Annotated in this window: 44 protein-coding genes and 2 riboswitches (1 of these 46 running past the window's edge); of the genes, 26 read left to right on the top strand and 18 right to left on the bottom strand. The window is 70.7% G+C overall.

All coding sequences use genetic code 11. The annotated features are described in order from the left end of the window. Positions 1 to 322: 322 nt before the first annotated feature. Positions 323 to 1,402, bottom strand: coding sequence for an NAD(P)-dependent alcohol dehydrogenase (locus tag Q673_RS29730; protein WP_023006380.1), 1,080 nt, complete (start codon positions 1,400 to 1,402; stop codon positions 323 to 325). 188 nt (positions 1,403 to 1,590) lie between these two features. Between Q673_RS29730 and Q673_RS29725 the strand changes: the two genes are divergently transcribed. Genes Q673_RS29725 through Q673_RS29710 form a run of 4 tightly spaced genes read left to right on the top strand, consistent with a single transcriptional unit; the run spans position 1,591 to position 4,471 of the window. Next, the gene (locus Q673_RS29725) at positions 1,591 to 2,067 is read left to right on the top strand and encodes a peroxiredoxin (RefSeq protein ID WP_023006379.1); all 477 of its coding nucleotides are present in this window, start codon (positions 1,591 to 1,593) and stop codon (positions 2,065 to 2,067) included. Positions 2,068 to 2,114: 47 nt separating this feature from the next. After that, a complete protein-coding gene (locus Q673_RS29720) occupies positions 2,115 to 2,540 on the top strand; it encodes a VOC family protein (RefSeq protein WP_023006378.1) in 426 nt (141 codons plus the stop codon). Positions 2,541 to 2,595: 55 nt separating this feature from the next. After that, on the top strand, positions 2,596 to 3,660 hold the full coding sequence (locus Q673_RS29715) for an NAD(P)-dependent alcohol dehydrogenase (protein WP_023006377.1): 1,065 nt from the start codon (positions 2,596 to 2,598) through the stop codon (positions 3,658 to 3,660). A gap of 31 nt (positions 3,661 to 3,691) precedes the next feature. After that, positions 3,692 to 4,471 carry a Mut7-C RNAse domain-containing protein gene (locus Q673_RS29710; protein ID WP_023006376.1) on the top strand — a complete coding sequence of 260 codons (780 nt, stop codon included), beginning with the start codon at positions 3,692 to 3,694 and terminating at the stop codon, positions 4,469 to 4,471. Positions 4,472 to 4,498: 27 nt separating this feature from the next. Here the strand turns inward: Q673_RS29710 and Q673_RS29705 are convergent, their stop codons facing one another. The 6 genes from Q673_RS29705 to Q673_RS29680 form a co-directional block, all read right to left on the bottom strand. Beyond that, positions 4,499 to 5,272: an enoyl-CoA hydratase-related protein gene (locus Q673_RS29705; protein ID WP_023006375.1), complete on the bottom strand. Its 774-nt coding sequence runs from the start codon at positions 5,270 to 5,272 to the stop codon at positions 4,499 to 4,501. A 192-nt stretch (positions 5,273 to 5,464) separates the two neighbouring features. Then, positions 5,465 to 6,313 (bottom strand): 3-hydroxybutyryl-CoA dehydrogenase, encoded by an 849-nt coding sequence (locus Q673_RS29700; protein ID WP_023006374.1) that lies wholly within the window; start codon positions 6,311 to 6,313, stop codon positions 5,465 to 5,467. Between the two features lie 208 nt (positions 6,314 to 6,521). After that, on the bottom strand, positions 6,522 to 8,153 hold the full coding sequence (locus Q673_RS29695; protein ID WP_023006373.1) for an acyl-CoA synthetase: 1,632 nt from the start codon (positions 8,151 to 8,153) through the stop codon (positions 6,522 to 6,524). A gap of 63 nt (positions 8,154 to 8,216) precedes the next feature. Continuing rightward, positions 8,217 to 10,010: an acyl-CoA dehydrogenase gene (locus Q673_RS29690; RefSeq protein ID WP_023006372.1), complete on the bottom strand. Its 1,794-nt coding sequence runs from the start codon at positions 10,008 to 10,010 to the stop codon at positions 8,217 to 8,219. 106 nt (positions 10,011 to 10,116) lie between these two features. Further along, positions 10,117 to 11,526: an MFS transporter gene (locus Q673_RS29685; RefSeq protein ID WP_023006371.1), complete on the bottom strand. Its 1,410-nt coding sequence runs from the start codon at positions 11,524 to 11,526 to the stop codon at positions 10,117 to 10,119. A gap of 212 nt (positions 11,527 to 11,738) precedes the next feature. Further along, positions 11,739 to 12,383 carry a class I SAM-dependent methyltransferase gene (locus Q673_RS29680; protein WP_031218305.1) on the bottom strand — a complete coding sequence of 215 codons (645 nt, stop codon included), beginning with the start codon at positions 12,381 to 12,383 and terminating at the stop codon, positions 11,739 to 11,741. A 75-nt stretch (positions 12,384 to 12,458) separates the two neighbouring features. On the opposite strand from Q673_RS29680, the gene Q673_RS29675 reads away from it, so the two are divergent. The 6 genes from Q673_RS29675 to Q673_RS29650 all read left to right on the top strand — a co-directional run bounded on the left by Q673_RS29675 (position 12,459) and on the right by Q673_RS29650 (position 19,342). After that, positions 12,459 to 12,875, top strand: coding sequence for a VOC family protein (locus Q673_RS29675; RefSeq protein ID WP_023006369.1), 417 nt, complete (start codon positions 12,459 to 12,461; stop codon positions 12,873 to 12,875). Between the two features lie 155 nt (positions 12,876 to 13,030). Next, positions 13,031 to 13,408: a DUF4870 family protein gene (locus Q673_RS29670; RefSeq protein WP_023006368.1), complete on the top strand. Its 378-nt coding sequence runs from the start codon at positions 13,031 to 13,033 to the stop codon at positions 13,406 to 13,408. Between the two features lie 5 nt (positions 13,409 to 13,413). After that, complete coding sequence (locus Q673_RS29665; RefSeq protein WP_023006367.1) at positions 13,414 to 14,343, top strand: lysophospholipid acyltransferase family protein; 930 nt, start codon at positions 13,414 to 13,416, stop codon at positions 14,341 to 14,343. Positions 14,344 to 14,409: 66 nt separating this feature from the next. Continuing rightward, positions 14,410 to 14,535, top strand: a riboswitch (TPP riboswitch). A 76-nt stretch (positions 14,536 to 14,611) separates the two neighbouring features. Then, positions 14,612 to 15,280 (top strand): thiaminase II, encoded by a 669-nt coding sequence (gene tenA / locus Q673_RS29660; protein ID WP_023006366.1) that lies wholly within the window; start codon positions 14,612 to 14,614, stop codon positions 15,278 to 15,280. Between the two features lie 85 nt (positions 15,281 to 15,365). After that, a riboswitch (TPP riboswitch) is annotated at positions 15,366 to 15,475 on the top strand. Positions 15,476 to 15,554: 79 nt separating this feature from the next. Continuing rightward, a complete protein-coding gene (gene thiC, locus Q673_RS29655) occupies positions 15,555 to 17,444 on the top strand; it encodes a phosphomethylpyrimidine synthase ThiC (protein WP_023006365.1) in 1,890 nt (629 codons plus the stop codon). A gap of 122 nt (positions 17,445 to 17,566) precedes the next feature. Next, positions 17,567 to 19,342, top strand: a complete 1,776-nt coding sequence (locus Q673_RS29650; protein WP_023006364.1) for a sugar phosphorylase — start codon at positions 17,567 to 17,569, stop codon at positions 19,340 to 19,342. A gap of 62 nt (positions 19,343 to 19,404) precedes the next feature. Here Q673_RS29650 and Q673_RS29645 read toward each other — a convergent pair whose 3' ends face one another. The 3 genes from Q673_RS29645 to Q673_RS29635 form a co-directional block, all read right to left on the bottom strand. After that, the gene (locus Q673_RS29645) at positions 19,405 to 20,625 is read right to left on the bottom strand and encodes a glycosyl transferase (protein ID WP_023006363.1); all 1,221 of its coding nucleotides are present in this window, start codon (positions 20,623 to 20,625) and stop codon (positions 19,405 to 19,407) included. Next, entirely contained in the window at positions 20,622 to 21,542 is a 921-nt protein-coding gene (locus tag Q673_RS29640) for an HAD-IIB family hydrolase (RefSeq protein ID WP_023006362.1), read from the bottom strand. Before Q673_RS29640 ends, Q673_RS29645 begins: the two co-directional genes overlap by 4 nt. 235 nt (positions 21,543 to 21,777) lie before the next feature. Then, positions 21,778 to 22,278 (bottom strand): porin family protein, encoded by a 501-nt coding sequence (locus Q673_RS29635; protein WP_023006361.1) that lies wholly within the window; start codon positions 22,276 to 22,278, stop codon positions 21,778 to 21,780. 177 nt (positions 22,279 to 22,455) lie between these two features. On the opposite strand from Q673_RS29635, the gene Q673_RS29630 reads away from it, so the two are divergent. Next, positions 22,456 to 23,325 carry a diacylglycerol/lipid kinase family protein gene (locus Q673_RS29630; protein ID WP_023006360.1) on the top strand — a complete coding sequence of 290 codons (870 nt, stop codon included), beginning with the start codon at positions 22,456 to 22,458 and terminating at the stop codon, positions 23,323 to 23,325. 15 nt (positions 23,326 to 23,340) lie between these two features. Here Q673_RS29630 and Q673_RS29625 read toward each other — a convergent pair whose 3' ends face one another. Further along, a complete protein-coding gene (locus Q673_RS29625; protein ID WP_023006359.1) occupies positions 23,341 to 24,252 on the bottom strand; it encodes a DMT family transporter in 912 nt (303 codons plus the stop codon). A 128-nt stretch (positions 24,253 to 24,380) separates the two neighbouring features. Between Q673_RS29625 and Q673_RS29620 the strand changes: the two genes are divergently transcribed. The 3 genes from Q673_RS29620 to Q673_RS29610 all read left to right on the top strand — a co-directional run bounded on the left by Q673_RS29620 (position 24,381) and on the right by Q673_RS29610 (position 28,990). Then, positions 24,381 to 25,565 carry an acetate/propionate family kinase gene (locus tag Q673_RS29620; RefSeq protein WP_023006358.1) on the top strand — a complete coding sequence of 395 codons (1,185 nt, stop codon included), beginning with the start codon at positions 24,381 to 24,383 and terminating at the stop codon, positions 25,563 to 25,565. Then, positions 25,562 to 27,727 (top strand): phosphate acetyltransferase, encoded by a 2,166-nt coding sequence (pta, locus tag Q673_RS29615; RefSeq protein ID WP_023006357.1) that lies wholly within the window; start codon positions 25,562 to 25,564, stop codon positions 27,725 to 27,727. The genes Q673_RS29620 and pta overlap by 4 nt, the downstream gene beginning before the upstream one ends. 108 nt (positions 27,728 to 27,835) lie before the next feature. Further along, positions 27,836 to 28,990 carry an aminotransferase class V-fold PLP-dependent enzyme gene (locus Q673_RS29610; protein WP_023006356.1) on the top strand — a complete coding sequence of 385 codons (1,155 nt, stop codon included), beginning with the start codon at positions 27,836 to 27,838 and terminating at the stop codon, positions 28,988 to 28,990. A 134-nt stretch (positions 28,991 to 29,124) separates the two neighbouring features. Here Q673_RS29610 and Q673_RS29605 read toward each other — a convergent pair whose 3' ends face one another. Together Q673_RS29605 and Q673_RS29600 are read right to left on the bottom strand one after the other, a co-directional pair. Next, positions 29,125 to 29,802, bottom strand: a complete 678-nt coding sequence (locus tag Q673_RS29605) for a CBS domain-containing protein (RefSeq protein ID WP_023006355.1) — start codon at positions 29,800 to 29,802, stop codon at positions 29,125 to 29,127. 98 nt (positions 29,803 to 29,900) lie between these two features. Further along, the gene (locus tag Q673_RS29600; protein ID WP_023006354.1) at positions 29,901 to 30,653 is read right to left on the bottom strand and encodes a DeoR/GlpR family DNA-binding transcription regulator; all 753 of its coding nucleotides are present in this window, start codon (positions 30,651 to 30,653) and stop codon (positions 29,901 to 29,903) included. Between the two features lie 184 nt (positions 30,654 to 30,837). Between Q673_RS29600 and Q673_RS29595 the strand changes: the two genes are divergently transcribed. From Q673_RS29595 to cdd, 7 genes are all read left to right on the top strand, one after another. Next, positions 30,838 to 31,572, top strand: coding sequence for an outer membrane protein OmpK (locus Q673_RS29595; protein WP_052004239.1), 735 nt, complete (start codon positions 30,838 to 30,840; stop codon positions 31,570 to 31,572). A 16-nt stretch (positions 31,573 to 31,588) separates the two neighbouring features. Next, positions 31,589 to 32,863: a NupC/NupG family nucleoside CNT transporter gene (locus Q673_RS29590; RefSeq protein WP_023006352.1), complete on the top strand. Its 1,275-nt coding sequence runs from the start codon at positions 31,589 to 31,591 to the stop codon at positions 32,861 to 32,863. Positions 32,864 to 32,949: 86 nt separating this feature from the next. Further along, positions 32,950 to 33,729 (top strand): deoxyribose-phosphate aldolase, encoded by a 780-nt coding sequence (gene deoC / locus Q673_RS29585; RefSeq protein WP_023006351.1) that lies wholly within the window; start codon positions 32,950 to 32,952, stop codon positions 33,727 to 33,729. Next, entirely contained in the window at positions 33,729 to 35,075 is a 1,347-nt protein-coding gene (gene deoA / locus Q673_RS29580) for a thymidine phosphorylase (protein WP_023006350.1), read from the top strand. Before deoC ends, deoA begins: the two co-directional genes overlap by 1 nt. Beyond that, the gene (locus Q673_RS29575) at positions 35,072 to 36,343 is read left to right on the top strand and encodes a phosphopentomutase (RefSeq protein ID WP_023006349.1); all 1,272 of its coding nucleotides are present in this window, start codon (positions 35,072 to 35,074) and stop codon (positions 36,341 to 36,343) included. Before deoA ends, Q673_RS29575 begins: the two co-directional genes overlap by 4 nt. Further along, positions 36,343 to 37,071: a purine-nucleoside phosphorylase gene (deoD, locus tag Q673_RS29570; RefSeq protein ID WP_023006348.1), complete on the top strand. Its 729-nt coding sequence runs from the start codon at positions 36,343 to 36,345 to the stop codon at positions 37,069 to 37,071. The genes Q673_RS29575 and deoD overlap by 1 nt, the downstream gene beginning before the upstream one ends. Then, positions 37,068 to 37,469 carry a cytidine deaminase gene (gene cdd, locus Q673_RS29565; protein ID WP_023006347.1) on the top strand — a complete coding sequence of 134 codons (402 nt, stop codon included), beginning with the start codon at positions 37,068 to 37,070 and terminating at the stop codon, positions 37,467 to 37,469. The genes deoD and cdd overlap by 4 nt, the downstream gene beginning before the upstream one ends. 61 nt (positions 37,470 to 37,530) lie before the next feature. On the opposite strand, the gene Q673_RS29560 is transcribed toward cdd, so the two are convergent. Both Q673_RS29560 and Q673_RS29555 read right to left on the bottom strand, forming a co-directional pair. Next, positions 37,531 to 39,018 carry a hypothetical protein gene (locus Q673_RS29560; RefSeq protein WP_023006346.1) on the bottom strand — a complete coding sequence of 496 codons (1,488 nt, stop codon included), beginning with the start codon at positions 39,016 to 39,018 and terminating at the stop codon, positions 37,531 to 37,533. Positions 39,019 to 39,055: 37 nt separating this feature from the next. Then, positions 39,056 to 41,401, bottom strand: coding sequence for a mechanosensitive ion channel domain-containing protein (locus tag Q673_RS29555; RefSeq protein ID WP_031218296.1), 2,346 nt, complete (start codon positions 41,399 to 41,401; stop codon positions 39,056 to 39,058). 116 nt (positions 41,402 to 41,517) lie between these two features. Here Q673_RS29555 and Q673_RS29550 point away from each other — a divergent pair, with 116 nt between their 5' ends. Further along, positions 41,518 to 42,525 (top strand): amidoligase family protein, encoded by a 1,008-nt coding sequence (locus tag Q673_RS29550; protein WP_023006344.1) that lies wholly within the window; start codon positions 41,518 to 41,520, stop codon positions 42,523 to 42,525. Next, positions 42,522 to 43,208 (top strand): gamma-glutamyl-gamma-aminobutyrate hydrolase family protein, encoded by a 687-nt coding sequence (locus tag Q673_RS29545; protein ID WP_023006343.1) that lies wholly within the window; start codon positions 42,522 to 42,524, stop codon positions 43,206 to 43,208. The genes Q673_RS29550 and Q673_RS29545 overlap by 4 nt, the downstream gene beginning before the upstream one ends. Positions 43,209 to 43,268: 60 nt before the next feature. On the opposite strand, the gene Q673_RS29540 is transcribed toward Q673_RS29545, so the two are convergent. Then, positions 43,269 to 43,700: an OsmC family protein gene (locus Q673_RS29540; RefSeq protein WP_023006342.1), complete on the bottom strand. Its 432-nt coding sequence runs from the start codon at positions 43,698 to 43,700 to the stop codon at positions 43,269 to 43,271. Positions 43,701 to 43,831: 131 nt separating this feature from the next. On the opposite strand from Q673_RS29540, the gene Q673_RS29535 reads away from it, so the two are divergent. Beyond that, on the top strand, positions 43,832 to 44,716 hold the full coding sequence (locus Q673_RS29535; RefSeq protein ID WP_081712038.1) for an aldo/keto reductase: 885 nt from the start codon (positions 43,832 to 43,834) through the stop codon (positions 44,714 to 44,716). 24 nt (positions 44,717 to 44,740) lie between these two features. Here Q673_RS29535 and Q673_RS29530 read toward each other — a convergent pair whose 3' ends face one another. Both Q673_RS29530 and nfi read right to left on the bottom strand, forming a co-directional pair. Further along, a complete protein-coding gene (locus tag Q673_RS29530) occupies positions 44,741 to 45,289 on the bottom strand; it encodes a DUF1415 domain-containing protein (RefSeq protein ID WP_023006340.1) in 549 nt (182 codons plus the stop codon). A gap of 55 nt (positions 45,290 to 45,344) precedes the next feature. Continuing rightward, positions 45,345 to 46,052, bottom strand: a complete 708-nt coding sequence (gene nfi, locus Q673_RS29525) for a deoxyribonuclease V (RefSeq protein ID WP_023006339.1) — start codon at positions 46,050 to 46,052, stop codon at positions 45,345 to 45,347. A 143-nt stretch (positions 46,053 to 46,195) separates the two neighbouring features. Between nfi and Q673_RS29520 the strand changes: the two genes are divergently transcribed. Then, positions 46,196 to 47,473, top strand: a complete 1,278-nt coding sequence (locus Q673_RS29520; protein WP_023006338.1) for an exonuclease SbcCD subunit D C-terminal domain-containing protein — start codon at positions 46,196 to 46,198, stop codon at positions 47,471 to 47,473. Then, positions 47,470 to 50,382: the 5' portion of an AAA family ATPase gene (locus Q673_RS29515; protein WP_023006337.1), read on the top strand. 414 nt of this gene lie beyond the right edge of the window; 2,913 of the gene's 3,327 nt are visible here — the first part of the coding sequence; the start codon lies at positions 47,470 to 47,472; the stop codon falls past the right edge of the window. The genes Q673_RS29520 and Q673_RS29515 overlap by 4 nt, the downstream gene beginning before the upstream one ends.

The following is a 50,382-nucleotide window of genomic DNA, read 5'->3' as shown; positions in this document are numbered from 1 at the left end:
CCAGCTTATCCTGGCGCACTCGGCTTTGGGTCGATTGCTGCCCTTCGCGCGGCCCTCGGGCTCAAAAAACGCAATGGCGCTGAAAAGCTCGGCTCTCGCTGGCATCGGTATGATATCACCACACCCACCATCTTAAAAAACATTAGCCAGCAGCCTAACCGATAATGCCCATATTTGCGGCATCTTCCGTCAACGTTGGTCCAGATTACGTAATCGGCCAATAACCCTGTCAGCGATTCACCATTTGGCTTGTGAGATATTGCCGACGGGGAATAAAGGATGGCCGGGTGGAAGATTCCGCCCGGCCGGGGAATAGCGAACCTCAAGAGACTTCCAGGGCGATCTTGAGCACGCCGTCGCGCTGGTGGGAGAAGAGGTCGTAGGCGTCGACGATCTTCTCCAGCGGGTAGCGGTGGGTGACCATGGGGCCTAGGTCCAGGCGGCCGCTGTCGATGATCTGCATCAGCCGGCGCATGCGCTCCTTGCCGCCGGGGCACAGCGAGGTGACGATGCGGTGGTCACCGAGGCCGGCGCAGAAGGCATCCAGCGGGATGGAGAGGTTCTCGGAGTAGACCCCGAGGCTCGACAGGGTGCCGCCGGGCTTGATGACGCGCAGCGCCTGCTCGAAGGTCTGCTGCAGCCCCAGCGCCTCGATGGTGGCGTCCACGCCGCGTCCGCCGGTCAGCTTGCGGATCTCGTCCACCACGTCCACCTGGCGGAAGTTGAGGGTGACGTCGGCGCCCATCTTCCTGGCCATCTCGAGGCGCTCGTCGACCCCATCCACGGCGATGATCAGCCCCGCGCCGCGCAGCCGGGCGCCGGCGGTGGCACACAGGCCGATGGGGCCTTGGGCGAACACCGCCACGCTGTCGCCGATCCTGATGTTGGCGGACTCCGCCCCGGCGAAGCCGGTGGACATGATGTCCGGGCACATCAGCACCTGGTCATCGGTGAGGCCGTCGGGCACCGGCGAGAGGTTGGCCTGGGCATCCGGCACCCGCAGGTACTCGGCCTGGGCGCCGTCGATGGTGTTGCCGAAGCGCCAGCCACCCATGGGCTTGTAGCCGTGGGCGTGGTGGCCGCCGTCCTGGGCGCTGCAGCCGTCCTGGCAGGCATAGGAGGTGAAGCTCGGGCAGATGGCGCCGGCGATCACCCGCTGGCCCTCGCGGTAGCCCTGGACGTTGGCGCCGAGCTTCTCGATCACCCCCACCGGCTCGTGGCCCACGATCAGCCCCTTCTCCACCGGGTACTCGCCCTTGAGGATATGCACGTCGGTGCCGCAGATGGTGGTGGTGGTAACCCGGATCAGGACGTCGTTGGGGCCGATGTCGGGGATCGGGCGGTCGTCGATCTCGATGCGGCCGGGCTCGACGAAGACGGCGGCTTTCATCATGGCGGGCATGGCGGACTCCTGGATGGCGAGGATGGGTGACCCCTTCAGCTATAGCAGGCGAACGTGATTCCACCATGACAGGCATCAAGAATCGGCCGGACAAGCGTGAAAGGCGGGGTTTGGTGTTCTTCGCCTGGTCGAGGCAGACTGGCGGATCGCGGTATCCCACCCCTTTCATCAGAAGAAGGAAATGCCCCATGACGATTGCCACCGGCGACCGGTTCCCCGACGTCACCCTCAAGACCAACGGCCCCGAGGGTCCCCAGGACATCAGCACCGGCGACTTCCTCGCCGGCCGGAAGGTGGCGCTGTTCGCGGTGCCCGGCGCCTTCACCCCGGGCTGCTCCAACACCCATATGCCGGGCTTCGTGGTCAACGCCGACAAGCTCCTCGCCAAGGGGGTCGATGCCATCGCCTGCCTGTCGGTCAACGACGCCTTCGTGATGGGCGCCTGGCAGCGCGACCAGAACGCCGAGGCCATCACCATGCTGGCCGACGGCAACGCCGAGCTGACCCGCGCCCTGGGGCTCGAGAAGGACGCCAGCGCCGCCGGCATGGGCACCCGCTGCCAGCGCTTCGCCATGCTCCTCGACGACGGCGTGGTGAAGTACCTGGGCATCGACGAGAAGGGGGTCGACAAGAGCAGCGCCGAGACCCTGCTGGCCCAGCTGTAGGACCGATCCGCCCTGCCCTCACCCCATCCATGCAAGAGGAGACTGCCATGAGCCTTGCCCCCTTCCACCTGGCGATTCCCGTCCATGACCTGCCCGCGGCCCGCGCCTTCTACGGCAAGGTGTTCGGCCTCGAGGAGGGTCGCTCCAGCGACCACTGGGTGGACTTCAACTTCTTCGGCCACCAGCTGGTGATCCATGAGCACCCGAAGATGCCCTACCAGGACAATGCCCACACCAACGCGGTGGACGGCCACGACGTGCCGGTGCCCCACTTCGGCGTGGTGCTCGGCTGGGACGACTGGGAGGCGCTCGCCGAGCGGCTGCGCGAGCGCGGCACCGCGTTCGTGATTGAACCCTATGTGCGCTTCCAGGGTCAGGTGGGCGAGCAGGCCACCATGTTCCTGCTCGACCCCTGCGGTAACGCTCTGGAGTTCAAGGCGTTCAAGGACATGAGCCAGCTGTTCGCAAAGTGAGGCCGCGCGACCTGCCGTGCCTCACCAATCCGACGACCCGAGGAGAATCCCCGACATGAGCCAGACCCGCGCCTATGCGGCCTTCGCCGACGACCAGCCCCTGGCACCCTTCTCCTTCGAGCGCCGCCAGCCGCGCCCGGACGATGTCGCCATCGAGATCCTCTACTGCGGCGTGTGTCACAGCGACCTGCACTTCGCCTACAACGACTGGGGCATGACCCGCTACCCCATCGTGCCCGGCCACGAGATCGTCGGCCGGGTCACCGCCGTGGGCGACGCGGTGAGCCGCTTCAAGGAGGGCGACCTGGTGGGGGTCGGCTGCATGGTCGACTCCTGCCGCGACTGCCAGCCCTGCCGCGAAGGCGTCGAACAGTACTGCGAGAACGGCTTCACCATGACCTACGGCAGCGATGATCGCCACGACGGCAGCCTGACCCAGGGCGGCTACTCCGACCGCATCGTGGTCAGCGAGCACTTCGTGCTGCGCATGCCGGAGGGCATCGATCTGCCCTCCGCCGCGCCCATCCTGTGCGCCGGCATCACCACCTACTCGCCGCTCAGGCACTACGGCGTGAAGGCCGGCCACAAGGTCGGGGTGATCGGCATGGGCGGCCTCGGCCACATGGGGGTCAAGCTGGCCAAGGCGCTGGGCGCCGAGGTCACGGTGTTCACCCGCTCCGAGGCCAAGGTGGAGGAGGCCAAGCGCCACGGCGCCGACCAGGTGGTCGTCTCCAGCGACGAGGCGCAGATGGAGGCCGTGGCCGAGACCTTCGACTTCATGCTCGACACCGTGCCGGTGCAGCACGACCTCAACCCCTACCTGGCCACGCTGCGCTACGACGGCACCCACATCCTGGTGGGCCTGATGGACCCCATCGAGCCGCCGGTGGCGGGCTTCAACCTGATCTTCAAGCGTCGCGTGCTGGCCGGTTCGCTGATCGGCGGCATCCCCGAGACCCAGGAGCTGCTCGACCTGTGCGCCGAGCAGGGCATCACCTGCGACGTGGAGATGATCAATATCGACGAGATCAACACCGCCTTCACGCGCATGCAGAAAGGTGACGTCCGCTACCGCTTCGTCATCGACATGCAGTCGCTGAAGCGGGGCGACGCGGCCTGAGCCGGCGGCCTCGCTGCCGCGCGCAGATGCCATGGCCGTCGCCGAGATCCATCTCCATGACCGCTTGAACGACCTTCTCCCGCCGCGACGGCGCGGCCAGGTCATCACCCTCGAGGTGTCGCGACGCGCCGCGATCAAGGACGTGATCGAGTCGCTGGGGGTGCCGCATACCGAGGTCGACGTCATCCTGGTGGACGGCCACGCGGTAGGCTTCTCGCATATCCTCGCCGGCGGCGAGCGGGTCGACGTCTACCCCTGGCCCACCGCCCCGCCGGCGGCCAGGCACCTGCGCCCGACTCCCCCGACACGCCCGCGCTTCGTGCTGGATGCCCACCTCGGCCGCCTGGCCCGCTACCTGCGCCTGCTCGGCTTCGACTGCCGCTACCGCAACGACATCGACGACGCCGAGGTGGCCGCCCTCGCCGAACAGGAGTCACGGGTGGTGCTGACCCGTGACCGCGCCCTGCTCAGGCGCAAGCGCATCCGGCTCGCCCACTACGTGCGAGAGGTGGACCCCTGGCGGCAGGTGGAGGAGGTCTGCGACGAGTTCGACCTTTACCCCGTGCTGGCGCCCTTCACCCGCTGCTCGCGCTGCAACGGTCGGCTGGCAAGGGTCGAGAAGGCGGCGGTGGAACACCGGCTGGAGCCGCTCACGCGGCGCTACGTGACGACCTTCCTCGAGTGCGAGGCGTGCGGCCAGCTGTTCTGGCACGGCAGCCATGTCTCGCGGATGGAGGCGCTGGTGGAGGGCCTGCAGAGGCGGGGGCTGAGTCGGGACAGACGTCGCAACAGCGAACCCCCGCGGCCATGACCGGCCGCAGGGGCTCGTGAGGAGGGCTCAGAAGTTCGGCTTGCGCTTCTCGACGAAGGCGCTCATGCCCTCGGTCTGCTCGTCGCCGGCGAAGCAGAAGGCGAACAGGGCGTTCTCCAGCGCCAGGGCGCTGTCGAGGTCCTGGTCCATGCCGTCGTGGATCGCCTGCTTGGCGGCGCGCACCGACTGTGGGCCGTTGCCGCCCAGCTGCTTGGTGAGCTCCTCCACATAACCTTCGAGCTCGGCCTGGGGCATCACCCGGTTGACCAGGCCGATGCGCAGCGCCTCGGCGGCGTCGATCTTGCGTCCGGTGGTGCACAGGTCCAGGGCCATGGCCGGCCCCACGCGGCGCGGCAGCCGCTGGGTGCCACCGAAACCGGGGATCACGCCGAGCAGCACCTCGGGCTGGCCGAAGATGGCGTTGTCGCTGGCCACCGCCCAGTCGCAGGCCAGCGCCAGCTCGCAGCCGCCGCCGAGGCAGAAGCCGTTGACCAGCGCCACGGTGGGCACCGGCAGGGTCTCCAGGCGCTTGAAGGTGTCCAGCGCCTGGCGGGCGAAGTCGCGAGCCTCCGCGGCACTCTTCTCGCGCATCTCGGCGATGTCGGCGCCGGCCACGAAGGACTTCTCGCCGGCGCCGGTGATCACCACCGCGCGCAGGTCGGCGCGACCCTCGAGCCCGGCCAGCACGCGCTCCAGCTCCGCCAGCACGGCGCTGTTCAGGGCGTTCAGGGCCTTGGGACGGTTGATGGTCAGGCGCACGATGCCGGCGTTGTCGACCACCTCGATCAGGGACTCGCTCATGGGGCACTCCTCGGGTTGTTCTTGAATCGGTGTTGGGACGATACCGCCCAACCCTAGCGAACGCTAGGTTGGGCGGCAATGCTTCCTTGGTGGATCCAGCTCGGGGGGCAGGCTCCCTGAAGGGCACCTGATGGTGCATTCGCCCGGCGGAGCCGGCCTCCCACAGGCGATACCGCCCCGCCAGGAGATTGATCAGGAGTAGACGTGGAAGCCGCGCCCGCTCTTCCGCCCCAGGTAGCCGGCGTCGACCATGCGCTTGAGCAGCGGGCAGGGGCGGTACTTGGGATCGCCGAAGCCCTCCTGCAGCACCTCCATGATGGAGAGGCAGACGTCCAGGCCGATCAGGTCGGCGAGTGCCAGCGGGCCCAGCGGATGGGCGGCGCCGAGCTTCATGGCGGCATCGATGTCCTCGGCGCTGGCCACGCCCTCCTGGAGCAGGAAGGCCGCCTCGTTGATCATCGGCACCAGCAGGCGGTTGACCGCGAACCCCGGAGAGTCGCCGATGGCCACGGCGGTCTTGCCCAGCGCCTCGGTGAGCGCCTCGATGCGCGCCACGGTGGCGTCACTGGTCTGCTCGGCGCGGATCACCTCGACCAGCTTCAGCACCGGCACCGGGTTGAAGAAGTGCATGCCCACCACCCGCTCGGGGCGCTCGCACACGGCGGCGAGCCGGGTCAGCGACAGCGAGGAGGTGTTGGAGGCCAGTATCGCCTCATGGGTCAGGCGGCTGAGGTCGCGGAACAGCTTCTCCTTGAGCGCCGGCTGCTCCGGGGCGGCCTCGATGATCACCTCGCAGTCGCGCAGGGCGTCGAGGTCGGTAGTGGTATCCAGCCGCGCCATGGCCGCCTGCTGGTCATCGGCGGAAAGCTTCTCCTTGGCCACCAGCTTGCCCAGGCCCTTGTCGATGGCGCCACTGGCCCGCTTCAGCTGCTCGTCGGCGACGTCGTAGAGCTTGACGGCGAAGCCGCTCTGGACCAGCACCTGGGCGATGCCCTGCCCCATGGTGCCGGCGCCCACCACGCCGATCGCTTGCTCACTCATCTACACTCTCCTGCTGATTTGTCTTGGTCTGCGCACCGCCACTCGAAGCTTTTCCGGCGACAAGCCTGCGGGGAGGCGCTGTGAATACTTCCATGTACGCTACCGACGCCATCCCTGGCGTAGGACCTCCCCTTCGGCTTGTCCCCGGCGCTTCTCCCTTCAACTAACAGCGACAGTCCTTGCTCTCATTGGAAAACGGTCGGGTAATTTACTGCTTGCGCGCTTCGTCGCGCAGCACGAACTTCTGGATCTTGCCGGTGGAGGTCTTGGGAAGCTCGGTGAAGACCACCGCCTTCGGCGCCTTGAAGTGCGCCAGATGCGCCCGGCAGTGGTCGATGATCTCCTGCTCGGTGACCTCGCCGTAGCCCACCTTGAGCTTGACGAAGGCGCAGGGGGTCTCGCCCCACTTCTCGTCGGGCTTGGCCACCACCGCGGCCTCCTCCACCGCCGGGTGCGAGTAGATGCAGTCCTCCACCTCGATGGTGGAGATGTTCTCGCCGCCGGAGATGATGATGTCCTTGGAGCGGTCCTTGATCTCGATGTAGCCGTCGGCATGCCACACGGCGAGGTCGCCGGTATGGTACCAGCCCCCCTCAAGCGCCTGCTCGGTGGCCGCCTCATTCTTGAGGTAGCCCTTCATCACGTTGTTGCCGCGCATCAGGATCTCGCCGATGGTTTCGCCGTCCTTGGGTACCGGCTCCAGGGTGTTGGGGTCGGCCACGCAGAGCGCCTCGAGCATGTGATAGCGCACCCCCTGGCGGGACTTCAGCCTGGCCCGCTCCTCCATGGGCAGCTCGTCCCACGCCTCGCGCCAGGCGCAGGAGGTCACCGGGCCGTAGACCTCGGTGAGGCCGTAGACGTGGGTGACGTCGATGCCGAGGCGCTCGACGCCGGCGATGACCGAGGCGGGCGGCGCCGCGCCGGCGGTGGTGACCTTCACCGGGTGGTCGAAGTCGCGCTTGTCGGCGTCCGGCAGGTTGACCAGGCCGTTGAGCACGATGGGCGCGCCGCTGAAGTGGGTCACCCCCTCGTCGGCGATCAGGTCCATCACCCGCTTCGGCTCCACCTTGCGCAGGCAGACGTTGGTGCCGGCGGCGGCGGCGATGGTCCAGGGGAAGCACCAGCCGTTGCAGTGGAACATCGGCAGGGTCCAGAGGTAGACCGGATGGTGGGGCATCGCCCACACCAGGATGTTGCTGGTGGCGTTCAGGTAGGCGCCACGGTGGTGGTAGACCACCCCCTTGGGCTTGCCGGTGGTGCCGGAGGTGTAGTTGAGCGAGATCGCCTGCCACTCGTCCTCGGGCAGCCGGTAGGGATGGGCAGGGTCGCCCTCGGCGAGCAGCGCCTCGTACTCCACCTCGCCGATGGCGCGCCCCTCGGGGACGAACTCGGGATCGGCTACGTCGATGATCAGCGGCTTCTCCTCGAGTTTCGCCACCGCCGCCTCGATGACGTCGGCGAACTCCGGGTCGACCAGGATCGCCTTCGCCTCGCCGTGTTCGAGCATGTAGGCGATCGCCTCGGCATCCAGGCGGATGTTCAGTGTGTTGAGCACGCAACCGGCGAGCGGCACGCCGAAGTGGGCCTCGAACATCGCCGGCACGTTGGGCAGCATGGCCGCCACCGTCTCGCCGGGCTTCACGCCCCGCCGTTCCAGCGCCGAGGCGAGCCGCCGGCAGCGCTCCCAGGTGGTGCCCCAGTCGCGGCGGGTGGCGCCGTGGACCACCGCCGGGTAGTCCGGGTAGACCGAGGCGGTACGCTCGATGAAGGTCAGCGGCGAGAGCGCCACGAAGTTGGCGGCGGTCCTGGGCAGGCCCTGCTCGAAGATGCTCTGGCTCATGGGAAGGCTCCGTGAGGGTGGTCCGGAAAGCGTGCCGCCGGCGCGAGGCCGGCGGCGGGTCGGTCACTGGGTGGCGGCGTCGAAGGCGGCGAGGCTCGCCATGCCCGCCTCGATCACCGCGCGCTGGGCGCGGCCCTGGGGCAGCCACTGACGGATAGCGTAGTCGGCGGCCTGGCGCTTGGCCTGATAGAAGGGTTCGTCGCGGCCGTTGGCGATGGCCGCGGTGGCGGCCAGTGCTGCCCGGCCCATCTGCCAGGCGCACAGCACGTGGCCGGCCAGGCTCAGGAAGGGGGTGGCGTAGGCCTGGACGGCATCGGCGCCACGCTCGGGGTCGGCGCCCGCCTCGAGCACCGCGGCCATGGCGGCACGCAGGTCGGCGGCCCCGCCGACCAGGCTCTCGCCCAGCGGAGCGAGCTCGGCGTCGGCGGCCAGGGCGGCGGCGGTGGCCTCCACCTGATCGATCAGCCCCGCGAGGGCCGCACCGCCGTCGCGCTGCAGCTTGCGCCCGGCCAGGTCCAGCGCCTGGATGCCGTTGGTGCCCTCGTAGATGGGGGCGATGCGGGCGTCGCGCAGCAGCTGGGCGGCGCCGGTCTCCTCGATGTAGCCCATGCCGCCGTGGACCTGCACGCCCAGCGAGGCGATCTCCACCGCCTGGTCGGTGGAGAAGGCCTTGACCACCGGGATCAGCACGTCGACCCGTGCCTGGGCGGCGGCGCGCTCGGCGTCTTCCTCGGCGTGGCGGGCCACGTCGAGCTGGGCGGCACAATAGAGCGCCAGCGCGCGCAGGGCGTCGGTACGTGCGCGCATGGAGAGCAGCATGCGGCGCACGTCGAGGTGGTCGGCGATGGCGCAGTCATCGCGGCCGGAGCGCGGACTGCGTCCCTGGGTGCGGTCGTGGGCATAGGCGAAGGCGTGCTGGCAGGCGCGCTCGGCCACGCCGATGCCCTGCACGCCGACCTTGTGGCGCGCCTCGTTCATCATGGTGAACATGTGGTTGAGGCCGCGCCCCTCCTCGCCCACCCGATAGCCGATGGCGCCGTCGTTCTCGCCGAAGGCGAGGGTGCAGGTGGGCGAGCCGTGGATACCCAGCTTGTGCTCGATGGCCGCACAGGTGACGTCGTTGCGCTCGCCCAGGCTACCGTCGGCGTTGACCAGGAACTTGGGCACCAGGAACAGCGAGATGCCCTTGTTGCCCTCGGGGGCGTCCGGCTTGCGCGCCAGCACCAGGTGGATGATGTTCTCGGCGGCGTCGTGCTCGCCCCAGGTGATGTAGATCTTCTGGCCGAAGAGGCGATAGCTGCCGTCCTGCTGGGGCACGGCACGGGTGCGCACCTTGGAGAGGTCCGAGCCCGCCTGGGGCTCGGTGAGGTTCATGGTGCCGGTCCAGCTGCCCTCCACCAGCCGCGGCAGGTAGGTGGCCTGCTGTTCGTCGCTGCCGTGGTGGGCGAGCGCCTCGATGGCGCCGGCGGTAAGCATGGGGCAGAGCCCCAGCGCCATGTTGGCGCCGTGGAGCATCTCCTGGACGGCGCTGGCCACCACCTCGGGCAGGCCCTGGCCGCCCAGCGCCTCGGCGACGCCGATGCCGTTCCAGCCGCCCTCGGCGTAGGCACGGTAAGCCTCGGCGAAGCCGTCGGGGACGCGGACGCCGCCATCCTCGCGGCGGGTACAGCCCTGGCGGTCACCGCTGGCGTTGAGCGGCGCCCACACCTCGCCGGCGAGCCGCGCCGCCTCCTCCAGAACGGCCTCCACCAGGTCGGGGCTGGCCTCCTCGAAGCCGGGTAGCGAGAGCGAGCCGTGCTCGAGCAGTTCCTCGAGCACGAAGCGGAGGTCGCGGACGGGGGCGGCGAAGGGAGTCATCGAAACACCTCAGGGAAAATGATAACGCCAATAGTAGATTCCCTACTTTTCGCCGGCCATTAGCCCTAGGTCGCAGACGATCTCGAGCCCCAGGTCGCAGACGCTCTCAGCGCCCCTCGACGGGCTCCAGCGCCAGTTCCGCCTGGGTGGGCGCCTCCTCGGGCTCGAGCTCCTCGAAGTAGGCGACATGCGCCTCGTCGGCCGGCGGCGGTCCCACCAGCGGCTCCGCCACCGCCACCTCGGGCACGGCGTCGGAGAGGTCCTCCATGTGCTCGTGCTCGATGGCCCCCTGCACCAGCTCCTCGGTGACCACCAGCTCGGCACCGGCGGCGGACATCGGCGCGGTGGGGTGGAAGGGTGCCACCGGCACCGGCGCCGGGCGCACGCTGCGCCGCCAGCCGAAGAAGGCCACCAGGAAGAGCCCCAGGGCGCCGAAGCTCCAGAACAGCCCGGCGTCCCCCAGCACGCCCATCACCGGCGAGACCAGCGGCGGGCTCACCGCCGAGCCGATGGCGTTGATCAGCAGCAGGCCCTGGCTCATGCGCACCAGGGCGCCGGCGGGGGCGCGGTCGGCGGCGTGGCCCACCGCCACCGGGTAGAGCGAGAAGACCCCGCCACCCAGCAGGAACAGCAGCCCCGCCAGCAGCCAGGGGGACATCGGCAGCCACAGGATCGCCGCGGATATCAGCGTGCAGAAGCCGCCGATGCCGATCAGCACGATCTGGCGGTCGTGGCGGTCGGACCAGCGCCCCACCGGGTACTGCAGCAGCAGCGCCCCCAGCACCACGATGGCCATCATCTGGCCGACCCGGTCCACCGTGAAGCCGATGCGCTGCAGGTAGAGCGGCAGCAGCGCATAGACCGCCGCCACCGCCAGGCCCGAGCCGAAGCTGCCCATCACCCCGGTGGGGGTCAGGGTGATCAGGCGCAGCGGCGGCAGCGGCTCGGCCTTCTCGATCAGCGGCGAGACCCGCGGGATCATCGCCATGGGCAATACCGAGAGCGAGGCCAGCAGGCCGATCACCATGAACGAGGAGGGCCCGCCCATCGCCTCGGTGACCCCCAGCAGCAGCTGGCCGAGCACCCCGGCGGCGTAGAGCGAGATCATGTAGAGCGCCAGCAGCCGCCCGCGCACCCTGGCGTCACCGGCGGTGAGCAGCCAGCTTTCGATCACCAGGTAGACCCCCACTGTGGCCCAGCCGCCGATCAGGCGCAGGGCGAACCAGGCCCAGGGGTGCTCGAAGAGCCCCTGCAGCAGCACGGTGACCGCCACCAGGGAGGCGAAGCTGCCGTAGGCGCGGATATGGCCGATGCGCAGCAGCAGCCGGTCGTTGAGCATGGCGCCCAGCGCCAGGCCGATGAAGTAGGCCGAGGAGACCCAGCCGATCACCACCGCCGACTCGCCTGCGGCGTCCAGGCGCAGGGTGATCACGGTGGAGAGGAAACCGTTGCCGATGCCGAGGATGAAGAGCCCGAGCAAGGGGGCCAGGGCCATGGCCAGCAGTTGCCGCGACATGCGTTGCCTCACAGCGCAGAGGGGAGAAAGGGAAAGCGTGGCAGAAAGCGCGCGGATGCGCCCGCCCGCGGCGGCCCGGCGCCTGGCCGGTCATCGTGAGCGCGCGAATCATACGCCCGCACCGCCCCCAGTCAATCGCTTTCCCGAGCCGTTCCATCTCGCCCAGGATTTTCCTCCGCCGCGCAGGGGGAAATCGACAGGATCCTCCGCGCTCAGCGCGCGGGCTTGTGCAGCAGGGCGACGTCGGCGGCGGGAAACTCGACGCTCATGTCGAGCGACTCGGCCAGCCAGCGGAAGGTCGCCTCGCTGAAGAAGGCCACATGGGTGGGGTCGAGGATGTAGTGCCAGCGGGCGAAGGCCTCGCGGTCGCCGGCGCGCTTGGTCATCAGCCCCAGCCAGCCGCCGGGGGGCAGCATGGCGGCCAGGCGGGCGAGCGTCTCGCCGGGGGCGAAGAGGTGCTCGACCACCTCGCTTGCGGTGATAAAGTCGTAGGTCGCGTCGAGGACCGAGGCGTCAGGGGCATAGAAGGGGTCGTAGATCGCCATGGGATGGCCCGCCTCCTCGAACATCACCGACAGGGTCGGCCCCGGCCCGGCGCCGAAGTCCAGCCCCCGCGCCCTGGGGGCGAGGCGCTCGCACAGCGGCGCGTGGAGGCGCGACAGGAAGCGGCGATAGCCCGGGTCGTGCGGCGAGTTCTGGTGCTGGTCGTAGACCGCGCGCTCCTCGGCCGCGGAGAGCCGGAAGGCGGGCGGCACGAACACCAGGTCGCAGCGCCGGCAGCGGTGGTAGTCGCGCCGGGCATCACGGTGGAAGTGCGGCGCATCCTCGGCGGCGCATAGCGGGCAGGTCGGCATCATCGTATCCTCTGGGGCAGAACCCTTTTCGCCTGAATCATCCCTCAAGGCCAGAAACATCCCTCTAAGGAGAGACGAATGCTGTCAGGTCTGGACCATCTGGTCATCACCGTGACCGACATTTCCCGCGCGGTCGACTTCTACTCCCGGGTGCTGGGGCTGGAGGTGCGCTACCGCGACCGCGAGCGCGTCGACCTGATCCTCGGCGACCTGGCCCTGCGCCTGCACTGGACCGCCACCGACATCGAGCCCCGCGCCGCCACCCCCACCCCCGGCAGCCTGGACCTCTGCCTGCGCAGCCTGCTGCCGCTGGACGAGGTCGCCGATCACCTGGCGGCGCTGGAGGTGGAGGTCGAGCTCGGCCCCGTGGAGCGCCAGGGCGCCACCGGCCCCATCGAGTCGCTCTACCTGCGCGACCCCGACGGCAACCTACTGGAGATCAGCCGTCCCCTGCGCGGCAGGGAGTCCGCCACCACGGACCCCGCCACCGCCTGACAGGACGAGCCCAGACGCCAACACCGCCCCTGGCTTGCCCGGCGCCCTGCGCTGACGGGACCATCGACGATGGGCCTGGCCCGGCGGTGGCATTGCCGCCCGTGCCGGGTATCATGGGCGGCGCCGAAACCCTTTGCCTTCAGGACGCTGTCCCCATGAGCGACAACCTGCAGAACGACCACGTGATCATCGAGTCTCCCAAGCCCGTCGACACAACCCTCCCCATGGTGATCTACGCCCTCTATCTGGCGAGCATCATCACCGGCGGGCTCACCGCCCTGGTCGGGGTGGTGATCGCCTACGTCTACCAGGGCAAGGGACCGGAGTGGCTGGACCGCCACTACCGCTACCAGATCCGCACCTTCTGGATCGGCCTGCTCTACTTCTGCGTCTCCGGCGTGCTGATGTTCGTGCTGATCGGCTTCGTGCTGTGGCTGGTGGCCGTGGTGTGGCTGGTGATCCGCTGCGTGAAGGGCTTCAAGGGGCTGCAGGAGAAGCGCTCCCCCGACAACCTCGAGACCTGGCTGGTATAGGCCCGATGGGCAAGGCCGCTTCCCGCTCGAGCGCCCTCCAGGCCCGCGCCATCGCCACCCTGTGGCGGGCGCTGGCCGGCCGCCGCCTCGCCACCCTGTGGCGCCTGGCCCGCCTCGTGGGGCCGCTGGTGCACCGTTTCAGCCGCCGCGAGCGCGAGGTCACCGCGACCAACCTGGCCGAGGTCTACCCGGACCAGGGCGCCGACGAGCGCCGCCGCCTGGCCCGGCAGAGCCTGACTCACTCCGCCGCCACCATGCTGGAGATCGGCTTCGCCTGGCAGGGCGCGCCCGAGCGGGTCGAGGCCTCGATACTCGCCGTGCACGGCCGCGAACTGCTCGACGAGGCCCGCGCCGAGGGGCGTGGGGTGATCGTGCTGGCCCCCCACTTCGGCAACTGGGAGGTGCTCAACTTCTGGCTCTCCAGCCACTTCCCCTTCACCGCCATGTACGAGCCGCCCAAGATCGCCGAGCTCGACGCCGTGACCCGCGCCGGACGCGAGCGCATGGGGGCGAGCCTGGTGCCCACCAACCCCCGTGGCGTGGCCGCCCTGCTCAAGGCGCTCAAGCGCGGCGAGGCGATCGGCATCCTCCCCGACCAGGAGCCCGACTGGGGCAGCGGCGTGTTTGCGCCCTTCTTCGGCCGCCTCGCCTATACCGCCACCCTGCTGCCCAAGCTGGTGGCCCGCACCCAGGCCCGGGTGGTCACCGGGGTGGCCAGGCGCCTCCCCGGCCGGGGCTTCGAGATCCACTTCCTGCCCGCGGACGAACGGGTCTACGCGACCGACGAGGCCGAGTCCGCCACCGGGGTCAACGCCTGCGTGGAGGCCGCCATCGCCCTGGACCCGGCCCAGTACCAGTGGGAGTACAAGCGCTACCGCAAGGTGATTCAGGAGCAGGAAGGAGATCCCCACCATCGCGAGTTTCGCATCTACTAAGCTGGCAACCTACTAAGCTGGCAACCTACTAAGCTGGCAACCTGCCCCCGTCCTGCTAGACTGGGCATTCGCTTGACGGGGTGCCGGTGAGATCCGGCTGAGATGGCACAGGGGTCTCCCGAAGACCCAAGCGCCGATCCCGTTGAACCTGATCCGGTTAGTACCGGCGTAGGAATCAAGCGGTGGTCTCCCCGGCAGTGCCGTTCCCCCGACCCCCACTCCCTCCCTCGCCCGAACCCCGGATCGTCACTCGATGCCGGAGACGACCATGGGCTATCGCTTCCAGGACCTTACCGCCGCCTGCCACGACGACTGGCGTGCCTATATCGAGCATGACTTCGTGCGCCAGCTCGCCGACGCCACCCTCGAGCAGGAGGCCTTCCGCCACTACCTCAAGCAGGACTACCTCTTCCTGGTCCACTTCGCGCGCGCCTACGCCCTGGCCGCCTACAAGAGCCGCACCCTCGACGACCTGCGTCAGGCCCATGAGGGGCTCAAGGCGATCGTCGACCTGGAGCTGGGGCTGCACGTGGGCTACTGCCGCGAGTGGAGCATCTCCGAGGAGTCGCTGGCCGAGCTGCCCGAGGCCCGCGCCACCATGGCCTATACCCGCTACGTGCTGGATACCGGCAACCGCGGCGACCTGCTCGACCTGCACGTGGCCCTGGCCCCCTGCCTGGTGGGCTACGGCGAAATCGCCGACTGGATCAACGCCCGCGCCGGCACGGTCCGCGGCAATGCCAACCCCTATGACGCCTGGATCGCCATGTACGAGAGCGAGGCGTTCCAGGCCGCCCGCCGCGCCGAGGAGGCCTGGCTCGACGCCCGCCTCGCCGATGTCACCCCGGCGCGCTTCGCCGAGCTCACTCAGGTGTTCCGCGACGCCACCCGGCTCGAGATCGACTTCTGGCAGATGGGACTGGACCGCGCCGACTGAAGCACTGGCCCCATCATCATGCGCCCGCTGGCTCTGGTCAGGCCGACGGGCAGCGTCACACTGGTGGCCGAAAGGTCGCCCGACCACTCGCTTGACGGGGTGCCGTTACCGACGGCTGAGATCATGCGCCCAAGCATGGATCCCGTTGAACCTGAACTGGCTAGGACCAGCGTAGGGATCAAGCGACACGCCGCCCGGTACAGCACACGGCGGCCCCTGTCCCTCCCACCTGTCCTCCCTGACAACACCACAATCCCCTGGGGAGACCGACATCATGAGCAAGACCGCCCACTTCCTCGCCGACACCGCCAGGGTCGACGAGGCCGCCATCCAGCCGCTGCCCGGCTCGCGCAAGGTCTATGTCGAGGGCTCGCGCCCCGATATCCGCGTGCCCTTCCGCGAGATCGCGCTGTCGCCGACCAAGACCTCCGGCAGCGACGAAGAAAACCCGCCGCTGCTGGTCTACGACACCTCCGGCCCCTACACCGACCCCGAGGCCGAGATCGACCTGCGCCGCGGCCTGCCCGAGCTGCGCCGGGCATGGATCGATGAACGCGGCGACACCGAGTGGCTCGACGGTCCGACCTCCGAATACGGACGGCGCCGGGCCAACGACCCGATGCTCGCCAACCTGCGCTTCGATCTGACCCGCACCCCGCGCCGCGCCAAGGCAGGGAAGAACGTCACCCAGCTCCACTACGCCCGCCAGGGGATCATCACCCCGGAGATGGAGTTCATCGCCATTCGCGAGAACCAGCGCCGCCAGGCGCTGGGTACCGCCGATGTCGAGCGCATCCTCGGCCACCAGCATCCGGGCCAGGGGTTCGGCGCCCGCCTGCCCGAGGAGATCACCCCGGAGTTCGTGCGCGACGAGGTGGCCGCCGGCCGGGCCATCATCCCCTGCAACATCAACCACCCGGAGTCGGAGCCGATGATCATCGGCCGCAACTTTCTGGTGAAGATCAACGGCAACCTGGGCAACTCGGCGGTCACCTCCTCCATCGAGGAGGAAGTCGACAAGATGACCTGGGGCATCCGCTGGGGCGCGGACACCATCATGGACCTCTCCACCGGGCAGAACATCCACGAGACCCGCGAGTGGATCATCCGCAATGCCCCGGTGCCCATCGGCACCGTGCCGATCTACCAGGCCCTGGAGAAGGTCAACGGCGTGGCCGAGAACCTCACCTGGGAGGTGTTCCGCGACACCCTCATCGAGCAGGCCGAGCAGGGCGTCGACTACTTCACCATCCACGCCGGCGTCTTGCTACGCTACGTGCCGCTGACCGCCAAGCGGGTCACCGGCATCGTCTCCCGGGGCGGATCGATCATGGCCAAGTGGTGCCTCTTCCACCACCAGGAGAGCTTCCTCTATACCCACTTCGAGGAGATCTGCGAGATCTGCAAGCGCTACGACGTCGCCTTCTCGCTGGGCGACGGCCTGCGCCCGGGCTCGGTGGCCGACGCCAATGACGAGGCGCAGTTCGCCGAGCTCGAGACCCTGGGCGAGCTGACCCGCATCGCCTGGAAGCACGACGTCCAGGTGATGATCGAGGGCCCGGGCCACGTGCCCATGCACCTGATCAAGGAGAACATGGACAAGCAGCTCGAGGCGTGCCACGAGGCGCCCTTCTATACGCTCGGCCCGCTGACCACCGACATCGCCCCCGGCTACGACCACATCACCTCCGGCATCGGGGCGGCGATGATCGGCTGGTACGGCTGCGCCATGCTCTGCTACGTGACCCCCAAGGAGCACCTGGGCCTGCCCAACAAGGACGACGTCAAGACCGGCATCATCACCTACAAGATCGCCGCCCACGCCGCCGACCTCGCCAAGGGCCACCCGGCCGCCCAGCGCCGCGACAACGCGTTGTCCAAGGCGCGCTTCGAGTTCCGCTGGGAGGACCAGTTCAACCTGGGCCTCGATCCGGACACCGCCCGCGAGTACCACGACGAGACCCTGCCCAAGGACTCCGCCAAGGTGGCCCACTTCTGCTCCATGTGCGGGCCGAAGTTCTGCTCCATGAAGATCAGTCAGGAGGTGCGAGACTATGCTCGGGATAACGGCCTCGATGGCGATCAGGAGGCGGTGATGAAGGGCATGGAGGAACAGGCGGAGAAGTTCCGGGAGACCGGCAGCCGGCTCTACCAGGAGGTGTGATGCCTCCACCGCCCACCTGAACGGATCTCGCCGGCCCCCGGGCCGGCGAGCTGCGTCAGCGGATGCCGCCAGGCTGGCACGGGCCCTGCATGGCTTAGGGGTCGCCACGAGGAGACCCGGCCATGTCAGACCGCCCCCCCTTCACCCCCTCCGTCGCCGTCTCGCTGGACGCCGAGGCCTTCCGCCGCCGCGCCCACGGCCACCTGGCCTTCCTCTACGGCCCGCGCGCCGACGAGGTGCTGCGCCGGCTGCTCACCCTGCTGGCCCATCAGGCCCCGCCCCTCCCCGACACCCCCGATGCGCCACTCTGGAGCGAGCGCGACCAGTGGCTGATCAGCTATGGCGACAGCCTGCTGGAGGAGAGCCGCGCGCCCCTGGCGGTGCTGGACGACTTCCTGGAGACGCGCCTGGCGGAGACCTTCAGCGGCGTGCACCTGCTGCCCTTCTTCCCCTGGAGCAGCGACGACGGTTTCTCGGTGATCCACTACCGCGAGGTCGCCGACGACCTCGGCGACTGGTCCCATGTGCGCGCTCTGGCCGGGCGACACGACCTGGCGGTGGACCTGGTGCTCAACCACGTCTCCCGGGAGTCGCTGTGGTTCGTCGACTACCTGACCGGCAGCCATCCGGGGCGCGACTACTTCATCGAGATGGACCCGGAGACCGACCTCTCGGCGGTGGTGCGACCGCGCAGTTCGCCGCTGCTGGTAGCGGTGCCCACGCGGCGGGGCACCCGCCACCTCTGGGCGACCTTCTCCGAGGACCAGATCGACCTCGACTTCGCCAACCCCGACGTGCTGCTGGAGTTCATCGGCATCCTGCTCTTCTACCTCGGCCAGGGCGCCCGGGTGATCCGGCTCGACGCCATCGCCTACCTGTGGAAGGTGGTCGGCACCCCCTGCATCCACCTGCCCCAAACCCACGAGGTGGTGCGGCTGCTGCGCGCGGTGGTCGACCACGTGGCACCGGGCACCCTGCTGCTCACCGAGACCAACGTGCCCCATCGCGAGAACCTCAGCTACCTGGGTCTCGATCGCGTTGCCGACGAACATCTCCCCGACGAGGCGCACCTGGTCTACCAGTTCCCGCTGCCACCGCTGCTGCTGCACACCCTGACCAGCGGCGAGGCGGGCACCCTGGCGGCCTGGCTTAAGAGCCTGCCGAGCCTGCCGCCCGGCTGCAGCTTCCTCAACTTCACCGCCAGCCACGACGGCATCGGCGTGCGTCCGCTGGAGGGCTGGCTTCCCCCGCACGAGATCGAGGCGCTGCTGGAGCTGATGCACCGTTTCGGCGGTTTCGTCAGCATGCGCAGCCGCAACGACGGCAGCGACAGCCCCTACGAGATCAACATCACCTGGTTCGACGCCATGAAGGGGACGCGGCGCGGGCCGGATCCCTGGCAGGTGCAGCGCTTCCTGTGCGGCCAGCAGCTGATGCTTGGCCTGCAGGGCATCCCCGCGCTCTACCTCCACGTGCTGACGGGAACCCTCAACGATCTGGAGGGGGTGGAGCGCAGCGGACGCCTGCGCTCCATCAACCGGCGCCGCTGGCACCGCGACGAGCTGGAGCTGCTGCTGGACAGCCCCGATACGCCGACCCGGATGGTCTTCGAGGCGCTGACCCGCCGGCTGGCGGTGCGCCGCCGCGAGCCCTGCTTCCACCCCGACGCCTCCCAGCGGGTGCTGGAGACCCCGCGCGAGCTGCTGGCGCTGGAGCGCGGCCCGCTGCCCGACGGGCGTCGCCTGCTGGCGATCCACAACGTCACCGACGCCCCCCAGCCGCTGGCGCTGCCAGCCCTGGCCGAGGGTGACTGGTTCGACCTGCTGGAGGAAGCCCCTTGGGCGCCAGTGGCGAGCCTGGCGCCCTATCGCTGCCTGTGGCTGGTGCAGGCGCCCTGAGCGATGGCCGCCTCATACGCGGTTCATTGGGCGACAGGCCTTATCGCCATGCGCCAACCCGGCTACACCTCCCCGCGGTTATCGGCCTCCACGGCGTCGTGGAGCCGCTCCGGCAGGTCCGGGATCGCCGAGCGCACCCGGTTCCAGCTGGGGATGAAAGGGCGCTCGCCGGGGTTGTCGAGGAAGGCGCTACCGGCCTCCAGCAGGTTGGCGGCGAACAGCTCCACCGCCCGCTCCTCGCCATGGCGATCCAGCGAGAGGCCGTTCATTCGTGCGTCGTGGTCGTAGGCCTCGATCAGGTCCAGGGCCAGGCGGTAGTAGGTGGCCTTGAGGGTGCGGAAGCCCTCGGCGCTGAAGGTCACCCCCTGGGTGGCCAGCTTGCGATAGAGCGCCTTGGCGATGTCCAGGCTCATGCGGTTGAGCCCGCCCGAGGGGTCGTCGGCGGAGACCGGCTGGTGCTTGTGGTCGTAGGCGTCGGCCAGGTCCACCTGACAGAGCCGCTTGGTGGAGTGGTTGCGGTGCACCTCGGAGAGCACGCCAATCTCCAGGCCCCAGTCGGCGGGGATGCGGATGCCGTCGAGCACCTCGGCGCGCATGGAGAACTCCCCCGAGAGCGGGTAGCGGTAGCTGTCCAGGTACTCCAGGTAGGGCAGCGGGCCATGCATCGCCTTGAGCGCCCGCAGCAGCGGGGTGACCATCAGCCGTGCCACCCGCCCGTTGAGCCGCCCCTCGGCGATGCGTGGGTAGTAGCCCTTGCAGAACTCGTAGTTGAAGTGGGGATGGGCCACCGGGTAGAAGAGCCGCGCCAGCAGGCCGCGATCGTAGGTGAGGATATCGCAGTCGTGCAGCGCCACCACGGCGCCGCGCCCGGAGGCCTGGACGAAGCCGGCGCAGTACCAGACGTTGCGCCCCTTGCCGGGCTCCCGGGGCGAGAGGCCGTGCTCCTCCAGCTCGGCATCCAGGGCGCGCAGGCGCGGGCCATCGTTCCAGAGGATGCGATGGCGCTGGGGCAAGCGGGCGAAGAACTCCCGCGCGTGTCGGAACTGCGCGCGGTCGGCCCGGTCCAGGCCGATCACCACCTCGGCGAGGTAGGGCACCTCGGCAAGCGCCGTGACGATGCGCTCCAGAGCCGGCCCCTCCAGCTCGGAGTAGAGCGAGGGCAGGATCAGGCTCATCGGGCGGCGGCGCGAGAAGCCCACCAGGTCCGCCTCCAGGGCCTCCAGCGGGCGCCGGGTCAGGTTGTGGAAGTCGGTGATGATGCCGTTCTGGTGGAAGTCGCTCATGCCGTCGCCCTCCTGGCCCCGTCATCGCCGGCGTGGCTCACCGCCGGCCCCGGCCGGCGGTCGGCTCGCCCCCACCAGTGGGCCACCCCCTCGGCCCAGCCGGCGGGACCGGTCGCCGCGCTGCGGTAGAGCGCCGGCTGGTCGGGCTCGACCACCAGGCCATGGCAGCCGCGTATCACCACCGCCTGGTCCACCGCCTCGAGCATGGGGATGTCGTTGGGACCGTCGCCCAGCGCCAGGGTCAGCGGACGGCGGCCGCGCAGCGCCTGGAAGCGCTCCACCAGCCAGGCCACGGCGCTGCCCTTGTGGGCCTCGCCGGTGGCATGCCAGAAGCGCCCGCCGCGCACCAGCCGCAGGCCGTCGCCGGCCAGCCCCGCGCGCAGCGCCTCGAGCCCGGCCTCGTCGTCCTGCCACACCAGCGGCTCGCTGCCCTCGCGCATGCGCGCCAGCCGTGCCTCGGCCTCGGGGAGCCCGGTGAAGTCGACCAGCTCCTCAAGCGACATCGCGCTGATGGGGGTGAAGACCACGCCCAGTCGCGCCTGCCACACCGCCAGGCGCTTGCGAATGAAGCCGATGTCCATGCCCAGGGTACGGATCGCCAGGCCATCGGGGCCGGGACGATCGATGCGCGCATGGCACCAGGCCGGCGGCAGGCCGACCACGGCGCCGTTCTCGGCGACGAACGGGGTATCGGTCAGGTCCATCGCCTGGCGCAGCGGCATGATCTCGCTGCGGGTCTTGCTGGTCACCGGGATCACCGGCACCCCCAGCCGCCGCAGGCTCACCAGCCAGGGCCGGGCGGGCGACCAGTCATAGCGGTGGTGATCGAGCAGCGAGCCGTCCAGGTCGCTGAACAGCAGTCGCGGCGTCAGGGCCGCATCGAGGCCGGCGTCCGGCGTGAGGCGTGGATCGGTCATGACAGCTCCCGGGCGGTCGACTGGGGCACATGCCCCTCACTGCTGATGCACAGGACATGCCAGCTCGCACAGGGCGTGCCAGCCTGCCGTTCCGGGCGGATCGGCAGCGCAGGCCGCGGAGAACCAGGCGGCGACGCCCCGCGGCCGCACCATGACGGTGCACGACTGCACCAACGCAAGGCGCCCCGAGGCGAAGAGCCTCGGGGCGCCGGATCACAAGCCTCGGGAGGCGGGGTCAGAAGCGATAGCGCACGCCGACGCTGGCGGCGTCGAAGTCGTACTGGTCCTCGTCGAGGTAGCGCATGTAGTCCGCGCCCAGCGAGAGGTTGGGGGCAACGTCGAACTCGGCGCCGGCGCCGTAGGAGAAGCCGGATTCGCTGTCCACGTCGAAGTCGACATCGGTCATGCCGGCCAGGCCATAGAGGCGGAACTCCCGGGAGACCGGCAGGATGCCCTTGGCATAGAGGCCGGCCAGGGAGTCCAGCTCCACGCCGCCGTCGGAGCCGCCACCTCCGAGGTGGCCCTCCACGGCGAAGTAGTCGTTAAACTTCAGTCCGCCATTGAGGCGCAGGCCGGTGCCGTCGCGGCTGTCGGCACGACCGTCGGGGTCGAGCTCCCAGAATATGGCGTCGCCGCCCACATAGCCCTGGGGATAGGGGGGCTGCTGGGCCTGGGCAGCGGTGATGCCGGCGGCGAACAGGGCGGTCGTGATGGCGGCAAGCGTCAGGGTCTTCATGGCATCCTCCTTGTTAGTGAACACCGTTCTGCAACACCCCGAAGTGTGGTCCCGATTCGACCAAGGATCAAGGGACAAATGTGCAACCTTGCGCTACGCGCCGTCGCCGCCCGGCGACATGCCACCACCCTCTCCCGCCCGGCTATACTGGTGCCTCCACGCCACCGAGGACCCCGCATGCGTCACTGGCTGATCGCCAACACCCGAGCCGGCAGCGGCGCCCGCGGCGCCGACTTCTGGCGGCCCCGCCTGGCACGCGCCGGCATCGCGGCGCCGGAAGTGCGCGATATCGCCGACCAGGGGTGGGAGGCGGAGCTCGCGCCCGGCGACACCGTGCTGGTGGCCGGCGGCGACGGCTCGGTGAACCGGGTGGCCGGTGTCTGCCTGGCACGGGACGCCATCCTCGGCGTGCTCCCCTCCGGCACTGCCAACGACTTCGCCCGCAACCTGGCGCTGCCCGAGGACCCCGACGCCCTCTGTGCGCTGGTGGCCCGCGGGCCGACGGCGCGGCTGGATGTCGGCTGGCTCGACGACCGGCTGTTCCTCAACGTGGTGCATGTGGGCCTCGGTACCCTGCCGGCCACCCAGGCATCGCCGCGCCTGAAGCGCTGGCTGGGGCGCTTCAGCTACGCCGCCGTGCTGCCCCAGCTGCGTCACCTCGGCCTGCTGCGAGGCTTCCACGCGCGCCTGGAGGCCGACGACGCGCTCCTCGAGGAGCGCTGGCTGTCGCTGGCCATCGCCTCGGGGGCCTTTTTCGGCGGCGGCTTCAGGGTGCCCGGCGCCTCGCCCCGGGATGGCCGCCTGACCCTGGTGGCGGTGCGCCCGCGCCCCTGGTGGCAACTGCTGATGAGCTTCGTGATCACCCGCCTGCGCGGCCATACACCGGAGGACGACGAAAGCGTGCTGGTGCGCCAACCAACGACGTGCCGCATCGCCATGCCCCATGGGCACCGGGTGACCGCCGACGGCGAGTCCCTGGGCCACTTCCGCGAGATGACGCTGCGCGTCGAGCCCGCGGCGCTGCGGGTGATCGCCGGCCTCGGCTGAGCCTCTTCGCCTCCTTCAGGCCCGCCGGGAGAGCCCCAGCGCCACGACGCCAGCCACCACGATGCCGCCGCCGAGGAGCTGCACCGGAGTCAGCGCCTGACCCAGCACCAGGCAGCCGAGCACCAGCGCGGCCACCGGTTCGATGTTCATGGCCGGGGCGTTGCGCGCCATGTCGAGCCGCGGCACCGTGATGAACAGCGTCGAGAAGGCCAGGCCATAGAAGAGCCCCAGGGCGGCGAGTCCCCAGAGCCCCGCGGCACTTGCGGGCAGGGCCATGCCGCCGGGCACCAGGCCGGCGCTGCCCGCGGCCAGCATGGCCACCAGCACGGTGAGCATGGTCAAGAGGCTGCGCAGGGTGCTGCCCACCTCGGCCAGGCGGTGCTCGGTGATCCACAGCGCCCAGGCGAACACGAAGGCGGCGGCGAGCCCCAGCGCCACGCCGAGGAACCACCCCGGTCCCAGCGCCTCCGGCTCGGTGAGCCAGGCGGGCAGGTCGAGCACCACCACCAGCCCCACCAGGATCACCCCCATGATAAGCGCCGCCCGTGGCGTGGGACGCGGCCCGCCCATCGCCCAGCTAATCAGCGCCAGCTGGATCGGCAGGGTGTTCATCAGCAGCAGCGCCACCACCACCGGGATGCGCGCCACCGCCGAATAGAGGAAGAGGCTTTGCAGGGTCACCAGCAGCCCCACGGCGAGCTGCCAGCGGCCGCTGCCGGACGGCAGGCGCAGCGACTTGCGCTGCACGAGCACCAGTAGGCCGAGCGCCAGGGTGGCCAGGCCAGAGCGCACCAGGATCGCCAGCAACAGGCCGGCGCCATCGTCGAAGGCGACGCGGGCGGCCACGTGGTTGGCGGCGAACAGGGTCGCCAGGCAGGCCATCAGGCCGAGGGCGAGCGGGCGGGGAAAGGGAGTCGGGCGGGTCATGCGCGTCCTTGCGGTCAGGTGAGTGCGGGAACTTGGGTCGGAGGCATGACGCGCATCAAGTCACCGCCATCCTCCGTGCCGAGTCACCATGTTAGCCTAAGGTCCCATTTCGTCCACGAGGCCTCGCGATGCGCGACCCCGTTCTGGTGATCAACTGCGGCTCCTCCTCCATCAAGTACGCCCTGGTGTCCGGCGACCCGGCAAGCCCGCGGCAGTCCGGCCTGGCCGAGCGCCTGGGCGGCGTCGATGCGCGCCTGAAGGGCATCGATTCCGATGGCCGGCACTTCGCCCGCCCGCTGCATGGCGCCGACCACGCCGCGGCGATGGCGGCGATCCTCGAGGGGCTCGAAGGCGCGCATCCCGTGGCGGTGGGCCACCGTATCGTCCATGGCGGCGAGCGCTTCACCCGCGCCACCCGCATCGACGCCGCCGTGCTGCGCGCCATCGAGGCCACCGGCGCCCTGGCGCCGCTGCACAACCCGGCCAACCTGGTGGGGGTCCACGCCACCCTGGCGCTGTTTCCCGACCTGCCCCAGGTGGCGGTGTTCGACACCGCCTTCCACCAGACCCTGCCGCCCCGGGCCTACCGCTACGCCCTGCCCCAGCACCTCTACGCCCGCCACGGCATCCGTCGCTACGGCTTCCACGGCAGCAGCCACGCCCACGTCAGCGCCCGGGTCGATAGCCTCTCCGCGCGGGCCCATGGCGGCTGGCTGATCGCCCACCTCGGCAACGGCTGCTCCACCTGCGCGGTATGGCAGGGCCAGAGCGTCGACACCAGCATGGGCCTGACCCCGCTGGAAGGGCTGGTGATGGGTACCCGCAGCGGCGACGTCGACCCCGGCCTGCACGCCCACCTGGGGCGCCAGCTGGGCTGGTCGCTGGAGCGCATCGACACCCTGCTCAACAAGGAGAGCGGCCTGCTGGGGCTCTCCGGGCTCTCCAACGACATGCGTCGCCTGGAGCAGGCCGCCGCCGAGCATCACGCCGGCGCCGAGCTGGCCATCGAGGTGTTCTGCTACCGGATCGCCAAGTCCCTGGCCGCCCTCTCCTGCTCCCTGCCGCGCCTCGACGGTATCGTCTTCACCGGCGGCATCGGCGAGAATGCGGCGGCGGTGCGCGCCCGGGTGGTGGAGGCGCTGCCCCACTTCGGCCTGCGCCTGGCCGCCGCGGCCAACGCCGAAGCGGTCGGCGGCCAGGAAGGGCGCATCGACGCCGACCAGGGCGGCCCCGAGCTGTGGGTGATCCCCACCGACGAAGAGGGCCGCATCGCCTTCGAGACCCGCCAACTCCTCGACGAGAGCCAGCCATGAGCCGTCCCGACCCGCGTACGCTGCTGCTGGTGCCCACCGGCACCGGCGTCGGCCTTACCTCCGCCTGCCTGGGCCTGATCCGCGCCCTGGACACCCTGGGCCTTAAGGCGGGCTTCCTGCGCCCCTTCCGCCAGGACGAGCTCAACGGCCCGGGGCCGGACCGCTCCACCGCCCTGGCACGCACCACCCTGGGACTCACGCCCCCCGAGCCGCTGCCCCAGGCGCGCCTGGAGCGACTGCTGCGCGACGACCGTGTCGACGAGCTGATGGAGGAGGCGGTCGCCAGGCACACGCGAGCCGCCGCCGACGAGGAGGAGGCACGCCCCGACCTGGTGGTGGTCGAGGGCCTGGTGGCCAGCCCCCAGAGCAGCTATGCCGGCCAGCTCAACGCCGAGCTGGCCCGCGCACTGGACGCCCGGGTGATCCTGGTCGCCGACGGTGACCTCGACGACCCGCGCCAGCTGGCCGAGCAGCTCGACCTGCATGCCCAGCCCTTCGACGGCGTGCGCTCCGCGCGCACCCTGGGCTGCATCCTGATGCGCGTGCGCCCGCTGCCGGAAACGGCCAGCACGCCCCCGCTCGCCGCTCCCGAACTGGCCGCGCACACCAACGGCGCGCTGGCCGACACCCTGCGCCGCTACCTGCCGGCCCTGGACGGCCAGCAGTTCCGCCTGATCGGCGCGGTGCCCTGGCACGACGCCCTCTCCGCCCCGCGGGTGCTCGACGTGGCCCGCGCCCTGGGCGCCGAGTTCCTGCACGAGGGCGAGGCCGCGACCCGCCGGGTGATGGGCACCAGCCTGTGCGCGCGCAGCGCCTCCCGGGCGCTGCACGTGTTCAAGCCGGGACGGCTGATCGTCTCCCCGGGTGACCGCGACGACATCCTGCTGGCCACGGCGCTCGCCACCATGAACGGCGTGCCCCTGGCCGGGGTGCTGCTCACCCACGGCGAGCAGCCCGGCGAGGCGATGGTGGAGATCTGCCGTCCGGCGCTGCGCAGCGGCCTGCCGGTGCTGGCGGTGGACTCCGACAGCTTCGTCACCGCCAAGCGCCTCGACCGCATGGCCAACGACATCCCCATCGACGACGCCGAGCGCGCCGAGCAGGTGACCCGCTTCGTCGCCGGCCATCTCGACCTGCCGTGGCTCAAGGAGACCCTGAGCCGCGGCTACCCGCGTCGCCTCTCTCCCGCCGCCTTCCGCCACCAGCTGGTGCACCTGGCCCAGCAGGCCGACCGGCGCATCGTGCTGCCGGAGGGCGACGAGCCGCGCACCGTGGAGGCCGCGGCGATCTGCCAGCGCCGCGGCATCGCCCGCTGCGTGCTGCTGGGTCGCCGCGATGCGATCGAGGAGGTCGCCCGCAGCCGCGGCATCGAGCTGCCGGAGGGACTCGAGATCCTCGACCCGGAGGGGATCCGCCCCCGCTACGTGGCGCCCATGGTAGAACGCCGGCGCGGCAAGCTGAACGCGATCACCGCCGAGGACCAGCTGCAGGACAACGTGGTGCTGGGCACCATGATGCTCGCCGAAGGCGAGGTCGACGGCCTGGTCTCGGGGGCCGTGCACACCACCGCCAACACCGTGCGGCCCGCCTTCCAGCTGATCAAGACTTCGCCGGACTACCGCCAGGTGTCGTCAATCTTCTTCATGCTGCTGCCCGAGCAGGTGGTGGTCTACGGCGACTGCGCGATCAACCCTGACCCCGATGCCGAGACCCTGGCCGAGATCGCCATCCAGAGCGCCCGCTCGGCGGCCGCCTTCGGCATCAAGCCGCGGGTGGCGATGATCAGCTACTCCACCGGCGAGTCCGGCTCCGGCGCCGACGTCGAGAAGGTGCGCCAGGCCACGCGCCTGGCCCGCGAGCGCGCGCCCGAGCTGTGCATCGACGGGCCGCTGCAGTACGACGCCGCCGCCATCGAGAGCGTGGGCCGCCAGAAGGCGCCGGACTCCCCGGTGGCCGGCCGCGCCACGGTGTTCGTGTTCCCCGACCTCAACACCGGTAACACCACCTACAAGGCGGTGCAGCGCAGCGCCCACGTGGTCAGCGTCGGCCCCATGCTGCAGGGCCTCAACAAGCCGGTGAACGACCTCTCCCGCGGCGCCCTGGTGGACGACATCGTCTACACCATCGCGCTGACTGCCATCCAGGCCGCCCAGGGCGGCTGAGCCGGGCCCGGGGCGCGTCGCCACGGCTGGCCCCGGCCCGGCATTGGGAATATGCTTGAGGTACCCGCGGCCTTGCCGCGCAAGGCTGGAACCAACACGGAGAACGAGATGCCCGGTCTGCTTCCCGACGTCGACCCCGAGGGTCTGCTGGAGTACTCGGTGGTCTACACCGACCGCTCGCTGAACCATATGTCCGCCCGCTTCCAGGAGGTGATGCGCGACCTCTCCTCGCACCTCAAGGGGGTCTACAACGCCCACAGCGCGGTGATCGTCCCCGGCAGCGGCACCTTCGGCATGGAGGCGGTGGCCCGCCAGTTCACCAAGGGGCGGCGTGCGCTGGTGCTGCGCAACGGCTGGTTCAGCTACCGCTGGAGCCAGATCCTCGAGATGGGCCATATCCCCGCCGACATCAACGTGCGCAAGGCGCGCCGCCTGGACGAGGACGACCCCACCTCCCCCTTCGCCCCCGCGCCGCTGCAGGACGTGATCGACGCCATCCGTGACATGCAGCCCGACATCGTCTTCGCCCCTCACGTCGAGACGGCCTCGGGCATGATGCTGCCGGACGACTACATCCGCCAGGTGGCCGATGCCATCCACGAGGAGGGCGGCCTGCTGGTGCTCGACTGCATCGCCTCCGGTGCCATGTGGGTCGACATGCAGGATCTCGGCGTCGACGTGCTGATCAGCGCGCCCCAGAAGGGCTGGAGCGCCTCGCCCTGCTGCGCCATGGTGATGCTCTCGCGGCTGGCCCGGGAGACCATCGAGGAGACCACCAGCACCAGCTTCGCCTGCGACCTCAAGAAGTGGCTCTCGATCATGGAGGCCTACGAGGCGGGCGGCCACGCCTACCACGCCACCCTGCCCACCGACGGCCTGGTGAGGCTGCGCGACGTGATGCTCGAGACCGAGGCCTATGGCCTCGACCGGGTGCGCGATGAGCAGCGCCAGCTGGGCAGCGAGGTCCGCGAGGTGCTGGCGGAGTTCGGTTTCAAGAGCGTCGCCGCCCCCGGCTACGAGGCACCCGGCGTGGTGGTCTGCTACACGGATGATCCCGGCATCGTGGGACGCTTCGCCGAGCAGGGCCTGCAGATCGCCGGCGGCGTGCCGCTCAAGTGCGACGAGGGCGAGGACTACCAGAGCTTCCGCATCGGCCTGTTCGGCCTGGAGAAGCTGCACCATCACCAACGCACCACCGACACCCTGCGTCGCGCGCTGGAGCAGATCACCGAGCCCACCCAGGCGGCGCCCGACGAGGCCTGAGGCGGCGCGGCAGCCGCGCCCGGCATAACGCCGGGCCGGCAGCGGCACCAGATCGGCGAGCACCAGAACAGAGAGCACCAGAACAGAAAGGGGCGGCCGATCGGCCGCCCCTTCGCGTCTTGCCGAGCCTGCCCTTAGGCGGCGCCGAAGCCCCGCGGCACATAGCCGAGGTTGTTCTTCACCTCCTTGACCCCGGCGGCGTTCTCCGCCGCCACCTGCACCGCCATGCGCTCCTGGTCGCTCTCCACCAGGCCCCACAGCTCCACCTTGCCCTGGCTGACGATGACGTTGATGCGGTCGACCAGCACCCCGGTGTTCTCGTCGATCTCCTTGAGGATCGCCTCGCGGATCTCGCGGTCGTCGGCGCTGGCGGTCGCCTCGGGACCGGCCACGGCGAAGCCCTGCAGCAGGTTGGCGCGGCTGACGATGCCGACCAGCTTGCCGGCCTTCACCACCGGCACCCGCTTGATGTGATGCTTCTCCAGCAGCCGCGAGATCTGCGCCAGCGGGGTGTCCTCGGCGATGGTGAGGGGGTCGGGGGTCATGATCTCGTGGGCACGGCGACCGTGGGACTTGACGTACTCGCCGGGGTCGTTGACGACGAACAGCCGCAGCCACCAAGACTTGCGCTTGTCATCCTCGACCCGACGGATCAGGTCGCCCTCGCTGACGATGCCCAGCACCTTGTCGGCCGCGTCCACCACCGGCACGGCGCTGATGCCGTGCTCCAGCAGCAGGCTGGCGATCTCGCGCACCTCGCTGTCGGGGCTCACGGTGATGACGTTGCGGGTCATGATGTCGGCAGCTTGCATCGATGTTCTCCGGAAGGTTTCAGGGGGTCACGATCACAACATAGCAACCGCCTCGCCGCTTCGCCTTGATCCAGGCCAGGTTCCGCCAACGCTTCGACTCACGCCGGAGCGAGGCTCGCCACCCCGCGGGGCAGCCGCGACGGCTCGGCGTCACTGACCAGCAGGTCGATCTCCTCGAGCTCGGCGAAACGCGCCGGGCGGATCACCCCCAGCTTGGTGGCATCGGCCACCAGGATACGTTCGCCGGCGGCGCCGATGGCGGCACGCTTGGGGGCCACCTCATGGAAGTGGAAACAGCTCAGCCCATGGCGGGGGTGAACCCCGGCCGCGGAGAGGAAAGCACGGTTGATGCCCAGCCGGGCCACCGCCTCGGTCATGTCGTCGCCGCCGAAGGACTGCGAGGCGGGATGGTAGAGCCCGCCCAGCAGCACCAGGCGCAGCCCGGGATGGCGCACCACGGCGTTGGCCACGTTGAGCGCATAGGTCACCACGGTGAGTTCGCGAAACCCGGCCAGCTCCGCCACCAGCGGCATCAGGGTGGTGCCACAGTCGATGAACAGGGTGTCGCCCTCCTCCACCCGCGCCGCCGCGCGTCGGCACAGCGCCCGCTTGGCCGCCGCCTGGCGATCGCGCTGGTCGTCCAGGTCGTAGGCCGGGGCGTAGCGCGGGTCGGCGGCCCGCACCAGGTGCCCGCCCATCAGCACCAGCTCGCCATCGCCTGCGGCCAGGTCGCGGCGGATCGTCATCTCCGAGACGCCACACAGCGTCGCCGCCTCCGCCAGATGCAGGCTGCCCCGTTCGGCCAGCGCCTCGGCCAGGCAGGCCAGTCGGCGTGCGATGCGTTCGTTCATGAATCCGAAGCCCCATTAAGATAGAAAATGTTAGAAAAATAACACTGGCTGTTATAATTTTCACGGAAGCCAGGCAACGCCTTACCCCACAACCACAACAACGGAACATGACATGATGGATTCCCCGCGTCATCTCCCGACCCTGGCCGGCGGCCTGCTGCTCGCCGCCGTGCCCTTCACCGCCATGGCCGAGGGCCCGCTGTGGTCCTTCGCCAACGTCTCGGTCAACTACCTCGACTGGTCCGACGGCACCGAGGCGCGTACCACCGACAACGCCGCCAAAGGCGACTTCCTCTACCTCGAGCTCGAGGGTGGGCGGGGCTACGAGTGGGGCGAATTCTACGGCTTCTTCGACTTCGAGAACCCGGGCAACGACCAGTTCGACGAGGAGAGCGGCGGCAAGGACAACTTCCGCACCGCCGGCAAGGTCACCTCGCACCTCTACCTGGGCGAGTCGCCCTTCTCCCTCTACGCCCACGTCTACGACTTCCGCGACTACGGCTACGACGCCCGCGAGCAGGACCAGATCCTCGGCCTGGGCTATCGCCACACCTTCGCCAATGGCCTGTGGATCAAGCCCTTCCTGGGCGCGGCCCGGGTGCAGAGCGACGGCTATACCGGCATGAACGGCTTCATGGCCGGCTGGGTGGCGGGCTACGACTTCAGTGCCTTCGGCCAGGCGTTCAGCGTCACCAACTGGCACGAGCAGACCTTCGGCCGCGACGACGACTACCTCACGCAGAACTACGTGGGCGACAAGGCCGACGCGGTGGGCACCAACGGCGCCCTCAGCCTGTGGTGGCACCCCCATGACCGCCTCACCGCCGGCGTGCAGTATCGCTACTCCAATGAGAAGCTGGGCACGCCGGGCCAGTACCAGAACGCCATGATCTACACCCTCAAGCTCAACCTGCTGTAAGGCAAAGGGGATCCGCATGACCCTCATCATGAGCCTCATCGGGATGGTGACGCTGATCGCCATCGCCCTGCTCTTCTCCTACGACCGCAAGTCGATCCGCCTGCGCACGGTGGGCGGTGCCTTCGCCCTCCAGGCCGGCATCGGCGCCTTCGTGCTCTACGTGCCCTTCGGCCAGACAGCGCTCAAGACCGTCTCCGATGCCGTGAGCCAGGTGGTGCTCTACGCCAACGACGGCATCGGCTTCGTCTTCGGCGGGCTGGCCGACGTGGAGAGCACCGGCTTCATCTTCGCCATCAAGGTGCTGCCGGTGATCATCTTCTTCTCGTCGCTGATCGCCGTGCTCTACTACCTGGGGATCATGCAGTGGGTGATCCGCATCCTCGGCGGCGCCCTGCAGAAGGCGCTGGGCACCTCGCGCACCGAGTCGCTCTCCGCCACCGCCAACATCTTCGTCGGCCAGACCGAGGCGCCGCTGGTGGTGCGCCCCTTCATCGCCCGCATGACCCCCTCACAGCTGTTCGCGGTGATGTGCGGCGGGCTCGCCTCGGTGGCGGGCTCGGTGCTGGCCGGCTATGCCGCCATGGGCGTGCCCATGGAGTACCTGGTGGCGGCCTCCTTCATGGCCGCCCCGGGCGGGCTGCTGTTCGCCAAGCTGATCATGCCCGAGACCCGCGAGCCCGAGGACAGCGTCTCGAGGGTCGAGGAGGAGCTCGACGAGGACGAGGACAAGCCCAGCAACGTGCTGGACGCCGCCGCCGCCGGGGCCACCTCGGGACTCAGGCTGGCCGCCAACGTCGGCGCCATGCTGCTCGCCTTCATCGGCCTGATCGCCCTGATCAACGGCATGCTGGGCGGCATCGGCGGCTGGGTCGGCTTCGAGGGACTGAGCCTGGAGTGGATCCTCGGCTGGCTGTTCGCCCCGCTCGCCTTCCTGCTCGGCGTGCCCTGGGAGGAGGCCACTCTGGCCGGCTCCTTCATCGGCCAGAAGCTGGTGGTCAACGAGTTCGTGGCCTACATCAACCTGGCCCCCTACCTGGACGGCGAGCAAATGGTGGCCGCCACCGGCCAGGCGATGACCCCGCATACCATGGCGATCCTGTCGTTCGCGCTGTGCGGCTTCGCCAACCTCTCCTCCATCGCTATCCTGCTCGGCGGCCTGGGCAGCATCGCCCCCAACCGCCGCCACGAGATCGCCCGCTTCGGCCTAAAGGCGGTGCTGGCCGGCACCCTCTCCAACCTGATGTCGGCCTCCATCGCCGGCTTCTTCCTGGCCCTCGGGGCCCTGGGTTAGGCTTACCGCAGGGCGCCCGACGGCGGGCGCCCTGCCTCTCTCCGCGACACACTCTCGCCACACTCTCCGCGACACACGGATGCGACATGACCGATGACCTCAAGCGCGCCGCCCGCCAGGCGCTGGCGCTGATGGACCTGACCAGCCTCAACGACGACGACAGCGACCGCAGCATCGAGTCACTGTGCCGCCGTGCGCGCACCCCCGCCGGCACCCCGGCCGCGGTGTGCGTCTACCCCGCCTTCGTCACCACCGCCCGGCGCACCCTCAAGGCGCTGGACCTCGAGGGCCAGGTACGCATCGCCACGGTGACCAACTTCCCCCACGGCGGCGACGACATCATGGCCGCCGCCCGCGAGACCCGCGAGGCGGTGGCCGCCGGCGCCGACGAGGTGGACGTGGTCTTCCCGTATCGCGCCCTGCTGGCCGGCGACGAGGAGACCGGCCGCGAACTGGTCGCCTGCTGCCACCAGGCCTGCGGCGACGCTACCCTCAAGGTGATCCTGGAGACCGGCGAGCTCAAGGAGCGGGCGCTGATCCGCCGCGCCGCGGAGCTCGCCATCGAGGGCGGTGCCGACTTCCTCAAGACCTCCACCGGCAAGGTGGCGGTGAATGCCACCCTGGAGTCCTCCGAGATCCTGCTCGAGGCGATCAGGGCCAGCGGCCGCGACATCGGCTTCAAGGCCGCCGGCGGGGTGCGCACCACCGAGGACGCCCAAGCCTACCTGGCGCTGGCCGAGCGGATCATGGGCGCGAGCTGGATCACCCCCGCGCACTTCCGCTTCGGCGCCTCGGGCCTGCTCGACGACCTGCTGGTCACCCTGGGGATGGCGGTCGCCCCCGCCGGGAGCCAGGGAGGCTACTGATGCCCGCGTCCGCCTCCCCTTCGCCCGCCCTGCCCCAGGAGCGGATCCGCGCCAAGCGCGACGGCTGCGCGCTCTCCGCCGAGGCGATCGCCGAGCTGGTCGCCGGCATCAGTGACGGCACACTCTCCGACGCCCAGGTCGGGGCGCTGGCCATGGCGATCTTCCTCAACGGTATGGATGAGGCCGAGACGGTGGCGCTGACCGCGGCGATCCGCGACTCCGGCCAGACGCTCGCCTGGGAGCTGCCCGGCCCGGTGCTCGACAAGCACTCCACCGGCGGCGTGGGTGACCTGGTCTCGCTGGTGCTGGGGCCCTGGATCGCCGCCTGTGGCGGCTATGTGCCCATGGTCTCCGGCCGCGGCCTCGGCCACACCGGCGGCACCCTGGACAAGCTCGAGGCGATCCCCGGCTATTCGGTGACCCCGGAGACCGCCACCTTCCGCCGCCTGGTGCGCGAGGTGGGGGTGGCCATCGTCGGCCAGAGCGCCGCGCTCGCCCCGGCCGACGCCCGCCTCTACGCCATCCGCGATGTCACCGCCACGGTGGAGTCGCTGCCGCTGATCGTCTCCTCGATCCTCGGCAAGAAGCTCGCCTGCGGGCTGGATGCCCTGGTGATGGACGTCAAGAGCGGCAGCGGCGCCTTCATGCCCACACATGAACAATCCGTGGAGCTCGCCGAGGCGATCGCCCGAGTGGCGACCCGCGCCGGCACCCCGACCACGGCACTGGTCACCGACATGAGCCAGCCGCTGGCGCCCTGCGCCGGCAACGCCGTGGAGGTGCGCGAGGCGATCCGCCTGCTCGGCGGCGAGGCGAGCGACGGCCGCCTGCTGACGGTGACCCGCGAGCTCGCCGCCGAGCTGCTCATCGCCGGCGGCCTGGCCGACAGCCGCGACGCGGCCGTGGCTCGGCTCGACAAGGCGCTCGCCTCGGGGGCCGCCGCCGAGCGCTTCGCGCGCATGGTGACGGGCCTCGGCGGCCCGCCGGACCTGCTCGAGCGCCCTGGCCACCACCTGCCCGAGGCACCGGTGACGCTGGCGGTGCATGCCGAGCGGGCCGGCATCGTCCAGCGCCTGGACACCCGCGCCCTGGGCCTGGCGGTGGTCGAGCTCGGCGGTGGACGCCGCACCCCGGGGGCGGCCATCGACCCGGCCGTGGGCCTCACCGGCATCGCCGCCATCGGCGAGGCGGTGGACGGCGAGCGCCCGCTGGCCCTGATCCACGCCGCCAGCCGGGCCGACGCCGAGCGCGCCGCGGCCACGCTGCGCGAGGCCATGCTGGTGGGTGACGCCGCCGCCACACCGCCTACGCTGATCCAGGAACGCCTCCAGGGAGAGACCCCATGACCCATGGCACCTCGCACCGCGCCATCCTGCTGGTGCTCGACTCCTTCGGCATCGGCGCCGGCCCCGACGCCGCGCGCTTCGCTGACGAGGGCAGCGACACCCTGGGCCATATCGCCGCCGCCTGCGCGCGCGGCGAATGCGACGGCCCCGACCGGGCAGGCCCCCTGGCGCTGCCCAACCTGGCACGGCTGGGGCTCTTCCATGCCCACCACGCCGCCACCGGCACCTGGGCCGAGGGGGTGACGCCCCCCGCCGAGGTAATAGGCGCCTGGGGGCACGCCGCCGAGGTCTCCTCGGGCAAGGACACCCCCTCCGGCCACTGGGAGATCGCCGGCGTCCCGGTGCGCTTCGAGTGGGGCTACTTCCGTGACGAGCAGGCGAGCTTCCCGCCCGAGCTGCTTGCGGCGCTGGTGCGCGAGGCCGGGCTGCCCGGGGTGCTGGGCGACTGCCACGCCTCGGGCACCGAGATCATCGCCCGGCTCGGCGAAGCTCACCTCGCCACCGGCAAGCCCATCGTCTACACCTCGGGGGACTCGGTGTTCCAGATCGCCGCTCACGAGGAGGCCTTCGGCCTGGAGCGGCTCTACGCGCTGTGCGAGACCGCCCGCCGCCTGCTAGAGCCGTACAACATCGGCCGGGTGATCGCGCGCCCCTTTGTGGGTGAAAAAGCGACGGGCGGCGATGCGGCCGGCTTCACGCGCACGGCGAATCGTCGCGACTACAGCGTCGAGCCGCCCTCGCCCACCCTGCTGCAGCGGCTGCATGACGACGGCGGCGAGGTGGTCGCCATCGGCAAGATCGCCGACATCTACGCCCACTGCGGGGTCTCGCGCACGGTCAAGGCGAGCGGCCACGAAGCCCTGATGGACGCCACCCTGGCGGCGCTGGAGGCGACCGAGGGCCACGCGCTGGTGATGACCAACTTCGTCGACTTCGACACCCTCTACGGCCACCGCCGCGACGTGGCCGGCTACGCCGCGGCGCTGGAAGCCTTCGACGCCCGCCTGCCCGAGCTCCTGGCAAGGCTCGGCGACGACGACCTGCTGATCCTCACCGCCGACCACGGCTGCGACCCCAGCTGGTCCGGCACCGACCACACCCGCGAGCAGGTGCCGGTGCTGGCGCTGGGCGGCGGCCTGGCTCCCGGACCCCTGGGGGCACGCGAGACCTTCGCCGACATCGGCCAGAGCCTCGCCGAGTGGCTCGGCCTGCCGCCCTTCGCCGATGGCACCTCCTTCCTCGAACCCGACGCCACAGGAGCCCCATGATGGCCACGCCCCATATCGACGCCGCCCCCGGCGACTTCGCCGACAGCGTGCTGATGCCCGGCGACCCGCTGCGTGCCAGATACATCGCCGAGACCTACCTGGAGGACGTCCGCCAGGTCAACAGGGTGCGCAACATGGCCGGCTATACCGGCACCTACCGCGGCCGCGCGATCTCGGTGATGGGCCACGGCATGGGCATCCCCTCGGTCTCAATCTACGCCAAGGAGCTGATCACCGAGTACGGCGTGAGGCGCCTGATCCGCGTTGGTTCCTGCGGCGCGGTGCGCGACGACATGCAGGTGCGCGACCTGGTGATCGGCCTGGGCGCCTGCACCGACTCCGGGGTCAACCGCACCCGCTTCGGCGGCATGGACTTCGCCGCCACCGCCGACTTCGCCCTGACCCGGGCGCTGGTGGATGCCGCCGAGTCGCAGGGCCTCGCGGCCAGGGTCGGCAACCTCTTCTCGGCCGACCTGTTCTACGACCCGCGTCCCGAGACCGCCGAGCTGCTCAGGCGCTACGGGGTCGTCGGCGTGGAGATGGAGGCCGCCGGCCTCTACGGGGTAGCCGCCGAGTTCGGCGCCCGGGCGGCGACCATCTGCACCGTCTCGGACCATATCCTCAAGGGCGACTCCCTGGACAGCACCGCCCGGGAGCGCAGCTTCGACGACATGATGCGCACGGCGCTGGACGCCGTGCTGCTCGACGACAGGGGGGAAAACGCATGAACACGCCGGACCCGAGCCTGATCGAGACCCTGGTGGCGGTGCGCGGCAACGCCTATGCGCCCTACTCCCGCCACCCGGTGGGGGCCGTGGTGATCGCCGAGAGCGGCAAGCACTACGCCGGCGCCAACGTCGAGGTGGCCCACTACAAGGGGCTGTGCGCCGAGGCCTCGGCCATCGCCGCCATGGTCGGCGCCGGCGAGCGGCGCCTGCGCGAGGTATGGGTGATCGGCCCCGGGGCGCACCTCTGCACGCCCTGCGGCGACTGCCGCCAGCGTATCCGCGAGTTCGCCGACGAGCACACCCGCATCCGCGTGGTGGACGCCGAGGGGCGCCTGCTCAAGGACTACACCATGGAGGCGCTACTCCCCGACGCCTTCGGGCCCGAGAACCTCGCCTGAGCCCCCTGCGGGGCCAGCCCCGTCACTTGACCTGGCTCCTCCGGGGCCTGGCCTTCGGCATTCAGCCGTCTGCCCCCGTGTCATGCCCCGGCCCCTCGGCGTGGACCCGCTCCACGTCGACGATGCGCGAGCGGCTCATCACGATCTTCCAGCGCTGCAGGGTGGGCGGGGACGCGCCCTGGCTCTCGCGGATCACCAGGTTGAGCAGGTGGCGCTTCTCCACCTCCTCGCGCACCACCTGGTCGCCCTCCTCCAGGCGATAGACCCGGTGGCTTCCCTTGTCCATCAGCCGGGCGATCGGTGACAGGTCGAGGCTCAGGGTCTCGCGGGTGTGGTCATAGCCGCTCAGGAAGCGGGTCGGCGACATCCGCGAGCTGGAGCGGTAGTGCAGCACCACCTCCTCACGCTGGGCCACGTTACGCTTGCGCACCCGCCGGATCTCGTCGTCGAGGCGGGCGTAGCGCTTATAGTCGAACCACTCCCGCTGGCGACCGACCACGGCATTGCGGGTGGGGTCCAGGTACTGGCGGCGCCACTTGGGCCGGCCGCGGCGCAGCAGGCGCCACAGGGTGTTGCGCAGGTCATCCTTGAACACCTCGCGCAGGGCGTAGATGCCGGCCATGGCCAGCACGAAGAGCGCGGTGATGTCGGCCAGCACGGTGCGGATCTCGAGCAGGCCCAGGGAGACGAACACCATCACCACGGCGGTGGCCAGCGCCTTGACCGCCTTCTGCTCGGCGTTGCCCAGCTCCTGGGTGGTCTGCTTGAGGGTCACCGGGTACTCGATCAGCCGGCGCAGCAGGCGCATCTTGTTGGACATCCGCGTGGGGTCGCGGGTCACCCGCTCGGAGTTGTACTCGCGCTCGCGGCGGTAGGCGTCCTCGGCGCGACAGATCGCCACCAGCCGCGCCCGCAGGGGACGGAAGCGCGCGCCCCGCGGCAGCCCGGCGAGCAGCGCCAGCAGGCGCTGCTCGGTGAACCAGGAGAGGTAGTTGTCGATGGTGGCGAAGTAGCGGTGCAGGCTCTCCTCGCTCGGCTCATGCCGGCGCAGCCGGCGCAGGATGCTCACCGCCAGGTCGGCATGCTCCGCCAGGCGCCGCTGCAGCTCCTGGTGCTCGTCCGCGGCCTCCTCCTGTCGTGCTCCCTGCCCGTTCCCGGGCTCATGGCGGCGTGCCTCCCCGGCCGCCCGGGCGCTCTTCTCGGCGCGGCGGGCGCGCCGGGCGTCGTCGATCAGCGGCTGGGTGGAGCGCTCCATGGCCACCACGTACTGGTAGGCATAGAGGCTCAGGCTCAGGCGATAGTGCTCGGGGTCGAGCTTGCCGCGCTCGGCCAGGCGACTCAGCACCAGCGGCAGGCGATAGCGGTCGCTGTAGTAGGTGCGCTTGACCTGGATCGCCGCGTGGTAGAAATCCTCCTCGGCGATCACCCGGCCGGTCAGCCCCAGCTCGCCGGGCACGAACAGGAAGAGGTCGAGGCGATGCGAGGTCTCCTCCTGCAGCACGCGGGAGATCTTGAGATGCAGGCTGTCCTGGCGTTCGACATGGATCACGCGCGGGCCTCGCTGCCGGGGTCACGCTGCCGGCGCATCACTGGGCCGGGTCGGGCGAGCCGCCGCTGCGACTCGTCTGGTGATGCGGGTCGGCGACCCCGGCCCGCCCCGGGGCGCGGCCGGCGGCATCGCGTTGGCTCGCCGCGTCGTCGCCGCGCTCGCTGGAGCCGTCCAGGCGGCCGCCGCCGCGCCCCTCCATGCTGACGCTGAGCCGCGGCACGCCGAGGTCGACGCCCTGGGCCTCCATGCGCTGCTTGAGCAGCAGGTTGAAGGCGCGCGCCACGTCCCACTGCATCTCCGGGGCGGTGCGGAAGCGCATGCGCAGGATCGGGCAGCCCTCCTCGAAGGCGTGGATGCCCTGCATCTCCAGCGGCGACCAGATGTAGTGGCGCATCATCGGGTCCTGGCGCAGCGCCTGGGCGGTCTCCTGCATCAGGGTGATGGCGTCGTCGATCGGCATGTCGTAGGGGATACGGATCTTCATCAGCGCGATGCCGAACTGGCGCGACATGTTGTGGATCGAGTCGATGCGACTGAAGGTGATGATATGCACGATGCCGTCGAGGTCGCGCAGGCGCACGGTGCGCAGGGTCAGCCCCTCCACCGTGCCCATGTGGCCATTGATCTCGACGAAATCGTCCACCGCCAGGGCGTCCTCGATCAGGATGAAGATGCCGGTGATCAGGTCCTGCACCAGGGTCTGGGCGCCGAAGCCCAGCGCCAGGCCGATCACACCGGCACCGGCCAGAAGCGGCGTGACGTTGACCCCCAGGTTGGCCAGCCCGACGATGCCGGCGATGATCACGATGGCGGTGAAGATGACGTTGCGGATCATCGGGGTGATGGTCTGGGCACGGGCCTGGTTGACCCGCCGCCCGCGGGAGCGCGCCGAGCTGGTCAGGGCGCGCTGGATGGCGGTGTCGGCGAAGATCCACGCCAGCCAGGCCAGCAGCAGGGTCAGGGCGGTGGCCAGCAGCGCCTGGCCGATGCGCGCGCTGGCCACCCCCTGGGCGCCGATGCCCAGCAGCGAGCCACTCCACACCTGCAAGGACAGCTCGGCGAAGGCCAGCCAGGTGGCCATATGGGCCAGCACATAGCCGAAGCGCTCCAGGCGCACCCGGTACTGGCTGACCCGGCGGCGGCGCTGGCGCCGCTTGCGCCGCTCGGCGTGGCGGCGCACCAGCCCGGTGACCACCAGCGCCAGCACCAGCAGCGCGGCGGAGATGATCGAGCGCGCCAGGGCGGTGCCGACGTCGCCACCGGTGACGAAGATCGCCACCAGCGAGCCCCCCACCAGCAGCAGCGCCGGCACGTGCCACAGTCGGCCCAGCACCTGGACGATGCTGGCGCCGGCGCTGGTCTCGCGGCGTTCGCGCCAGGGGCGGTTGCGGATGATGTGCTCGATGGGCCGCTTGAAGCGCAGGATGAAGCGCACGCTGAGCAGCGCCGCCAGCATGTTGGCCAGCACCGAGAGCAGGCCGGCGAGCTCGTCGCCGAGCAGGTCGGTGAGGCGCCCGGAGTTGAAGGCATCGCCCAGCGCCACCAAGGCGCCGATCACGAACAGCGGGCGCAGGGCGTGGTTCTGCACCAGCTGCACGGCGACGAAGCGGTGGCCGCGGGTGAACACCGAGACGAAGGTCTCCACGATCACCGAGAGGGTACGCCCGGCCAGCGCCACGTAGGCCACCACCAGCGCCAGCACCCGCCCGGTGCTGGGCGGCACCAGCTGGGCGATGCCCAGCACCAGGGCGAAGGCCAGCGCCCAGGGCAGCATGCGACGCAGGAAGTGCACGGTCATCAGCCAGGCCCGCGGCTCGCGGGGCAGGTCCAGGGGCCAGCCGCGGCGCCGCGCCAGCAGCCGCCCCAGGGCGATCAGGATCACCAGCAGCCCGCCCCAGATCACCAGCAGCACCGTCGCCTCCACCGCGAAGCGGATCAGGTCGGCATTGCCGGTCTCCGCCACCAGGGTACTCAGGTCCTGCCAGCCCTGGCGCAGCTGGGCCTGCCAGCGCGCCAGGGGCGAGTCACCCTCGGCCTGCTCGCCGAGGTCGCTGATGGTCTCGGCCAGCGCCCCCAGGAGCCCCTCCCGCGGGGCGATGCCGCGCTCCTCGGTGGCCTCGCCATGCACGCTCTGCAGGTCCTTGAGGCTCTCCAGCAGCTGGCCGCGCCGTTCGGCGTCCTCGAGGGTGGCGATGATCCGCTCCAGCGACTGCTGGAACGCCTGGGGGTCATGCCGCTGGTCCTCCGCGGAGGTAACCAGCCCCGGCAGGTTGACCGCCTGAGCCTGGGCGGCCAGCGGCAGCCACCAGGCACACAGCAGCACCAGGCCGAGCAGCGGCCTCCAGGCCGGGAACAAGCAACCGGAGCGGCGGTGAGGCAACATCACGTCTCCCTGTGGATGGGCAATGGGCGATAGACGATGGGGCGAAGAGGCGTCGGGGGCCTGGGGCAGTATGATACGCTCGATGGACGCCCCCATGTGACGCACAGGATGCCGACATGACGCCGCAACCGCCACCCGAACCCCGCAACTCCGACGGCGAGACGCGCCGCGTGGGGGTCGAGATCGAGTTCGCCGGCCTGCATCCCCATGACACCGCCGAGCAGGTTCGCGAGCGCTTCGGCGGCGAGGTGGTGGTGGTCAGCCCCCACCGGCTCAAGGTGGAGGGGACCCGCTGGGGCACCTTCACCATCGAGCTCGACACCCAGTACGCCCACCCCGACGCGGAGGTGCTGGAGGCCAGGCCGAAGGACGACAGCGAGTGGGAGCGCCAGCGCCACCAGATGCGCGTCGAGTTCCACAACCGCACCCGGGAGCTGATCGGCGACGTGGTCACCGGGCTCGTGCCCACCGAGATCGTCTGCCCGCCGATCCCCTGGGATGAGCTTGGCGAGCTCGACACGCTGTTCACCGCGCTGCGCGAGCATGGCGCCAAGGGCACCGAGGAGAGCCTGCTCTACGGCTTCGGCCTGCACCTCAACCCCGAGGTGCCGAGCCTCGAGGTGGCGAGCCTGCGCGACCACCTGCGCGCCTACCTGCTGCTGGCGGAGTGGCTGCGCGAGCAGATCGACGTGGACATCACCCGCGAGGTGCTGCCCCACGCCAACCCCTTCCCGAAGGCCTACGCCCTCAAGGTGCTGGCGGCGGACTACGCCCCGGACCTCGACACCCTGATCGCCGACTACCTGGCCGACAACCCGACCCGCAACCGCGAGCTCGACATGACCCCGCTGTTCGCCCACCTGCGCCCCGACTACCCCCATGAGCTGTTCCGCAACCGCCTGGTCAAGGCGCGCCCCACCTTCCACTACCGGCTGCCCGACGCCCGCCTCTCCCAGGTCGGCTGGGGCTCGACGGTGGAGTGGAACCGCTGGGTGGAGGTGGAGCGGCTGGCCGCGGACAAGGAGGCGCTGGCGCGACGCAGCGCCGAGTACGTGGCGCGTCACACCCGTTCGCCGCTGGTACGCCTGTGGCTGCGCCTGCGCCGCTGGGTGAGGCGTTCATGAGCCGGCGTCCGCTGATCGGCATCACCACCTCGGACCGCAAGAGCCAGATCGCCTGGCTCTTCGACTGGTTCGCCGTCTGGCGCCACGGCGGCCGGCCACGCCGGCTCTCTCCCTCGCGCCCCTGGCCTGAGACCCTCGACGGGCTGATCATCGGCGGCGGCGACGACATCCAGGCCCACCTCTACGACGCCGAGGTCCAGCTCGACGTGCGCGTCGACCCCCAGCGCGACGAGCTGGAGCTGGAGCTGCTCGAGACCTTCATCCCCCAAGGCACGCCGGTGCTGGGCATCTGCCGCGGCGCCCAGCTGATCAACGTCCATCTGGGCGGCACCCTGGACCCCGACATCTACACCAGCCACGAGGGGCTCAAGCGCCGGCGCACGGTGCTGCCGCGCAAGACCGTGGATATCGTCGCCGACAGCCAGCTGCATCGCATCCTGCGGGTGAGCTGGTGTCGCATCAACAGCCTCCACCACCAGGCGGTGAACCGGGCCGGGCGCGGCATCGCGATCGTCGCCCGCGACCGCGACGGCCTGGTCCAGGGCATCGAGTCCCGCGACCATGACTTCCTGATCGGCGTGCAGTGGCACCCGGAGTGGCTGATCTTCAACCGCCCGCAGCAGCGGCTGGTCCGGGCCCTGGTGGCCGCGGCCGCGCAGCGCACGGCGCAAGGCGCAGGCTGAAACGACGCCGGGGCCGCCATCGCTGGCGGCCCCGGCGCATGGGGGCGCGTGACGTGGGCGTCAGCCCTCCAGGCGGGCGTCCAGGGTGATCTCGGCGTTGAACAGCTTGGAGACCGGGCAGCCCGCCTTGGCCTTCTCGGCGGCGTCCTTGAAGGCCGCCTGGTCGGCGCCGGGGATGCTCGCCACGGTGCTCAGGTGGATGCGGGTGATGGCGAAGCCGCCGTCGACCTCCTCCAGGGCGACCTTGGCCTCGGTGGCGATGCGCTCGGCGGTGAGTCCCGCCTCGCCGAGGATCATCGACAGGGCCATGGAGTAGCAGCTCGCATGGGCGGCACCGATCAGCTCCTCGGGGTTAGAGCCGGCCTCGCCCTCGAAGCGCTTGGCGAAGCTGTAGGGCACCTCCTGGATCACGCCGCTCTGGGTGGAGACGCTGCCCTTGCCATCCTTGAGACCGCCCTGCCAGACGGCGCTGCCGGTTTTCTCGATGCTCATCTCGACTCCTTCTCTCGTCAGGGAATGCACTTGCCACTACACCATAGACCATGGGGCCGTTGCGGTCGGATGACAAGGGGGGCCAGAATGACTGGAAACGCCTTCCATAAAACCGACAAGAGGCCCTCGCCCTGCTCCCCGCTCCCCGCGTCACCCTGCCCGCCACCGCCCACGAGCCCGCCCTCGCGCTGCCCGCCATCGGCCAGGGCACCTGGTACATGGGCGAGGGGCGCGCCCCGCGCCGCGACGAGGTGCGCGCCCTGCAGCACGGCCTGGCCATGGGCCTGACGCTGATCGACACCGCCGAGATGTACGCCGACGGCGGCGCCGAGCAGGTGGTGGGCGAGGCGCTGGCCGGGCGGCGCGACGAGGCCTTCCTGGTCTCCAAGGTCTACCCCTGGAACGCCGGCCGCGAATCGGCCATCGCCGCCTGCGAGGCGAGCCTCAGGCGCCTTCGCACCGACCACCTCGACCTTTACCTGCTGCACTGGCCCGGCGATATCCCGCTGGAAGAGACCCTGGAGGCCTTCGCGCGCCTGCGCGAGGCGGGCAAGATCCGCCGCTTCGGGGTCTCCAACTTCGACGTCGACGAGCTCGCCGCCCTGAACGGCCTGCCGGGTGGCGACGCCTGCGCGGTCAACCAGGTGCTCTACCACCTGGGCTCCCGGGGCATCGAGCACTCGCTGCTGCCGTGGCAGCGCGAGCGCGGCATGCCCACCATGGCCTACTGCCCGCTGGCCCAGGCCGGCAGCCTGCGCGAGGACCTGCTCGGCCACCCAGAGGTGATGGGCATCGCCGCGCGCCACGGCATCACCCCGGCCCAGGTGCTGCTGGCCTGGGCGATCCGCCCGGTCGAGGGGCGCCGCGACGTCATCGCCATCCCCAAGGCGGCGCGCACCGAGCACGTGGAGCAGAACGCCGCCGCCCTGCATGTGCGTCTGGACGACGACGCCCTGGCCCGGCTCGACGCCGCCTTCCCGGCGCCGGCGCGCAAGGTGGCGCTGGATATCGTCTAGTCAGGAGGGCACATCATGTGCCGCTCAGTCGCCGCCGCGTAGCCGGGCCAGCGCCGCGGCGAGGGGTGCCTGGCCCACCTCGCGCAGCGCCGCCACGTTGCGCTCGGGGATCGTCTCGGGGTCCGGGTAGTGCGAGAGCGCCCGCTCCAGCCCCGCCTCGCGCAGCAGGTGCAGCATGGGGAAGGGGGAGCGATTGGTGAAGTTGGCGGGATCCGCCTCCTCGGCGTCGGCGAAGACGTAGTCCGGGTGGAAGCTCGCCAGCTGGTAGGTGCCTTCATAGCCCTGGTCGGCGAGCAGCGCCTCGGCCACGCCCAGGAAGTCCAGGTAGTCGTCGAAGGCCTCGAGGCCGGGGGTGAGCACCAGCAGGGTGGTCTCGATCGCCGGCGTCGCATCAAGGCGTTCGCACTCACTGAGCAGCGCCAGCAGGGCGGGCTCCCAGGCCGCGGCGTCCACCGCCACGTAGCGGATGCTGTCACGCTCGACCTCGCGGCCGGCGAAGGGGCAGACATTGCGGGCGACCACGAAGGTCTCCACCCACTGGCGGGTGGCGGCGAGGGGATCGACGGACGACATGGCGGGCTCACGGGATAGGGAGTGGGCCCGCAGTATAGCGCAGCCCCTGGCCGGGCTACGCTTGCGGGCCAGCCGCGCCGCCCCGCCGCGAGGCGAGCCGATCGGCCAGCCGGGTCGGCTCCGGCAGCTTGGTGCGCCCGAGGCAGCGGATCACCCAGTCGAGCGCCGTGGCAAGCGACACCCGGTGCCCGCCGGAGACGAAGATCGGCTTCACCTTGACCCGCGAGCGCAGCACCGCGCCGATCACCTCGTCGTCGGGGCCGTCGGTCAGCGGCACCCAGTCGCCCCGCTCAGGGCCCGGCTCGCCGTGATGGCCGCACAGCCGCGACTTGGCCACGCCGATGGTAGGCAGGTCGAGCCATAGCCCGAGATGCGCGGCGACGCCCAGGCGACGCGGGTGGGCGATGCCTTGGCCGTCCACCATCACCAGGTCCGGCGTCACGGCGAGCCGCGAGAAGGCACCCAGCGCCGCCGGCACCTCGCGGAAGGAGAGCAGCCCGGGGACATAGGGCATCCGCGTAGGCTCGCGATGCACCACCTCCTCCACCACCGTGAAGCCACCCTCCTCGCCCGGCGGCCAGTCCAGCACCACCACCGCCGCCCGGGTGACCTCGCCGCCCTGCTCGAAGCCGATATCCATCCCGGCGATGCGCCGCACCTCGCCGAGGCGATCCTCGCGCTCGACGCGGTCCGCCAGGCGCCGCTGCAGGGCGATGGCGTCGCGGGGCGCCAGGTTCCAGTCATGAAGCGAGGCCGATGGCATAGTGGCTCCTTAGAATGATCGAAACGGCACATAGTAAGGAGCGCTGGGGACAAGCCGAAGAGGGGGGTACCGTCGCTCCTGAACAGCCGCTCGTGAGTGACGTAGACTATCGCCCCCGGCACACAGGCAGGAAGGGAGACCTGATGAAACTGATCCACACCGCCGACTGGCACCTCGGCCAGAGCTTCCACGGCCAGGAACGCCACGCCGAGCACCGCGCCTTCCTCGCCTGGCTGCTCGACACCCTGGTGGCGCGCCAAGCCGACGCCCTGCTGGTGGCCGGCGATATCTTCGACGTGGTCAACCCGTCGCTGGCCGCCCAGGAGCTGCTCTACGACTTCATCGTCGGCGCCCACGAGCGGCTGCCGAGCCTGGATATCGTGCTGATCGCCGGCAACCACGACAGCGGTAATCGCATCGAGCTGCCCGCGCCGCTGATGCGCCGCCTGCGAACCCACGCCCTGGGACGGGTGCGCTGGCTCGACGACGGCACCCTCGACGCCGAACGCCTGCTGGTGCCGCTCACCGACGCCGCCGGCGAGACCCGCGCCTGGTGCCTGGCGCTGCCCTTCCTGCGCCCCGCCGAGGTCACCGGCGCGGCGCTGGCGAGACACGACGACGATGACGGACCCGAGGCCGCGCGCAACGACTACGTGGCCGGCATCACCCGGGTGCACCGCCAGCTGATCGCCGCCGCCGAGGCGCGCCGCGAACCGGGCCAGGCGCTGGTCGCCATGAGCCACGCCCACCTGCATGGCGCGGCGGTCTCCGAGGCCAGCGAGCGGCCCATCGTGATCGGCGGCGAGGAGTCGATCTCCGCCGCCCTCTTCCCGCCGGCGATCGCCTATGTCGCCCTAGGCCACCTGCACCGCCCCCAGCAAGTGGGCGAGGCGCGCATCCGCTACAGCGGCAGCCCCCTGCCGCTGGACTTCAGCGAGGCCGGCTACCCCCACCAGGTGGTGGCGGTGACTCTGGAGGGCGAGGCGCTAGCCGGAACCGAGACGATCCCCGTGCCGCGCCCGGTGGCCATGCACCGCATCGGCCCCGGCCCACTGGACGAGGTGCTGGCCGAGCTTGCGACACTCGATGACGACCCGGCGCTGCCGAAGGTGCAGTGGCCCTGGCTGGAGCTGCAGGTCGCACTCGAGGCGCCCATGCCGGACCTGCGCGCCCGGGTAGAGGCCGCCCTCGAGGGCCGTGCGCTGCGCCTGCTGCGCCTGGCCCGCCGCCTGCCCGAGGTGGCCGGCGGGGCGAATCCCGCCCGGGTCGACCTCGAGAGCCTGGGGCCACGCAAGCTGTTCGCGCGCACCTGGGAGCAGCGCTGGGGCGAGCCGCCGGGCGACGAGGTGCTGGCCGACTTCGATCGCCTGCGCCAGGCGGTACTCGACGCCGACGACACCCGGGAGGAGAACCACGCATGAGGATCCTCGCCCTGCGCCTGGAGAACCTGGCCTCGCTGCCCGGCCCCCTTGAGCTCGACTTCACTGCGCCGCCGCTCGGCGACGCCGGCCTGTTCGCCATCACCGGTCCCACCGGCGCCGGCAAGAGCACCCTGCTCGACGCGCTCTGCCTGGCGCTCTTCGGCAGCACGCCGCGCCTGCGCCAGGCACCCAGCCGCGACAGCCAGGTCGCCGATACCCCGGACTCCACCCTGACCACCGGCGACCCGCGCACCCTGCTGCGCCGCGGCGCCGCCGAGGGCCACGCCGAGGTGGATTTCCTGGGCCGTGACGGCCGCCGCTACCGCGCCCGCTGGGCGGTGCGCCGCGCCCGGCAGCGCGTCGACGGCCGGCTGCAGAAGGCCGAGCAGTCGCTCACTGACCTCGACACCGAGCGACTGCTCACCGCCCAGAAACGCGAGTTCGACCGCCTGCTGCCCGAACGCCTGGGGCTCGGCTTCGACCAGTTCACCCGTGCCGTGCTGCTCGCCCAGAGCGAGTTCGCCGCCTTCCTTCAGGCAGACGACAACGCCCGCAGCGACCTGCTGGAGCGCCTCACCGGCACCGCGGAGTACTCGGCGATCTCCATGGCCGCCTACCAGCGCGCCAACGCCGCCAGGAAGGCCGTCGAGGCCCTGGAGGCCCGGCTCGAGGGCGACCGGCCCGCCGAGCCCGAGACCCGCGCCGAACTGCAGCAGACGGCCGAGGCCACCCGGCAGGCGCTCACTGACCTGCAGCGCCAGGCCGCATCGCTTCAGGACCGGCGCCGCTGGCACGACGACGATGACCGGCTGCACGCGGCCTATCGCCAGGGCCTGGCCCAGCAGCAGGACGCCGAGGCCGACTGGCAGGCGCTCGGCGAGGCGCGTGCCGACCGCGAGTGGCGCCGGCGGATCGCCCCCAAGCGCCATGCGCTGGCACGTAGCGCCGCCCTGCCCGACGAGATCACCGCCCTGGAGGCGAGCCACGCCGAAACGGCGCGGGCGCTCGCCGAGGCCGAGCGTGACCAGGCCGAGGCCCGCGAGGCCCTTGATGCCCGCGAGCGCGACCTGGCCGAGGCCGCCGCGGCGCGCCGCGAGGCCGAGCCCGCCCTGCGCGAGGCCCGAGAGGAGGCCCAGCGCCTCGCCACCCACGACAGGCAGCTCGCCGACCTGGAAGCGGCCCGCACCCGGCAGCAGGCCGAGACCGAACGGCTGGCCCGGGAGCACCGCTCAGCCGATGAGGCCCAGCAGGCACGGCAGCGACGCCGCGACGACTGGCGCTCAACCCTCGAGCGGTTGGTGGGCAGTCACCCTCGCCTCGATGCCGCTCGCCAGGCCGCCCAGCAGATTCACGACGAGGCCGCCCGGCGCCACCTGGCGCTCGCTGAGCTCGCCAGCCGCTGGCAGGAGCTCGGCCGCGCGGACCAGGCCCTGGATCAGCTCACCCGCCGACTCGGCGACGATGAGACCCGCAGGAACACGCTGCTGACCGAGGGCCAGGCCGCCCGCAAGGCCCTGGACAGCGCCCAGGCCCACTTCGACAGCGTCGGCGCGCTGATCGACCGCAGCCGCGCCGTGCGCAGCGAGAGCGTGGCGCGGCTGCGCGAGGCCCTCGTCGAGGGCGAGCCCTGCCCGGTGTGCGGCGGCCACGACCACCCCTGGCGGGAGCATCCGCCGGCCACCCCGGAGGCCGCCCAGCTCGAGGCCCAGGAGGCGGAGGAAGCCCGCCAGCTCGACGCAGCCCGGAAGGCGCGCGACGCGGCCCAGCGGCGGCGCGACGAGCTTGTCGGCGAATACCGCGCCGTGGAGGCCGCCCTCGCCCGCCACCGGCAGGATCGCGAGGCGGCCGAGCGGCAGCACGAAGCCGCACGAAAGGCCCTGGAGGCGCACCCCCTGCAGCAGGAGCTCGCCGCCATCGAGGCAAACGAGCGCGACGCCTGGCTCGAGGCCGAGCGTGAGGCAAGCGAGACCCGCCGCCGCCAGGCGCGAGGGCACCTGGACGAGCTGGCCCGGGCCGAGGCGGAACTGGCCCCGCTGGAACAGGCGCTGCAGGAGGGACAGGTCGCCCTGGCGCGCCTGGTGACAGAGAAGGCGAGCGCCGACACTGTACTGGCCGAGCTGGACCAGCGGCTGCCGCCGCTGCGCGAGGAGCGTGAGCGGCTTGCCCGCGCCCTCGCCGCCCGGCTCGGCGAGCACGCCTCGCCGGATGCCTGGCAGCAGCACCTCGACGAACGCCAGGAGCAGGCCCGCCAGGCCCGCGACGCCGCCCAGGCGCGCTGGCACACGGCCCAACAGCAACAGCAGCGCCTCGCCCAAAGGGTCGAACACGCGGCCGAGCGGCTCGAGGGGCTACGCCGGGAGCGCGACACCCTCGCCCGCGAGCTCGCCGACTGGCGAGCGGCGCACCCCGAGCTGAGCGACGCCACCCTCGACCGGCTGCTCACCCAATCAGAAGAAGCGGCCCGCGACGAGGAGCGGGAGATCGAGGCCGCCGACCAGGCCCGCCAGCGCGCCGCCGCCACCCTCGCCGAGCGGCGCGACGCCCTGCTTCGCCACCGCCGCGACCAGGGCCTGGGCGAGGAGGCGGGAGAAGCGAGCCGCGAGGACGAGCGCGACGCGGCGCTGCTGAGTGACGCCGTGGACGACGAACTCCGACGCCGCCGCGAGGCGCTGGAGGTGGCCGAGTCCGAGCTTCACCCGCGCCTGGAGGCGGCACAAAAGGCTCGCGACGAGGCCGCCTTCGCCCTGAGCGACGACGATCGCCGCCGCGAGCGGCGCAAGGCCGGCCAGGCCGAACTGGAGGCCGCCCAGGCCGAGTTCCGCCGCTGGGGCCAGATCAATGAGCTGATCGGCTCCGCCGACGGCAAGGCCTTCCGACGCATCGCCCAGGCCTACAACCTCGAGCAGCTG

Source organism: Halomonas sp. PBN3 (assembly GCF_000475415.1).
GTDB lineage: Bacteria > Pseudomonadota > Gammaproteobacteria > Pseudomonadales > Halomonadaceae > Halomonas > Halomonas shengliensis.
This window is presented reverse-complemented; position numbering and strand designations above follow the sequence as displayed.

What these genes read in the sequence shown, in the direction of transcription:
- Q673_RS29730 (WP_023006380.1), bottom strand. Translation starts at nt 1,402, where the DNA reads ATGCCCGCCATGATGAAAGCCGCCGTCTTCGTCGAGCCCGGCCGCATC.
- Q673_RS29725 (WP_023006379.1), top strand. Translation starts at nt 1,591, where the DNA reads ATGACGATTGCCACCGGCGACCGGTTCCCCGACGTCACCCTCAAGACC.
- Q673_RS29720 (WP_023006378.1), top strand. Translation starts at nt 2,115, where the DNA reads ATGAGCCTTGCCCCCTTCCACCTGGCGATTCCCGTCCATGACCTGCCC.
- Q673_RS29715 (WP_023006377.1), top strand. Translation starts at nt 2,596, where the DNA reads ATGAGCCAGACCCGCGCCTATGCGGCCTTCGCCGACGACCAGCCCCTG.
- Q673_RS29710 (WP_023006376.1), top strand. Translation starts at nt 3,692, where the DNA reads ATGGCCGTCGCCGAGATCCATCTCCATGACCGCTTGAACGACCTTCTC.
- Q673_RS29705 (WP_023006375.1), bottom strand. Translation starts at nt 5,272, where the DNA reads ATGAGCGAGTCCCTGATCGAGGTGGTCGACAACGCCGGCATCGTGCGC.
- Q673_RS29700 (WP_023006374.1), bottom strand. Translation starts at nt 6,313, where the DNA reads ATGAGTGAGCAAGCGATCGGCGTGGTGGGCGCCGGCACCATGGGGCAG.
- Q673_RS29695 (WP_023006373.1), bottom strand. Translation starts at nt 8,153, where the DNA reads ATGAGCCAGAGCATCTTCGAGCAGGGCCTGCCCAGGACCGCCGCCAAC.
- Q673_RS29690 (WP_023006372.1), bottom strand. Translation starts at nt 10,010, where the DNA reads ATGACTCCCTTCGCCGCCCCCGTCCGCGACCTCCGCTTCGTGCTCGAG.
- Q673_RS29685 (WP_023006371.1), bottom strand. Translation starts at nt 11,526, where the DNA reads ATGTCGCGGCAACTGCTGGCCATGGCCCTGGCCCCCTTGCTCGGGCTC.
- Q673_RS29680 (WP_031218305.1), bottom strand. Translation starts at nt 12,383, where the DNA reads ATGATGCCGACCTGCCCGCTATGCGCCGCCGAGGATGCGCCGCACTTC.
- Q673_RS29675 (WP_023006369.1), top strand. Translation starts at nt 12,459, where the DNA reads ATGCTGTCAGGTCTGGACCATCTGGTCATCACCGTGACCGACATTTCC.
- Q673_RS29670 (WP_023006368.1), top strand. Translation starts at nt 13,031, where the DNA reads ATGAGCGACAACCTGCAGAACGACCACGTGATCATCGAGTCTCCCAAG.
- Q673_RS29665 (WP_023006367.1), top strand. Translation starts at nt 13,414, where the DNA reads ATGGGCAAGGCCGCTTCCCGCTCGAGCGCCCTCCAGGCCCGCGCCATC.
- tenA (WP_023006366.1), top strand. Translation starts at nt 14,612, where the DNA reads ATGGGCTATCGCTTCCAGGACCTTACCGCCGCCTGCCACGACGACTGG.
- thiC (WP_023006365.1), top strand. Translation starts at nt 15,555, where the DNA reads ATGAGCAAGACCGCCCACTTCCTCGCCGACACCGCCAGGGTCGACGAG.
- Q673_RS29650 (WP_023006364.1), top strand. Translation starts at nt 17,567, where the DNA reads ATGTCAGACCGCCCCCCCTTCACCCCCTCCGTCGCCGTCTCGCTGGAC.
- Q673_RS29645 (WP_023006363.1), bottom strand. Translation starts at nt 20,625, where the DNA reads ATGAGCGACTTCCACCAGAACGGCATCATCACCGACTTCCACAACCTG.
- Q673_RS29640 (WP_023006362.1), bottom strand. Translation starts at nt 21,542, where the DNA reads ATGACCGATCCACGCCTCACGCCGGACGCCGGCCTCGATGCGGCCCTG.
- Q673_RS29635 (WP_023006361.1), bottom strand. Translation starts at nt 22,278, where the DNA reads ATGAAGACCCTGACGCTTGCCGCCATCACGACCGCCCTGTTCGCCGCC.
- Q673_RS29630 (WP_023006360.1), top strand. Translation starts at nt 22,456, where the DNA reads ATGCGTCACTGGCTGATCGCCAACACCCGAGCCGGCAGCGGCGCCCGC.
- Q673_RS29625 (WP_023006359.1), bottom strand. Translation starts at nt 24,252, where the DNA reads ATGACCCGCCCGACTCCCTTTCCCCGCCCGCTCGCCCTCGGCCTGATG.
- Q673_RS29620 (WP_023006358.1), top strand. Translation starts at nt 24,381, where the DNA reads ATGCGCGACCCCGTTCTGGTGATCAACTGCGGCTCCTCCTCCATCAAG.
- pta (WP_023006357.1), top strand. Translation starts at nt 25,562, where the DNA reads ATGAGCCGTCCCGACCCGCGTACGCTGCTGCTGGTGCCCACCGGCACC.
- Q673_RS29610 (WP_023006356.1), top strand. Translation starts at nt 27,836, where the DNA reads ATGCCCGGTCTGCTTCCCGACGTCGACCCCGAGGGTCTGCTGGAGTAC.
- Q673_RS29605 (WP_023006355.1), bottom strand. Translation starts at nt 29,802, where the DNA reads ATGCAAGCTGCCGACATCATGACCCGCAACGTCATCACCGTGAGCCCC.
- Q673_RS29600 (WP_023006354.1), bottom strand. Translation starts at nt 30,653, where the DNA reads ATGAACGAACGCATCGCACGCCGACTGGCCTGCCTGGCCGAGGCGCTG.
- Q673_RS29595 (WP_052004239.1), top strand. Translation starts at nt 30,838, where the DNA reads ATGGCCGAGGGCCCGCTGTGGTCCTTCGCCAACGTCTCGGTCAACTAC.
- Q673_RS29590 (WP_023006352.1), top strand. Translation starts at nt 31,589, where the DNA reads ATGACCCTCATCATGAGCCTCATCGGGATGGTGACGCTGATCGCCATC.
- deoC (WP_023006351.1), top strand. Translation starts at nt 32,950, where the DNA reads ATGACCGATGACCTCAAGCGCGCCGCCCGCCAGGCGCTGGCGCTGATG.
- deoA (WP_023006350.1), top strand. Translation starts at nt 33,729, where the DNA reads ATGCCCGCGTCCGCCTCCCCTTCGCCCGCCCTGCCCCAGGAGCGGATC.
- Q673_RS29575 (WP_023006349.1), top strand. Translation starts at nt 35,072, where the DNA reads ATGACCCATGGCACCTCGCACCGCGCCATCCTGCTGGTGCTCGACTCC.
- deoD (WP_023006348.1), top strand. Translation starts at nt 36,343, where the DNA reads ATGGCCACGCCCCATATCGACGCCGCCCCCGGCGACTTCGCCGACAGC.
- cdd (WP_023006347.1), top strand. Translation starts at nt 37,068, where the DNA reads ATGAACACGCCGGACCCGAGCCTGATCGAGACCCTGGTGGCGGTGCGC.
- Q673_RS29555 (WP_031218296.1), bottom strand. Translation starts at nt 41,401, where the DNA reads ATGTTGCCTCACCGCCGCTCCGGTTGCTTGTTCCCGGCCTGGAGGCCG.
- Q673_RS29550 (WP_023006344.1), top strand. Translation starts at nt 41,518, where the DNA reads ATGACGCCGCAACCGCCACCCGAACCCCGCAACTCCGACGGCGAGACG.
- Q673_RS29545 (WP_023006343.1), top strand. Translation starts at nt 42,522, where the DNA reads ATGAGCCGGCGTCCGCTGATCGGCATCACCACCTCGGACCGCAAGAGC.
- Q673_RS29540 (WP_023006342.1), bottom strand. Translation starts at nt 43,700, where the DNA reads ATGAGCATCGAGAAAACCGGCAGCGCCGTCTGGCAGGGCGGTCTCAAG.
- Q673_RS29530 (WP_023006340.1), bottom strand. Translation starts at nt 45,289, where the DNA reads ATGTCGTCCGTCGATCCCCTCGCCGCCACCCGCCAGTGGGTGGAGACC.
- nfi (WP_023006339.1), bottom strand. Translation starts at nt 46,052, where the DNA reads ATGCCATCGGCCTCGCTTCATGACTGGAACCTGGCGCCCCGCGACGCC.
- Q673_RS29520 (WP_023006338.1), top strand. Translation starts at nt 46,196, where the DNA reads ATGAAACTGATCCACACCGCCGACTGGCACCTCGGCCAGAGCTTCCAC.